This is a genomic window from Parvibaculum indicum (assembly GCF_011762095.1).
Lineage (GTDB): Bacteria > Pseudomonadota > Alphaproteobacteria > Parvibaculales > Parvibaculaceae > Parvibaculum > Parvibaculum indicum.
Genome location: NZ_JAASQO010000017.1, coordinates 1 through 57671, shown reverse-complemented (window position 1 = coordinate 57671; position 57671 = coordinate 1). Strand labels below are relative to the sequence as shown.

Annotated in this window: 51 protein-coding genes, 2 tRNA genes and 1 pseudogene (1 of these 54 running past the window's edge); 30 read left to right on the top strand and 24 right to left on the bottom strand. The window is 64.3% G+C overall.

All coding sequences use genetic code 11. The features are described 5' to 3' along the window. The 4 genes from FHS78_RS17160 to FHS78_RS17145 form a co-directional block, all read left to right on the top strand. Positions 1–288, top strand: the final stretch of a protein-coding gene (locus FHS78_RS17160) for a hypothetical protein (RefSeq protein WP_167095605.1). It extends 1641 nt beyond the left edge of the window; 288 of the gene's 1929 nt are visible here — the last part of the coding sequence; the start codon falls outside the window, past its left edge; the stop codon is at positions 286–288. Between the two features lie 234 nt (positions 289–522). Further along, entirely contained in the window at positions 523–789 is a 267-nt protein-coding gene (locus FHS78_RS17155; RefSeq protein WP_167095604.1) for a DUF3489 domain-containing protein, read from the top strand. Continuing rightward, positions 786–1223, top strand: coding sequence for a DUF2924 domain-containing protein (locus FHS78_RS17150; RefSeq protein WP_167095603.1), 438 nt, complete (start codon positions 786–788; stop codon positions 1221–1223). The genes FHS78_RS17155 and FHS78_RS17150 overlap by 4 nt, the downstream gene beginning before the upstream one ends. Beyond that, a complete protein-coding gene (locus FHS78_RS17145; RefSeq protein ID WP_167095602.1) occupies positions 1223–2872 on the top strand; it encodes a recombinase family protein in 1650 nt (549 codons plus the stop codon). The genes FHS78_RS17150 and FHS78_RS17145 overlap by 1 nt, the downstream gene beginning before the upstream one ends. Positions 2873–3541: 669 nt before the next feature. On the opposite strand, the gene FHS78_RS17140 is transcribed toward FHS78_RS17145, so the two are convergent. Both FHS78_RS17140 and FHS78_RS17135 read right to left on the bottom strand, forming a co-directional pair. Continuing rightward, positions 3542–3617 (bottom strand) — tRNA-Ala (locus FHS78_RS17140). Between the two features lie 110 nt (positions 3618–3727). Next, positions 3728–4126 (bottom strand): TIGR02300 family protein, encoded by a 399-nt coding sequence (locus FHS78_RS17135; protein ID WP_167095601.1) that lies wholly within the window; start codon positions 4124–4126, stop codon positions 3728–3730. Positions 4127–4362: 236 nt separating this feature from the next. Between FHS78_RS17135 and aroA the strand changes: the two genes are divergently transcribed. The 12 genes from aroA to FHS78_RS17075 all read left to right on the top strand — a co-directional run bounded on the left by aroA (position 4363) and on the right by FHS78_RS17075 (position 15983). After that, positions 4363–5751, top strand: a complete 1389-nt coding sequence (gene aroA, locus FHS78_RS17130) for a 3-phosphoshikimate 1-carboxyvinyltransferase (protein ID WP_343042007.1) — start codon at positions 4363–4365, stop codon at positions 5749–5751. Further along, positions 5748–6383, top strand: coding sequence for a (d)CMP kinase (cmk, locus tag FHS78_RS17125; protein WP_167095600.1), 636 nt, complete (start codon positions 5748–5750; stop codon positions 6381–6383). The genes aroA and cmk overlap by 4 nt, the downstream gene beginning before the upstream one ends. Before the next feature lie 123 nt (positions 6384–6506). Beyond that, the gene (gene rpsA, locus FHS78_RS17120) at positions 6507–8312 is read left to right on the top strand and encodes a 30S ribosomal protein S1 (protein WP_167095599.1); all 1806 of its coding nucleotides are present in this window, start codon (positions 6507–6509) and stop codon (positions 8310–8312) included. Between the two features lie 96 nt (positions 8313–8408). Then, on the top strand, positions 8409–9356 hold the full coding sequence (gene sppA, locus FHS78_RS17115) for a signal peptide peptidase SppA (protein WP_167095598.1): 948 nt from the start codon (positions 8409–8411) through the stop codon (positions 9354–9356). An 82-nt stretch (positions 9357–9438) separates the two neighbouring features. Continuing rightward, on the top strand, positions 9439–9759 hold the full coding sequence (gene ihfB, locus FHS78_RS17110) for an integration host factor subunit beta (protein WP_167095597.1): 321 nt from the start codon (positions 9439–9441) through the stop codon (positions 9757–9759). Between the two features lie 42 nt (positions 9760–9801). Beyond that, positions 9802–10146: a LapA family protein gene (locus FHS78_RS17105; protein WP_167095596.1), complete on the top strand. Its 345-nt coding sequence runs from the start codon at positions 9802–9804 to the stop codon at positions 10144–10146. Positions 10147–10206: 60 nt separating this feature from the next. Further along, entirely contained in the window at positions 10207–10920 is a 714-nt protein-coding gene (gene pyrF, locus FHS78_RS17100; protein ID WP_167095595.1) for an orotidine-5'-phosphate decarboxylase, read from the top strand. Between the two features lie 7 nt (positions 10921–10927). Then, entirely contained in the window at positions 10928–11587 is a 660-nt protein-coding gene (locus FHS78_RS17095; RefSeq protein WP_167095594.1) for a phosphoribosylanthranilate isomerase, read from the top strand. 40 nt (positions 11588–11627) lie between these two features. Continuing rightward, positions 11628–12851 carry a tryptophan synthase subunit beta gene (gene trpB, locus FHS78_RS17090; RefSeq protein ID WP_205305360.1) on the top strand — a complete coding sequence of 408 codons (1224 nt, stop codon included), beginning with the start codon at positions 11628–11630 and terminating at the stop codon, positions 12849–12851. Next, positions 12848–13684, top strand: coding sequence for a tryptophan synthase subunit alpha (gene trpA, locus FHS78_RS17085; RefSeq protein WP_167095592.1), 837 nt, complete (start codon positions 12848–12850; stop codon positions 13682–13684). The genes trpB and trpA overlap by 4 nt, the downstream gene beginning before the upstream one ends. Before the next feature lie 11 nt (positions 13685–13695). Then, a complete protein-coding gene (accD, locus tag FHS78_RS17080) occupies positions 13696–14616 on the top strand; it encodes an acetyl-CoA carboxylase, carboxyltransferase subunit beta (protein WP_167095591.1) in 921 nt (306 codons plus the stop codon). After that, entirely contained in the window at positions 14613–15983 is a 1371-nt protein-coding gene (locus FHS78_RS17075; protein ID WP_167095590.1) for a Mur ligase family protein, read from the top strand. Before accD ends, FHS78_RS17075 begins: the two co-directional genes overlap by 4 nt. A gap of 57 nt (positions 15984–16040) precedes the next feature. On the opposite strand, the gene trxA is transcribed toward FHS78_RS17075, so the two are convergent. The 6 genes from trxA to tsaE form a co-directional block, all read right to left on the bottom strand. Then, entirely contained in the window at positions 16041–16361 is a 321-nt protein-coding gene (gene trxA / locus FHS78_RS17070; RefSeq protein ID WP_167095589.1) for a thioredoxin TrxA, read from the bottom strand. A 129-nt stretch (positions 16362–16490) separates the two neighbouring features. Next, positions 16491–19943: a double-strand break repair helicase AddA gene (gene addA, locus FHS78_RS17065; protein ID WP_167095588.1), complete on the bottom strand. Its 3453-nt coding sequence runs from the start codon at positions 19941–19943 to the stop codon at positions 16491–16493. Then, positions 19940–23023, bottom strand: coding sequence for a double-strand break repair protein AddB (addB, locus tag FHS78_RS17060; protein WP_167095587.1), 3084 nt, complete (start codon positions 23021–23023; stop codon positions 19940–19942). Before addB ends, addA begins: the two co-directional genes overlap by 4 nt. 170 nt (positions 23024–23193) lie before the next feature. Continuing rightward, positions 23194–23910 carry a nucleotidyltransferase family protein gene (locus FHS78_RS17055; RefSeq protein WP_167095586.1) on the bottom strand — a complete coding sequence of 239 codons (717 nt, stop codon included), beginning with the start codon at positions 23908–23910 and terminating at the stop codon, positions 23194–23196. Positions 23911–23923: 13 nt separating this feature from the next. After that, the gene (locus FHS78_RS17050) at positions 23924–25021 is read right to left on the bottom strand and encodes an aminoglycoside phosphotransferase family protein (RefSeq protein WP_167095585.1); all 1098 of its coding nucleotides are present in this window, start codon (positions 25019–25021) and stop codon (positions 23924–23926) included. Next, positions 25022–25525 carry a tRNA (adenosine(37)-N6)-threonylcarbamoyltransferase complex ATPase subunit type 1 TsaE gene (tsaE, locus tag FHS78_RS17045; protein ID WP_167095584.1) on the bottom strand — a complete coding sequence of 168 codons (504 nt, stop codon included), beginning with the start codon at positions 25523–25525 and terminating at the stop codon, positions 25022–25024. A 284-nt stretch (positions 25526–25809) separates the two neighbouring features. Between tsaE and FHS78_RS17040 the strand changes: the two genes are divergently transcribed. Both FHS78_RS17040 and FHS78_RS17035 read left to right on the top strand, forming a co-directional pair. Further along, the gene (locus tag FHS78_RS17040; protein ID WP_167095583.1) at positions 25810–27033 is read left to right on the top strand and encodes an NAD(P)/FAD-dependent oxidoreductase; all 1224 of its coding nucleotides are present in this window, start codon (positions 25810–25812) and stop codon (positions 27031–27033) included. Between the two features lie 52 nt (positions 27034–27085). Beyond that, positions 27086–27406: a 2Fe-2S iron-sulfur cluster-binding protein gene (locus FHS78_RS17035; protein ID WP_167095582.1), complete on the top strand. Its 321-nt coding sequence runs from the start codon at positions 27086–27088 to the stop codon at positions 27404–27406. Between the two features lie 92 nt (positions 27407–27498). On the opposite strand, the gene FHS78_RS17030 is transcribed toward FHS78_RS17035, so the two are convergent. From FHS78_RS17030 to FHS78_RS17020, 3 genes are all read right to left on the bottom strand, one after another. Continuing rightward, a complete protein-coding gene (locus FHS78_RS17030; protein ID WP_167095581.1) occupies positions 27499–28017 on the bottom strand; it encodes a PAS domain-containing protein in 519 nt (172 codons plus the stop codon). A gap of 101 nt (positions 28018–28118) precedes the next feature. Further along, entirely contained in the window at positions 28119–30374 is a 2256-nt protein-coding gene (locus tag FHS78_RS17025; RefSeq protein ID WP_167095580.1) for a xanthine dehydrogenase family protein molybdopterin-binding subunit, read from the bottom strand. Positions 30375–30391: 17 nt separating this feature from the next. Continuing rightward, on the bottom strand, positions 30392–30859 hold the full coding sequence (locus FHS78_RS17020) for a (2Fe-2S)-binding protein (protein WP_167095579.1): 468 nt from the start codon (positions 30857–30859) through the stop codon (positions 30392–30394). 224 nt (positions 30860–31083) lie between these two features. Here FHS78_RS17020 and FHS78_RS17015 point away from each other — a divergent pair, with 224 nt between their 5' ends. Further along, positions 31084–31509 (top strand): hypothetical protein, encoded by a 426-nt coding sequence (locus FHS78_RS17015; protein WP_167095578.1) that lies wholly within the window; start codon positions 31084–31086, stop codon positions 31507–31509. A gap of 6 nt (positions 31510–31515) precedes the next feature. Here the strand turns inward: FHS78_RS17015 and FHS78_RS17010 are convergent, their stop codons facing one another. Together FHS78_RS17010 and FHS78_RS17005 are read right to left on the bottom strand one after the other, a co-directional pair. Continuing rightward, the gene (locus tag FHS78_RS17010; protein ID WP_167095577.1) at positions 31516–32244 is read right to left on the bottom strand and encodes a glutathione S-transferase; all 729 of its coding nucleotides are present in this window, start codon (positions 32242–32244) and stop codon (positions 31516–31518) included. Between the two features lie 23 nt (positions 32245–32267). Continuing rightward, the gene (locus FHS78_RS17005) at positions 32268–32942 is read right to left on the bottom strand and encodes an RluA family pseudouridine synthase (RefSeq protein WP_167095576.1); all 675 of its coding nucleotides are present in this window, start codon (positions 32940–32942) and stop codon (positions 32268–32270) included. A 221-nt stretch (positions 32943–33163) separates the two neighbouring features. Here FHS78_RS17005 and FHS78_RS17000 point away from each other — a divergent pair, with 221 nt between their 5' ends. Beyond that, a complete protein-coding gene (locus FHS78_RS17000; protein ID WP_167095575.1) occupies positions 33164–34672 on the top strand; it encodes a flavin-containing monooxygenase in 1509 nt (502 codons plus the stop codon). A gap of 107 nt (positions 34673–34779) precedes the next feature. Here FHS78_RS17000 and FHS78_RS16995 read toward each other — a convergent pair whose 3' ends face one another. The 8 genes from FHS78_RS16995 to FHS78_RS16960 form a co-directional block, all read right to left on the bottom strand. Then, entirely contained in the window at positions 34780–35070 is a 291-nt protein-coding gene (locus FHS78_RS16995; RefSeq protein ID WP_343042006.1) for a GIY-YIG nuclease family protein, read from the bottom strand. A gap of 56 nt (positions 35071–35126) precedes the next feature. Continuing rightward, positions 35127–37694, bottom strand: coding sequence for a sensor histidine kinase (locus tag FHS78_RS16990; RefSeq protein WP_167095573.1), 2568 nt, complete (start codon positions 37692–37694; stop codon positions 35127–35129). A 252-nt stretch (positions 37695–37946) separates the two neighbouring features. Beyond that, entirely contained in the window at positions 37947–39350 is a 1404-nt protein-coding gene (ahcY, locus tag FHS78_RS16985) for an adenosylhomocysteinase (protein ID WP_167095572.1), read from the bottom strand. 245 nt (positions 39351–39595) lie between these two features. Further along, positions 39596–39940, bottom strand: a complete 345-nt coding sequence (locus FHS78_RS16980) for an HPr family phosphocarrier protein (protein WP_343042005.1) — start codon at positions 39938–39940, stop codon at positions 39596–39598. Beyond that, entirely contained in the window at positions 39937–40344 is a 408-nt protein-coding gene (locus FHS78_RS16975) for a PTS sugar transporter subunit IIA (protein WP_167095571.1), read from the bottom strand. The genes FHS78_RS16980 and FHS78_RS16975 overlap by 4 nt, the downstream gene beginning before the upstream one ends. 165 nt (positions 40345–40509) lie before the next feature. Continuing rightward, entirely contained in the window at positions 40510–40989 is a 480-nt protein-coding gene (locus tag FHS78_RS16970; protein WP_167095570.1) for an HPr kinase/phosphorylase, read from the bottom strand. A gap of 12 nt (positions 40990–41001) precedes the next feature. Next, positions 41002–42849: a sensor histidine kinase gene (locus FHS78_RS16965; RefSeq protein ID WP_167095569.1), complete on the bottom strand. Its 1848-nt coding sequence runs from the start codon at positions 42847–42849 to the stop codon at positions 41002–41004. 47 nt (positions 42850–42896) lie between these two features. After that, on the bottom strand, positions 42897–43604 hold the full coding sequence (locus FHS78_RS16960; RefSeq protein WP_167095568.1) for a response regulator transcription factor: 708 nt from the start codon (positions 43602–43604) through the stop codon (positions 42897–42899). 504 nt (positions 43605–44108) lie between these two features. On the opposite strand from FHS78_RS16960, the gene FHS78_RS16955 reads away from it, so the two are divergent. Next, positions 44109–45722, top strand: a complete 1614-nt coding sequence (locus tag FHS78_RS16955) for a phosphoenolpyruvate carboxykinase (protein ID WP_167095567.1) — start codon at positions 44109–44111, stop codon at positions 45720–45722. 106 nt (positions 45723–45828) lie between these two features. Beyond that, complete coding sequence (gene scpC / locus FHS78_RS16950; protein WP_167095566.1) at positions 45829–47328, top strand: succinyl-CoA:acetate CoA-transferase ScpC; 1500 nt, start codon at positions 45829–45831, stop codon at positions 47326–47328. Between the two features lie 6 nt (positions 47329–47334). Here the strand turns inward: scpC and FHS78_RS16945 are convergent, their stop codons facing one another. Together FHS78_RS16945 and polA are read right to left on the bottom strand one after the other, a co-directional pair. Continuing rightward, a complete protein-coding gene (locus FHS78_RS16945; protein WP_167095565.1) occupies positions 47335–47592 on the bottom strand; it encodes a hypothetical protein in 258 nt (85 codons plus the stop codon). A 113-nt stretch (positions 47593–47705) separates the two neighbouring features. Further along, the gene (polA, locus tag FHS78_RS16940; RefSeq protein WP_167095608.1) at positions 47706–50573 is read right to left on the bottom strand and encodes a DNA polymerase I; all 2868 of its coding nucleotides are present in this window, start codon (positions 50571–50573) and stop codon (positions 47706–47708) included. A 234-nt stretch (positions 50574–50807) separates the two neighbouring features. Here polA and FHS78_RS16935 point away from each other — a divergent pair, with 234 nt between their 5' ends. Next, positions 50808–51824, top strand: coding sequence for an ABC transporter ATP-binding protein (locus FHS78_RS16935; RefSeq protein ID WP_167095564.1), 1017 nt, complete (start codon positions 50808–50810; stop codon positions 51822–51824). 30 nt (positions 51825–51854) lie between these two features. Here the strand turns inward: FHS78_RS16935 and FHS78_RS16930 are convergent, their stop codons facing one another. Then, a complete protein-coding gene (locus FHS78_RS16930) occupies positions 51855–52367 on the bottom strand; it encodes a PAS domain-containing protein (RefSeq protein WP_167095563.1) in 513 nt (170 codons plus the stop codon). A gap of 625 nt (positions 52368–52992) precedes the next feature. Between FHS78_RS16930 and FHS78_RS16925 the strand changes: the two genes are divergently transcribed. The 7 genes and pseudogenes from FHS78_RS16925 to FHS78_RS19795 all read left to right on the top strand — a co-directional run bounded on the left by FHS78_RS16925 (position 52993) and on the right by FHS78_RS19795 (position 57642). Further along, positions 52993–53069 (top strand) — tRNA-Arg (locus FHS78_RS16925). A 519-nt stretch (positions 53070–53588) separates the two neighbouring features. Further along, positions 53589–55055, top strand: coding sequence for a c-type cytochrome (locus FHS78_RS16920; RefSeq protein ID WP_205305356.1), 1467 nt, complete (start codon positions 53589–53591; stop codon positions 55053–55055). After that, positions 55056–55199: pseudogene (locus FHS78_RS19710) on the top strand (FTR1 family protein); the annotation flags it as partial. It abuts the gene before it with no gap. 40 nt (positions 55200–55239) lie between these two features. Then, on the top strand, positions 55240–55563 hold the full coding sequence (locus tag FHS78_RS19485) for an FTR1 family protein (protein ID WP_246220569.1): 324 nt from the start codon (positions 55240–55242) through the stop codon (positions 55561–55563). A gap of 192 nt (positions 55564–55755) precedes the next feature. Next, positions 55756–56445 carry a class I SAM-dependent methyltransferase gene (locus FHS78_RS16915; RefSeq protein WP_205305354.1) on the top strand — a complete coding sequence of 230 codons (690 nt, stop codon included), beginning with the start codon at positions 55756–55758 and terminating at the stop codon, positions 56443–56445. 153 nt (positions 56446–56598) lie between these two features. Next, the gene (locus FHS78_RS16910; protein ID WP_167095562.1) at positions 56599–57402 is read left to right on the top strand and encodes a DUF6639 family protein; all 804 of its coding nucleotides are present in this window, start codon (positions 56599–56601) and stop codon (positions 57400–57402) included. 33 nt (positions 57403–57435) lie between these two features. Next, positions 57436–57642 carry a signal peptidase II gene (locus FHS78_RS19795; protein WP_425500310.1) on the top strand — a complete coding sequence of 69 codons (207 nt, stop codon included), beginning with the start codon at positions 57436–57438 and terminating at the stop codon, positions 57640–57642. The last annotated feature ends 29 nt before the right edge of the window (positions 57643–57671 follow it).

Sequence of the window (57671 nt, the reverse complement as noted above, 5' to 3'; positions counted from 1 at the left end):
GTTCGTATCCTTGCTCGCGTGATGCGAAGACGCCCAGGAGTGACGCTAGAGCCAGATAGCTTGATGCGGATTGGAATGATTGCCGCGGCAGCGAATGCAGATGTTGATCAGTGGGCTCGTAGAGTAGGCGATTGGCTCACGGAGGTATCAGTTGACCCAATGGACAAAGACACTGCCCTACAGATGCGATCGCATGTTCGGCGATTGTGTGAACTGGAGCCGCACCTCTGGAAGACTTGTGCAAAGGCTGACGCTGCCTTTTCTGTATTGATCGGCATGGCTGCGTAGGAGCTATGGCCAAATAGCGAGAATTATATGGCGGACTTCCTGCTCGCCATGAGCCATGCGACCACTCTGACAGCCATCGACCTCATCAATCTGTGTCGACTGGACTTCTCCCGCAAAGGAAGCATCCATGTGCATGCGCCAAGCGGCGCAGGCCCCGCAGGAATCATAGTCCGGGGCCTTTCGGGGTGAGGGCGCCTGAGCGATGGGCGCCTGTAACCGAAAAGAGCCCCGAACATGGCAACTTCTCCAAACACTGCACCCAAATCCTCAGCATCTCCCGGCAGCAAGCTCGGCCAGATCATCCGCCTGTTGCAGCGCACCAAGGGCGCGACCATTGATGACCTGGTCGATGCAACCGGCTGGCAGCCTCATTCCGTACGAGGAGCAATCAGCGGACAGCTGAAGAAGCGACACGGTCTCGACGTGACTGCAACCAACGACGAGACCCGCGGCCGGGTCTACCGCCTGCCGAAGAAGGCCAAGACGGGAGGCGCCAAATGAATCAGGTCGAACCCGACTTGGGCACTCTTGATCTTGGCGAACTGCGGAAGCGGTGGCTCGCCGCTTACGGCAATCCTCCCCCACCCCGCGCCGGCCGTGAGCTGCTTGAGTTCGGTGTCGGCTGGCACCTCCAGACCAAGGCTCATGGCGGCCTTGATCGGACGACACGAGAACAGATCGCTGCTTTGGTCGAGGATGTCCGCGCGGGACGTGAGCCGGGCCTCACGGAGAGTCGTTCCGACCTCACCCCTGGCGCGACACTGGTCCGGGAGTGGAACGGCCGGACCTATCAGGTCCAGGTGCTGGAGACCGGATACCTCTTCGAGAACAGGGTCTGGCGCAGCCTCTCGGAGATCGCAAGAGAGATCACAGGCGCCCGCTGGAACGGACCCAAGTTCTTCGGTCTCAGACAGAAGCAGAAGGAGGTCGCCTGATGGTTGCCCGCAAGCTTCGCTGCGCGATCTATACCCGCAAATCGACCGATGAAGGTCTCGATCAGGACTTCAACTCACTGGAGGCCCAGCGCCAGTCCTGTGCCGCCTATATCATGAGCCAGACCCATGAGGGCTGGGAGGCGCTGACTGCTCACTACGATGATGGCGGTTACTCAGGGGGTACTCTCGAGCGCCCCGCCCTGCAGAGCCTGATGCAGGATATCGGGAAAGGCCTGATCGACATTGTTGTGGTCTACAAGGTCGATCGCCTGACACGGTCGCTTGCCGACTTCGCCAAGCTGGTTGAACTCTTCGATCAACACAGCGTCTCCTTCGTCTCTGTAACCCAGGCCTTCAACACCACCAACTCCATGGGGCGTCTCACCCTCAATGTCCTCCTCTCTTTCGCCCAGTTCGAGCGGGAGGTCACGGCCGAGCGTATCCGCGACAAGTTCCGCGCCTCCAAGGAGAAGGGCATGTGGATGGGTGGCAAGCCACCTCTTGGCTATGACGTGGACAAGCGGAAGCTCATCATCAACGAAGAGGAAGCCGAACAGGTTCGTCATATCTTCGAGCGCTATCTCGAGCTCGGCTCGGCCATGGCCCTGATGAAGGACCTGGAGGCCAGAGGCATCCGCTCAAAACGCTGGATCACCCAAAAGGGGCGGATGATCGGTGGTGCCTGCTTCACCCGTGGCGTTCTCTACCTGCTCCTGCAAAACCCGATCTACATCGGGAAGATCCGGCACAAGGATCAGGTTCACGAGGGGCTGCACGATCCCATCATCGACATGAAGACGTGGGGGAAGGTGCAGGACCTCCTTGCCCGCAACCGGCACGAGAACAGGACAAGGAAAAACGCCAGCGCCCCGAGCCTGCTGGCCGGGTTCCTCTTCCATGAAGACGGCACCCCGTTCCGGCCGCGGCAATCCCATATGGAAGGCAGGCGCCTCCACTACTACAAGCATCCCGACACCACTCTTCCTGCCCGGGAGATCGAGGGTGTCGTCACAAGCGAGCTCGTTGCCCTTCTTGGAAATCAGACAGAGCTCTGCCGGCTCATCGGGGCGGACCATCCCAATCTCATCGAACTGGTCGGGACAATGGCTGCACAGCATGCGGCTCAGCTGAAGGTTCACCCCACGCGTGAGGTCGTCCTGCAGCTCATCGAGAAGGTCACAGTCGAACAATGCAGCATCCACATCACGCTCAACCGGCGGGGTATGGCTGAGCTTCTCGGGTACGCCGACACGTCCGTAGTCAATGAGGATGCATGTTCCGAGCCGGTTGTCCTCACACGCCGGTATCAGCTGAAACGGGTCGGACGCGGCAAGAAGCTGATCATTGGGGCGAACAACCCGAATGAGACCGCTCAGCCTGATGCGTCACTTCTCAAAACCATCGCCCGGGCGCATGCCTGGCTGGACGATCTGAAGGCAGGGCTCAGCTACAAAGAGATCGGCACGCGGGATGCGATCGACGAACGGCTGGTCGCGCGAACTGTACGGCTGGCCTTCCTGGCTCCTGATATTACGAGAGACATCCTCAATGGCCGCGAGCCCGAAGGCCTGACTTCACAGGGACTGATCCGGCTTCCGAAGTTGCCGGCAAGCTGGGGTGAGCAGCGCGAGGCACTTGGCTTCACCTAAATCGGCCAGAGTCGGAGAATGCACTTGCCCGCGCTTCGGCGCGGGCTTTGTCGTTCCGTTGACGTTCCCACGAAACACGGCTGCATCACGGTGCATCATCGTGCATCGAAATACGCTGAAGCGGACCTGTTTGGCCCCTCGCAGAGACATGCCCACGAAATGACGTCGAAATGCCCTCCGCAGAGCACCTCCGCCGCTCACCGCGATGCGCAAATGGGCCGCAAGTCCCCGGAATGACGGAGAATTTGCGGAGAGGTCTGGAGGTCTTGGTTTTGCAAGGGAAGGACTGGTGGTCGGCAATAGAAACGTTGCGCTGACCTCTCCATAGCTCGCGACTTTCGCCTAGGCGATGAGTCACGAACAAAGCAAAGACCTCTCCAGAACGGTCTGCGTTTTGCTCACGACTCTTCGGTAGAGCGAAGAGTCACAAAACAAGCAGAGACCTCTTCCGCTCGCATTCACCGATGCATTCACGATGCACTTTCGATGCACATTTCCGTGGAGCGGACCAAATCGTCCGCGCACAGAGAATTCCGCGAGAATGTCTGAGAATTGAGGCTCTCTGGTCCGCCCTACGGCGAACTTAGATCACCAAATATGCGCTAACCCTCGGAAACTTTTGAAGATTTCCGGAAGCAGATATTTGGGTCTAGATAAGAGGGTGTAGACTGGTGGAGCCAGACGGAATCGAACCGACGACCTCTTGCATGCCATGCAAGCGCTCTCCCAACTGAGCTATGGCCCCATTTTCAGTCTTGCCGGCGGGGTGGGGCCCGCCGTTGAGGAGCCGGAACTTATTTCGTCGTTCCGGCAAATTCAAGAGGAAGTTGACGTCCTTTTCGGCGAGACCGCCGATCAGTCGTCGTCTTCCTTGCCGCCGCGCACGATCCCGCTCACATCGTCGTCATCGTCCTCGTCGTCTTCGAGGAAGGTGTCGTCGTCGCTGTCGTCGTCGTCGAGGTCGATGTCGTCTTCGTCGTCATCGCCGTCTTCGTCGAAATCGTCCTCGAGCTCTTCCAGCGAGATATCGCCCGCCGAACTGTCGTCCTCGTCGTCATCCACGCCCGGCGCCGGCTTTTCCGGCTCCTTTTTCGGCTTTTCGGCCGCCGGCTTCGCCCGTTTGGGCGCCTTGGCCACTTCCGGCATGAATTCGTGCTGGCACTTCGGACAGACCAGAGGGGTCTTGTTCAGATCGTAAAACTTCGCGCCGCAGCTCGGGCACTCGCGTTTCGTTCCCAACTCAGGTTTCGCCAAGTTCGATGCTCCCCGCGCTTCACGCTTCAATATGGCCGACCGCCGCTGGCCCGGCGGGCCCGCTGCCGATTTCCCATGAAAGGATTTTCCCATTGCCACGTCTTCATGCGCCTGTCAAAACCTATTCGCACGACCGTGCCCGCCAGCCCGCGCGGCGAGGAATCCCGCCCTTTCCCGCGCATCCCGCGGCGGGTCGTTCCGCTCCGTTTCTTCCGCTTTTCAGCCGGTGACACAAAGTGGCCCACGCCTCCGCTTCAAAGACCTCGACAGCCCTTACCGCGGCCCCTTCTCCGGCGCTTTCCGGCAACATGACGGTGCCGGGGGACAAGTCGATTTCGCACCGTTCTCTCATTTTCGGGGCGCTGGCCGTGGGCGAGACGCGGATTACCGGCCTTCTGGAAGGCGAGGACGTGCTGGCGACGGCGGAAAACATGCGCCGTCTCGGCGCCCGTGTGACGCGGCATGAAGACGGCTCATGGTCGGTTTCCGGCGTCGGCGTGGGCGGCCTCAGGGAGCCCGCGGAACCGCTCGATTTCGGCAATTCCGGCACCGGGGCCCGCCTCGTCATGGGGCTGGTGGCCGGCCACCCGATCACGGCGACCTTCACGGGCGATGCCTCGCTGTCGGCCCGGCCGATGAAACGGATCATCGATCCGCTCACGCTGACGGGGGCGGAATTCCATGCCCGCGAGGGCGGACGCCTGCCGCTGACGCTGAAGGGCGCGCGCGCCCCCTTGCCCATTCGCTACAAGCTGCCCGTCGCCTCCGCCCAGGTGAAATCGGCCGTGCTGCTGGCGGGCCTCAACGCACCGGGCGAGACGGTGGTGGTGGAGCCGGTGCCGACGCGCGACCATACCGAGCGGATGCTCGCCGCCTTCGGCGCGAAAGTGGAGATCGGCACGGATGACGAGGGATTGCGCGAGGTCCGCCTGACCGGCGAGCCGGAACTGACGCCCTGCGACATCGTCGTCCCCGGCGATCCGTCGTCCGCGGCCTTTCCGGTGGTGGCCGCGCTTGTCACCCCCGGCTCCGACATCGTGGTGGAGGGCATCACGCTCAACCCGCATCGCGCCGGGCTCTACACCACGCTCATCGAAATGGGCGGGGATATCGAGATCATGAACCAGCGCGACGAGGGCGGCGAGCCGGTCGCCGATCTGCGCGTGCGGGCAAGCGCGCTCCAGGGCATCGACGTGCCGCCGGACCGCGCCGCCTCCATGATCGACGAATATCCCGTGCTCGCCGTCGCGGCCGCCTATGCCTCCGGCCTCACCACCATGCGCGGCATTCACGAGCTGCGCGTGAAGGAGAGCGACCGGATCGCGGCCACGGTAGCGGGGCTTCATGCCAATGGCGTGAAAGTGCAGGAATTCGAGGACGGCATGGTCGTGGAAGGCCGGTCGGGCCATGTCGATGGCGGCGGCCATGTCGCGACCCATCTCGACCACCGCATCGCCATGTCCTTCCTCGTCATGGGGCTTGGCGCGAAAAAGCCCGTCACCATCGACGACGGCGCGATGATCGCGACGAGCTTTCCCGACTTCCATCAGCTCATGCGCGAGCTGGGCGCCGTTTTCACCATTCCCAATACCGCGGGCTCCAATGCCGCAGGATCGCGCCCGTGATTGTCGCCATCGACGGTCCGGCCGCCTCGGGCAAGGGCACGCTGGCCCGGCTTCTGGCCCGGCATTACGGCCTCGCCTATCTCGATACGGGCTCGCTCTACCGCGCCGTGGGGCAGGCCGTGCTGACCTCCGGCAAGGACCCGCATGACGAAACGGCGGCGCTCGAGGCCGCCCTGTCGCTCGACACCGGCCATATCGACGAAAAAGCCATCCGCACGGCGGAAGCGGGCAATGCCTCCTCCATCGTGGCCGCGATGCAGCCCGTACGGGACGCGATCCTCGATTTTCAGCGGAATTTCGCCGAAAATCCGCCAAACGGGGAAAAAGGCGCGGTGCTGGACGGGCGGGATATCGGCACGGTGGTCTGCCCGGACGCGGATGTGAAACTTTTCATAACCGCCTCGCCCGAGGTCCGGGCGCATCGGCGCTGGCTGGAACTCAACCATTCGGGGTCCGATATCGCCGAGACACAAGTTCTGGCCGATGTCCGCGAGCGGGACCGGCGGGATGCCGAGCGGGCGACGAGCCCCATGCGCCCCGCCGACGACGCGCACTTGCTCGACACCTCCAATTTGAGTATAGAAACGGCGTTTGACGCAGCGGTCGCAATCATAGACGGCTCAATGAGTTAGGTGCGATGCACGGGCGATTTCGGGGACCCCCGAAGCCGCGCGTTCGCACCTTGTTTGTTTGTGAACTCGAATGGCTGTCGCCCGCATGCCGCCTGCGCCGAAACACCCGTATGAACTTTACCCATGTTCACCTGCTCCCGGGCACTTCCATACGACCCGGGGGAAGACCGCCGGACCCAACCGTCGGCCAGGAACAAGAAGACGATCAGGAGACTGAATACTTTGGCAGAAGCAATGAGCGCCGAGCTCAACCCCAGCCGCGAAGATTTCGCGGCCATGCTCGAGGAAAGCTTTTCCGAGAGCGACATGCAGGAAGGCAATGTGGTCAAAGGGACCATCGTTGCCATTGAAAACGATCTTGCGATCATCGATGTCGGCCTGAAGACCGAAGGCCGCGTCCCCCTCAAGGAATTCAGCACCGCCGGCAAGCCGGCCGACCTTTCCGTCGGCAGCGAAGTCGAGGTGTATCTGGAGCGCATCGAAAACGCGATGGGCGAAGCCGTGCTCAGCCGCGAAAAGGCGAAGCGCGAGGAAAGCTGGATCCGTCTGGAAGCCGCTTTCGAAAAGAACGAGCGCGTGGAAGGCCAGATCTTCGGCCGCGTGAAGGGCGGCTTCACGGTCGACCTCGACGGCGCCGTGGCGTTCCTGCCCGGCAGCCAGGTGGATATCCGCCCCGTGCGCGACGTCACGCCGCTCATGAACATTCCGCAGCCTTTCCAGATCCTCAAGATGGACAAGCGCCGCGGCAACATCGTCGTCTCGCGCCGCGCCGTTCTTGAAGAGACCCGCGCGGAACAGCGTCAGGAACTGGTCGAGAACCTCAAGGAAGGCCAGGTGCTGGAAGGCGTCGTCAAGAACATCACCGATTACGGCGCGTTCGTCGATCTCGGCGGTGTGGACGGCCTGCTGCACGTCACCGACATTGCGTGGCGCCGCGTCAACCATCCGACCGAGGTTCTCTCCATCGGCCAGACCGTGAAGGTCCAGGTCATCAAGGTGAACCACGACACGCAGCGCATCTCGCTGGGCATGAAGCAGCTCGAGGCGGATCCGTGGGAAGGCGTCGAAGCCAAGTACCCGGTCAATGCCAAGTTCAAGGGCCGCGTGACCAACATCACCGATTACGGCGCCTTCGTGGAGCTGGAGCCGGGTGTGGAAGGTCTCGTCCATGTCTCCGAAATGAGCTGGACGAAGAAGAACGTGCATCCGGGCAAGATCGTTTCCACCTCTCAGGAAGTGGAAGTGATGGTGCTGGAAGTCGATCCGGTGAAGCGCCGCATCTCGCTTGGCCTCAAGCAGTGCATGGACAATCCGTGGACGACCTTTGCCGACCGTTACCCGCCCGGTACGGAAGTCGAAGGCGAGATCAAGAACATCACCGAGTTCGGTCTCTTCATCGGCCTCGAAGCCGATGTGGACGGCATGGTGCATATGTCCGACCTCGACTGGAACAAGTCGGGTGAGGAAGCCATGGCCGAATACCAGAAGGGCCAGGTGGTGAAGGCGGTCGTTCTCGACGTCGACACCGAGAAGGAGCGCATCTCGCTCGGCATCAAGCAGCTTGGCGGCGACCCGCTGGAATCGCTCGGCGATCTCCGCAAGGGCTCGGTCGTCACCTGCACCGTGACCGAGGTTCAGGACAACGGCATCGAGGTTTCCGTTGGCGAAGAGGGCGTGACCGCCTTCATCCGCCGCGCGGAACTGGCACGCGACCGTGCCGACCAGCGTCCGGACCGCTTCGCGGTGGGCGACAAGCTCGATGCCCGCATCACGCAGTTCGACAAGACCTCCCGCCGCATGCAGCTCTCCGTCAAGGCGCTGGAAATCGCGGAAGAGAAGGAAGCCGTCGAACAGTACGGTTCGTCGGACTCCGGCGCCTCGCTCGGCGATATTCTGGGCGCCGCGCTCAAGGCACAGGACAAGGAGTAACAACTCCCTGTCATCCGGACGAAATTGCCGGGGCGACACCGCGGAAATCCCGCGTTAAGCTCCGGCAGTTTTCCAAGACCTGTCCGGAGGAACGGTGTGTCGATCGACGCAGATACGATAACGGACAGGCGGCGCATGAAGCGCCGCCTTTCTCTTTGGCGGATCGTCGCCATCGTCGCGGTGGCCGTCGCCCTTATCGCCACCTCGCTGCAATCGGGCCTCTTTCCGCCCTCGGAGCAGATCGCCCGCATCCGGCTGGAAGGCGTGATCGTGGACGACCCCACCCTTGCCGACCTGCTGCGCAAGGTGCGCGACGACAAGAGCGTGAAAGCCGTCATCCTCTACATCAATTCGCCCGGCGGTACGGCGTCTGCGGCGGAGGCCGTCTACGAAAATGTGCGCGGCATCGCGGAGAAGAAGCCCGTCGTCGCGGTGCTGGGCACGGTCGCGGCGTCGGGCGGCTATATCGCGGCGCTGTCGGCCGACCACATCGTGGCGCGCGGCAACACCATCACCGGCTCCATCGGCGTCATTTTCCAGTGGACGCAATTGCAGGAGCTGATGGGCAAGCTCGGCATCGAGATGCGCGAGGTGAAATCCGCGCCCCTGAAAGCGGAACCCAATCCCTTTACCGAAACGAGCCCGGAAGCGCTGAAAGCGACGGAAGCGCTTATCCAGAGTTCCTATCGCTGGTTCCTCGGACTGGTTCAGGAGCGGCGCGGCTTCGACGAGGCGACGACCCGGAAACTGGGCGACGGGCGCGTCTATACCGGCTTCCAGGCCATGGAGAACGGGCTCATCGATGAAGTGGGCGGCGAGCAGGCGGCGCTTGCCTGGCTGCGCAAGGAGCGCCGGATCGGCGAACGACTGCCGGTGCGCGACTGGACGCCCGAGGAAGACGAATTCGGCATCACCGATCTGGTCGGGCAGGCCATGGCGCGCGCAGCGCTTTCCACCATGGAGGGTCTGAGCCAAAAAACACTGCACACAAAAAGACTTACACTTGACGGTCTGACCAGCCTTTGGCACCCTGAAGCCCGTTGAGCCATGCCTGAGCATGGCGGACAGGGCTTCGGGCGGCTCCCCGCCGGGAAGGAACGAATGCGCAGAGGACGGACGAAGAAGAATGATCAAATCTGAGCTCGTTGCCCGTCTGGCGCAGGCCAATCCCCATCTCTATCAGCGCGACGTCGAACGCATCGTCAGCACGATCTTCGACGAGATCAGCGCCGCGCTTGCCCGAGGCGACCGGGTGGAGCTGCGCGGTTTCGGGGCCTTTTCCGTGAAGGCCCGCCCCGCCCGGACAGGGCGCAATCCGCGAACCGGCGAGCCGGTGCATGTGGAGGAAAAGTTCGTGCCCTTCTTCAAGACGGGCAAGGAACTGCGCGAACGTCTCAATGACGGCGAAGCGGGCGAAGACGACTCGGATGACGACAGCGAAGACTGATCGCTTCGCTGACGCGTTCTTTTCTCGAACGGGACAATTCCATTGAAACTGTTGCGCTGGATCATTCTGCCGCCCGTCGCGATCATCGTCATCGCGCTTGCGATCGCGAACCGCCACGGCGTGACCTTCAGTCTCGACCCGTTCGACGCGGAAAAGCCGGCGCTCGCCTTCGACGTGCCGCTCGCGGCCATCATTCTGGTCTCGATTGCGCTCGGCATCCTGATCGGCGGGCTCGCAGCCTGGTGGCAGGGACGGCGGCGGACCTCGCGCAAGCTCGAAGCGGAGCGCCGCCAGCAGGCCAATGCGCCCGTTCCCGCGCCGAAATCGGCGGAATCCGGCGCTTCGACCGGCGCTTCCGGCCCGGGCGGCCTTCCGGTGGTTCAGTAAGCCGGCCAAGCCTGCTATATAAAGCCGAACGTCCCAGTCCCCACAGCCCGGTCAAGCCCCATGCGCCCTTCAGGCAACCCTGTCTTCTGCGCACTCGACACCACGGACACCGCCCGTGCGGTGACGCTCGCCCGCTCGCTGAAAGGCACGGTCGGAGGGCTGAAAGTCGGCATGGAGTTCTTCAACGCCAACGGGCCCGACGGCTTCCGGCAGGTCGCGGAGGCGGGACTGCCCGTCTTTCTGGACCTCAAACTCCACGACATTCCCAACACGGTCGCAGGCGGTATCCGCGCCGTGCTGCCGCTGAAACCCGCCATCGTCAATGTGCATGCCGCCGGCGGCCCCGCCATGATGCGCGCGGCGGCGGACGCGGCGGCGGAAGCTGGTGACAGCCGCCCGCTCGTCATCGCCGTCACCGTGCTGACCAGCATGGATGAGGGCGACCTTGCCGCGACCGGCATATCGGGAACGCCGCGCGACCAGGTCTTGCGGCTGGCGAGCCTTGCCCGCGAGAGCGGCCTCGACGGCGTCGTCTGTTCCGCGCATGAGATCGAACCCCTGCGCGCCGAGCTCGGCCCCGACTTCAAGCTCATCGTGCCGGGTATCCGCCCGGCGGGCGCCGATGTCGCCGACCAGAAGCGCATCATGACGCCGGAACAGGCCTGCGCGCTCGGTGCCGATATCCTCGTGATCGGGCGTCCCATCACCGGGGCGGAAGACCCGCGCCGCGCGGCCGAGGACATCTCGGCGAGCCTTGCCCCGGCACTGGGATAGGCCTCCCATGACCGTCCGTGTCAAAATCTGCGGTATTACCGACGAAACGGCTCTCAAGGCCGCGGTTTCGGCGGGCGCGTCCTATCTCGGCTTCGTCTTTTTCGAGAAGAGCGCCCGGCACCTGACGCTGGAAAAGGCCGCCGCGCTGGCCGCTCAGGTGCCCGACGGCGTGCTCAAGGTGAGCCTCACCGTCAATGCCGCCGACGCCATGCTCGACGCGATCGTCGAGACGCTAAAGCCCGATCTCCTGCAGCTTCACGGCAGCGAACCGCCCGAGCGGCTGAGCGAGATCAAGGCGCGCTACGGCCTCCCGGTGATGAAGGCGATCGCCGTTGGCGGGCCGGAAGACCTGGAAGCCGTCGCCATTTACCAGAAAGTGGCGGATTTGTTGCTGTTCGACGCCAAACCACCTAAATCTATGGCGGGTGCTCTGCCGGGCGGAAACGGTCTTGTTTTCGACTGGTCGCTGATCGCGGGCAACCGGCCCGACATCCCCTGGATGCTGTCGGGCGGGCTCGATGCGGACAATGTGGGCGAGGCCGTTCGCATGACGGGCGCGCCCGCGGTGGACGTGTCCACCGGCGTCGAAAGCGCACCGGGCAGAAAGGATCCCGAACGGATCAGGGCGTTCTGCAAGGCCGCGTTCGGCGCGGCGGAACGCCGGTAGAGAAAGTTGTGAACCAGTGAGCACTGCAAAGCCCAATTCCATGCGCAGCGGTCCCGACGAGAGAGGCCGCTTCGGTATTTTCGGCGGACGCTTCGTCGCCGAAACGCTGATGCCGCTCGTGCTGGATCTCGACCAGGCCTATAAGGACGCGAAGAACGATCCCTCCTTCCATGACGAGATGGAGGCCCTTCAGCGCGATTATGTGGGTCGCGAAAGCCCGCTCTACTACGCCGAGCGCCTGACGGAGCATTTCCGCGAACAGGCCAAGGAAAAAGGCGGCGACGGCGGCGCGAAGATTTTCTTCAAGCGCGAAGAGCTGAACCACACCGGCTCGCACAAGATCAATAACTGCCTCGGCCAGATCCTGCTCGCCATGCGCATGGGCAAGAAGCGCATCATTGCCGAAACCGGCGCGGGCCAGCATGGCGTGGCGACGGCGACGGTCTGTGCGCGTTTCGGCCTGCCTTGCGTCGTCTATATGGGCGCGACCGACATCGAACGTCAGAAACCCAACGTCTTCCGCATGCGCCTTCTCGGCGCGGAAGTCGTGCCGGTCACCTCCGGCACGGGTACGCTGAAAGACGCGATGAACGAGGCGCTGCGCGACTGGGTGACGAATGTGGACTCGACCTATTACCTCATCGGTACGGTCGCCGGTCCTCACCCCTACCCGGCCATGGTGCGCGATTTCCAGGCGATCATCGGCGAAGAGACCAGGCGCCAGATGATGGAGCGCGAAGGCCGCCTGCCCGACAGCGTCGTCGCCTGTATCGGCGGCGGCTCCAATGCGATGGGACTTTTCCACCCCTTCCTCGACGATGAGAGCGTGCAGATTTTCGGCGTCGAGGCCGCGGGCCACGGCATCGAGACGGGCGAGCATTGCGCCTCGCTCAAGGGCGGCAGCCCCGGCGTGCTGCACGGCAACCGGACCTATCTGCTGCAGGACGATGACGGGCAGATCCGCGACGGCTATTCCATTTCCGCCGGGCTCGACTATCCGGGCATCGGGCCGGAACATTCCTGGCTGCATGAGACGGGCCGCGCCACCTATGTGTCGGCGACCGACCAGGAAGCGCTCGAGGCTTTCCAGCTCTGTTCGCGCAAGGAAGGCATCATCCCCGCGCTCGAACCCTCCCATGCGCTGGCCTATGTCGCCCGCGTCGCACCGGACCTGCCGCGCGACCATCTCATGGTGGTGAATTTGAGCGGGCGCGGCGACAAGGACATCTTCTCCGTCGCCGAACATCTGGGGGTGAAGCTGTGACGCGCCTTGAAAAACGCTTCGACGATCTGAAAACGCAAGGCCGCGCCGCTTTCGTCACCTTCATCACGGCGGGCGATCCCAATCTTGAGGATTCCCTCGCCATCCTCAAAGGTCTGCCCGAAGCCGGCGCCGACGTGATCGAACTCGGCATGCCCTTCACCGATCCCATGGCGGACGGCCCGGCGATCCAGCATTCCTCACAGCGCGCGCTGGCCGCCGGCCAGACCATGCTGAAAACGCTCGACATGGTGCGCCGCTTCCGCGAAGGCGACGATGCGACGCCCATCGTGCTGATGGGCTATTACAATCCGATCTATCATATGGGCGTCGAAAAATTCCTCGACGCGGCGACGGCAGCGGGCGTCGACGGCCTCATCGTGGTCGACCTGCCGCCGGAAGAAGACGACGAGCTGTGCGTGCCCGCGATGAAGGCGGGCCTCAACTTCATCCGGCTTGCCACGCCCACGACCGACGACAAGCGGCTTCCCGCCGTGCTCGCCAATACGTCGGGCTTTGTCTATTACGTCTCGATCACCGGCATTACCGGGTCGGCGAGCCCGCAGGCGCGCAATGTCGCCGCCTCGGTGCAGCGCATCAAGGGACACACCAAACTGCCGGTCGCGGTCGGCTTCGGCATCAAGACGCCGGAACAGGCCGCCGAGATCGCCCGCGACGCCGACGGCGCAGTGGTCGGCTCGGCCATCGTCGAGACCGTCAAGGCGGAGCTCGGCGAGGACGGCAAGCTGAAGGACGGAGGCGTGGCGCGCATCCTCGATTTCGTGCGCGGTCTTGCCGACGGCGTGCACGGTGCGCGGGCACAGGCGGCTGAATAAGGGAGAGACCCATGAACTGGATCAACAGCGTTGTCCGACCGAAAATCCAGCGCGTCTTCAACAAGCGCCAGGTGCCGGACAATCTCTGGCGTAAATGCCCCTCCTGCGGCGAGATGATCTTTCACCGCGATCTCGTGGCGGCGCTCAATGTCTGCCCCAATTGCGATCATCACATGCGGCTGGGAACGAAAGAGCGCTTCGACTCGCTCTTCGACAATGCCGACTACCAGATCGTGCAGGTCGATCCGGTGCCCGTCGACCCGCTGAAATTCCGCGACCAGAAGCGCTATCCCGAGCGCCTGAAGGAAGCGCGCGCCAAGACCGGCCGCGACGATGCCGTGACCGTGGCGCATGGCGCGCTGGACGGCGTCGAAACCGTCATCGCCATCGAGGATTTCTCCTTCATGGGCGGATCACTCGGCATGGCGGCGGGCGAAGCGCTCATCAAGGGCGCGGAAACCGCCATCGAAAAACGCGCGCCCTATGTGCTCTTCACCGCGGCGGGCGGCGCGCGCATGCAGGAGGGCATTCTCTCCCTGATGCAGATGCCGCGCGTCACGGTCGCCGTGCAGTTCCTGCGCGAGGCCGGGCTTCCCTTCATCGTCGTGCTGACGGATCCGACCACGGGCGGCGTGCTTGCGTCCTATGCCATGCTGGGCGACGTGCAGATCGCCGAGCCCAAGGCGCTGATCGGCTTTTCGGGCCGCCGCGTGATCGAGCAGACGATCCGCGAAAAGCTGCCGGACGATTTCCAGTCCGCCGAGTTCCAGTTCGAACATGGCATGATCGACATGATCGCCCATCGCCACAAACTGCGCGAAACGCTGTCGCGCGTGATCCGGCTGATGACGCATCGTCCGCGCGGCAAGGCGCAGCTCACCGCCAATCTGCCTGCCACCACGCAGCCCGAAGCGGGCGCCGAAAAGGCGTGAGCGACAGGGAAGACGCGACGCAGACGACACCGGCCGATCCCAGCGACGTCATTCTGGAGCGGCTGACCGCGCTGCATCCCAAACTGATCGACCTGTCGCTCGACCGCACTTACCGGCTGCTCGAAAAACTCGGCAATCCGCACCTCTCCCTGCCGCCCGTCTTTCATATCGCGGGCACGAACGGCAAGGGCTCCACCGGCGCCTATCTGCGCGCCATGCTGGAGGCGGCGGGCAAGCGCGTCCACGCCTATACCTCGCCGCATCTGGTGCGTTTCCACGAGCGTATCCGGCTTGCCGAGGGGGAAGGCCGCAGCGCTTTCATCGACGAACCAGCGCTGTCCCGTCTGCTCGATGAATGCGAGCGCGCAAATAATGGCGAACCCATCACCTTTTTCGAGATCACCACGGTCGCTGCCTTTCTCGCCTTTTCCCGCGTCCCCGCCGATGCGCTCATTCTGGAAGTCGGCATGGGCGGACGGCTTGATACGACCAATGTGGTGGACGATCCGCTTGTGAGCGTCATCACGCCGGTGAGCCTCGACCATCAGGGCTTTCTCGGCGACACGCTCACCGAGATCGCGGGCGAGAAGGCCGGTATCCTGAAGCGCGGGCGTCCCGGCATTATCGGTCCGCAGGCAGACGAAGCGCGCATTGCCATCGAAATGGCGGCGGAGCGTATCCATGCGCCGCTCTTCTTTCACGGACAGGATTTCTCGGCTCATGAAGAACACGGCCATCTCGTCTATCAGGACGAGCACGGCCTTCTGGACCTGCCCCTGCCGAAGCTCGCCGGGCGACATCAGATCGACAATGCCGCCGTCGCCATCGCGGCACTACGCAAGGCAGCGCAGGAAAAGCCGATGCTCGCCGTCGAGACCGAGGCCATCGCGCATGGCCTCACCCATGCCGAATGGCCGGGCCGCATGCAGCGCCTCACGCGCGGACCGCTTGTCGGGCTTCTGCCGCCCCATGCCGAACTCTGGCTCGATGGCGGGCACAATCCGGCAGCGGGCGAGGCGGTCGCGCATGTCATGGCCGACCTCAACCAGCGGCAGGAGCATATCCGTTCCCGCCCGCTCATTCTCATTTGCGGCATGCTCGACACCAAGGATGCGGGCGGTTTCCTCGTCCCCTTCAAGGGGCTTGCCGCTCAGGTGGAAACGGTGACGATCCCCGATACGCCCGCGAGCCTCACCGCGGAGGCGCTGGCGGAGATGGCGTCAAAGGCCGGTCTCCCCGCCTCGCCCGCGCCCTCCATCGAGGCGGCGCTTGAACGCGCGCTGCTGGAAGGCGGACGCGACGCACCGCGCATCCTCATCTGCGGCTCGCTTTATCTGGCCGGGCATATCCTGCGCGAGAACGGATGACGCCATGAAAAAAGGCCGGTCGAACGACCGGCCTTTTACATGTTCTGTCGGGACAACTCAGAGCGAGCTGTCGATCCATTCCTGGATCTTGCCCTTCGGCATCGCGCCCACCTTGGTGGCGGCGACCTGGCCGTCCTTGAAGATCATCAGCGTCGGAATACCGCGCACGCCGAACTTGGTCGGCACGTTCGGGTTCTCGTCGATATTGATCTTCGCAATGGTGATCTTGCCGTCATAATCCTTGGCCAGCTCTTCCAGAGCCGGGCCGATCTGCTTGCAGGGGCCGCACCATTCGGCCCAGAAATCCACAAGCACGGGACCAGAAGCGTCCAGGACGTCAGTATCGAAGCTGTCGTCAGTCACTTTGGTGGTCGTCATTTGCTACTTCCTTTCCTGTGTCGGCTCAAAAAGCCCGGAATCCGGGCTTTTTTGCCGCAAGGCGCCGCGTTGTTCCGCAGCTCGCTTGATTCCGGATTGCACCGAATCTAGGAACGCGCCCCTCCAAGGTCAAGGCGACGGCGTGCCGCGCGCCAGCGCCTCGTCGAGCATGTCGGGCGGCAGTTCCATCAGCGCGGGCGTCTCCGTCCAGAGGAGCGCACAGCGTATCGCCCGGCCGGGATGGATCCGCTGCAGAAGCGCGCGATAGGCGGCCATCTGCGCAACATAGGCCGGGCTCGCCTCCTCCACCTTGCGGGGCGGCGGCCTGTTCGTCTTGTAGTCGATCACCAGCACATCCTCGCCGACCGCGCAGAGCCGGTCGATCTGGCCGGAGACGAGATGCGGCTTGCCCCCGAACTCGATCCGACCGACCACCGGCACTTCCGCGCGGCCGCCCGGCGCGAACACATCGGCGAATTTTCCATCGTTCAGCACGCGCGCCACCGCGTCCGCGATTTCCGCCTGCGCCTCCCCGCCGAGACCATGCGCGGGGGCGGAGAGAAAACGCGCCGCGGCCGCCTCCCGCTCGCCCGGCGGCAGCTCCGGCAATGTCTGCAACAGCCGGTGAATGAGGCGTCCGCGCTGGAAACGGGCCTGGCTGTCGCCCGTCAGCGGCGAGGAGACCGGCGGTTCCTCCATCCCTTCCGGCGGCAGGCGCGACGGCGAGAGCGGGCGCGAGGGCGCGGGCTCTCTCGGCGCGGGCTCAAAGGCCCAGCTCCCGAGCGGGGCGATGTCCTCGCGCTCGACGACCTCTTCCGGTGCCGGTGCGTGGCGCTGCTCGCCCTCGATGCGCCATATGCTGCGCCCCTCTTCTTCCTCGACCTCCACCGCATCGGGCAAGAGCGCGGCGCTGGCGAGATTGTACCAGCAGCCCTCCGGCGGCTCGCGAAGCCCGCGATAGCCGCAAATATAGAGCCGGTCGCGCGCCCGCGTCATGGCGACATAGAGAAGCCGGCGATATTCCTTTTCCTGCTCTTCGCGCCAGCGCTCCCGCGCGCCGCCCGTCACCTCGTCCTCGTCGCCCTTGCGCACCGGCCAGAGCAGGAGCTTGGGTTCGGTCGGCAGTTCGATCAGCGCCGGGTCGTGCTGCCCGCCGGGCATGGAACAGGTGTCGGGCATGAAGACGATTTCCGCTTCCAGCCCCTTCGCGCCATGCACCGTCATGACGCGCACCTCGTCGCGGCCCTGATCCATGTCGCGCTTGATTTCCGAGGCGCCGCGCTCCAACCAGTGCAGGAACCCTTCGAGCGAGGGCGCATGGGTGCGCTCATATTCGAGCGCAAGCGCGAGGAACTCGTCGATGGGGTCGTTGGCGTCCTCGCCCAGCCGCGCAAGCAATCGTTTGCGCCCTTCCTCGCCCGCCAGCACATGGGCGAAGAATTCGTAAGGCGGTTCGTAGTCGGCGCGCGCCAGCAGCCGCATCAGCAGATCATGCGCCCGGGCGTAGCACGCGCCTTCATGGGCGGCGGCCTGCAGGGCGGACCAGAGATCGCCCTTGCGCCCCCATGCCAGCTCGAACAGCTCGTCCTCGCTCAGGCCGATGAAAGGCGATTTCAGCACCGTGGCGAGGTTCAGATCGTCCTGCGGCAGCAGCACGAAACGCGCCAGCGCCACCAGGTCCATCACCGCCATCTGGTCCATCAGCACCATGCGGTCGGCACCGGCGACAGGAACGCCGCGTTCCTTCAGATGGCGGATCATCTCGTTGACGAAGGAATTGCGCCGCCGCACGAGAATGAGAATGTCGCCCGCCCTGATCGGCCTTGCCCGCGCGGCGAGTTCTTCCCCGTCGCGGAGCCAGTCGGCAATCCTGTCGGCAATGCGGGCGGCGAGCTTCGCGGGCGGCGCCGTCTCGTTCATATAGTCGAGCGGGGCGTCCCAGACATCGACCTCGTCCGTTTCGTCCGGTTCTTCCAGCGGCCATATTTCCACGCGGCCCGCATCGAGTTCGCGCGCCGCGACATGCTCCACCATCTCCGCTTCATCCGCCGTCAGACCGGCTTTCGCCTCGACACGGGCGAAGACGGCATCGACCGCGGCCAGCACCTGCGGCGCGGAGCGGAAGGAGCGCACGAAAGGTATCGGATACCAGACCATATCCGCCGCCTTCACCGCGCGCTCGAAATGCCGGCGCATCTCCGCAAAGGCGACCGGGTCCGCGCCCTGGAAGGAAAAGATCGACTGTTTTTCGTCGCCCACCGCGAAGATGGTGCGCGTGCCGTCATGCGCGCTTTCGCCGGAGAAGAACTCGTCGGCCAACGCCTGCACGATCTTCCATTGTTCCGGGCTCGTGTCCTGCGCCTCATCGACGAGAATATGGTCGATGCCGCCATCGAGCTTGTAAAGCACCCAGGCGCCCATCCGGCTGCGGGTCAGAAGATCGCGCGTCTTTTCGATGAGGTCGCCATAGTCGAGAAGCGCGCGGGCGCGCTTGGCCGCCTCATAGGCTTTCAGCATTTCGGTTGCGATGACGAAGATCGCTTCCGTCGACTGCGCCACGCCCACCGCGCGCAAATGGTTCATGCCGGCGAGAATGCGTTGCTGCTCCTGCACGAGACACTCGGCGGAGGCGGGATAGGCTTCCGCCACCTTCTTCGTCATCAGCGTCTTGCGCGGCTCCCCCTTGGCGGTCAGGAAGACGCTCACATAATCGTCGAGCCGGTCGCCGCGCCGCGCCCGGTCTTCGAGAAACCAGTAAAGCGTTTCGGCACGTTCCTTGTCGGTCTTGGAGCCGGTATCGAGCGCATCGGCCGCCGCGCGCAGCTCCTCCTCCGGCACCATGGAAAGCCCGGCGCGCGCGGCCTCCACCGTTTCCTCCGCCGTCACGCCCAGCGCAAGGCGCACCGTCTGCATCACGCCGTCCACGCTGCCGAAATCTTCCAGAAGCGCGGCGATGCCGTCGCGCCGTCCGGCAATCTCCGTCATCAGGCGGGAGAACATGAACTCGTCCACCCGCCCCACGATATGGGCGAGCGCGCGACCCACCGGGCCTTCCTCGTCGTCCTGCGCGGCGAAAAGCACCTGATCGCGCACGTCTTCCATCAGTTCGGCGGATGAGCGTTCGTCCAGAATGTCGAAATGCGGCGGCACATCCGCTTCCAGCGGAAAGCGGCCCAGCACGCTCTCGCAAAAGGCATGGATGGTCTGGATCTTCAGCCCGCCCGGCGTCTCGATGGCGCGGGCGAACAGTTTTCGCGCCGTCGCGATCTTGTTCGCATCCGGGGCCGCGCCGTCCATATCCTCGATGATGGCGGCCAGCGCGGCATCGTCCTCCATCGCCCAGCCGCCGAGGCGCTTGTAAAGACGGCTGGACATTTCCGCCGCCGCGGCCTTGGTGAAGGTGAGACAAAGAATGCGTTCCGGCGCCGTGCCGGAAAGAAGGAGCCGCGCCACGCGCGTCGTCAGCGCATGGGTCTTGCCGGACCCCGCATTGGCCGACACCCAGACGGAGGCGGTCGGGTCCGTCGCCTTCCTCTGCTGATCGTCCGTCACCAGACGTTTCTTCTTCGCAGGCACGCTCATTCGCCGTCCCCCGCCGACCATTCGGGCACCCGGGCCAGATGGTCGTAATCGCCGAAGCGGCCGATGAACATGGGCCGGGGCCGCGACAGATAGGGCGTCGCCTCGTTCTCATACTGGGTCAGGAGGTCGACCAGCGCGTCATAGGTCGCATTGGCCAGCTCGCTGCCCGCATCGGTGATGGCGCGCACCTCGCCCGCATTCTCGCCGCCGGTCAGCCGCACATAGACAAGACGCGAGGTATTGGCGGCGGGCAGCGGCACCTCCCGTCCCTTTGCGTCGCGATAGCGGAAGCCGCCCCGTGCGGCCATTTCCGCTTCCAGCGGCAATTGCGGCGCGAGGCCCGCTTCCACCTGATTGCGGCTCGGCAGGGCACCCGTCTTGTAGTCGGTAACGACAAGCGTGCCGTCGTCGCGCTCGTCGATACGGTCGGCCCGGCCCGTCAGCCGGACGGGCGTTGCCAGTTCGTCGAGTTCGATTTCGCCGGAAAGTTCGGCATGGCTGCGGCGGATTTCCTGCCGCTCGGCCTGTTCGTACTCGACCATCCAGGCGGCGATGCGCTGGAAACGCGGCCACCAGAAGGCGCGCACGCCGGGCCGGTCCATCAGATGGGCGAAGACCTCGGCCCCGATGCGCAGCATCTCTTCCAGCGGATTGGGCGGCAGGCCTTTCGGCCACTCCTTCGTGAAGCGTTCCAGCGCCTTGTGGATCACCATGCCGCGCTCGGCCGCGGCGACATCGGCATCCAGCGGATCGAGCGGCGAGAGCCGCAGCACCTTTCGGGCGTAGATCGCATAAGGATCGCGGATCAGCGTCTCGATCTCGGTGACGGAGAATTGACGCGGGCGCGCCTTCAGCGGCGGCGCGGGGCGCGGCTTGGGAATGGCGATCGTCTCTTTCGCCTCGTCCAGCTCGTCCGCCCAACGTGCCCAGCGGCGGTCGTGCAGGCCGTCCTTCACGCCCAGCGCCTCCACCACGCTTGTCAGGCGCAGCCACCAGCGCGAGGCGACGGTGGGCGCGCCCTCCTGTTTTTCCGCCCGGGTCAGCACCGTTTCGCCCGCGCTTGCCGCTTCCACGAAATCATGTGCGGCAAGCCCGATACGCTGCTCCGGCGGTTCGAGCCCAAGCGCCGCGCGCATGGGGCGGTTGAGCCAGGGGTCGATATTCGCCTCGCCCGGCCATGTGCCTTCATTGAGGCTGCCCAGGATCATCAGGTCCGCATGCTGGAGCCGCGCTTCCATCGGGCCCCAGATGAAGAGGCGCGGATGGCGGCCGAAACGCGGGCGCAGGTTCCGCGCATCCGCCAGTTCGGCAAAAAGCCTCGGCCATGAGGCGGGCGGTATCGGGCCGAGCTTCGGCGCAGCCTCCAGAAGGTCTTCGAGGAAGGCGGCGGAGGCCTCGCCCGTCTCCTTGATCCAGAGGCGGCCCGCCCCCTTTTCCGTATCGGTCGCGGCCAACGCCTCGGCCACGCGGATATGCATTTCGGCGAGATAGGCCGGATCGGCCTCGCCGCGCGCCATCGCCTCGACCATCGGCTCCAGCGCGAGGTCCAGATCGTCGATCAGCCGGTCGAGCCCCTCGAAATCGGCGACGCTGCGTCCGGCCTCCCTCCGCCTGTCGCGTTCCTCCACCAGCGCGGCGCGCAGACCGTCCAGGCCGGGGGCGGGGCGCGGTCCGCGCAGCAGCATCCGTTCCAGCCGCCGCGTCTCGTCGCGCAGCACGTAAGGCGCCCGGGAAAGCGCGGCCATGGGATGTTTCAGCATGGCGAGCAGCGGCACGGGCGCCAGCTCCTCGGCCACCGCTTCGGCGATGAGCCGCATGAAGCCGACGGGCGGCGCCTTGCCAAGCGGCGCGCCCGCGCTGTCGTCGATCTCGATGCCCCAGCGCCTGAGCTCCATCGCCACGCGCCGCGCGAGGTTCCGGTCGGGGCTCACCATCGCGGCCGTCTTGCCGGGCACTTCCAGCGCCTCGCGCATCATCAGCGCGATGGCGGCGGCCTCGTCGCGCTCGGCGGAGGCTTCGACGAGACGCAGACCCTTCACCGCTTCCCCGGCCCGCGGCCTCAGTCCCGCCAGGCTTTCGCGCCAGCGTTCCGTCGTTTCGGCGGGGCGCATGGTTTCCGACAGGAACGCAATGCGCGCCTCCATCGCGCCCACCGGCTCCGCGCCCGGCCAGAAATCGACATCGGCCCGCGTCGCCTGCAGCCGGTCGATGAGCTTCTTCATGCCGTATTGCGGATGCGAGGCCGTGCCGGGTCCGCCCAGCGTGGCCCAGCTCGCCTCGTCCAGCGCGAGATCGAGCCCCGGCAGCACCACCGCGCCATTGGGCAGGCGCGAGACCACGGCCAGCAGATCCGCCGTCGCGGGGATCGAGCCGGTGGAGCCCGCCGCGATCACCGGCCCTTCCGGCGGATTATCCCGCCAGTGCTTCGCCTCGGCCTCCAGCAGGCGATTGCGGCGCTCGGCCTGTTCCATGAACCCCAGGCGCTTCATCTCTTCGGGCCAGTGCGCTGTCAGCACCTTCAGGAAATCGACGGTGATCTGCCAGTTCTCGGCATAGGTGTCGGGCACCAGATCGGCGAGGTTCTTCAGCGCCACGCGCTCGGTGATCGCCATATCGAGGAACTGGCCCAGTTCGGCGGCCAGCGCCAGCGCGCGCGGCGCATCGGGCGTGATGCCCTCTCTTCCTTTTTCCCGGGCAGAGCCTGCCTCATGCGCGAGGATGAAGCGGGCGAGCCGCATCTGGCGCTCCAGCGGCGGCATGGCAGGCGGCAGCGCCAGCATCTCCGCCGAGAGGCCGCCCGGATCGAGAATGATGCCGTCCTCATCCACATCGCCCAGCGGCCGGATGACGGGCAGCAGCAGCGCCTCGCCTTCGCCCGCGCGCAAGAAGGCATCGCCCAGCGCGCGCGCCGCGCGGCGGGTCGGCAGCAATATGGTGAGGTCCGGCAGCTCCGGCACGCGCCCGTCCGCCATCGCGAAGCGCCCGCCCAGCGACGGGTCGGCCCGCAGCGCTTCCGCCAGCCGCGACAGGAAGGGCTGGCCGGAGGGCACGGTGAAGAGATGGAGGGAATCGGCTGCCATGGACGCGAGTCTAGTGAGTTTCCCGGTTTCGAGAAATCGCGAAGGAATGCAAGACACCCCTTAAGACCGTCATGCCGGACTTGATCCGGCATCCATCCGGCTTTTCGTCATAGATGAGGGGCTGCATGGACCCCGGGCCGGGGCCCGGGGTGACGCCTTCCTTTCGACACTCACGTCTCCTTCAGGGCTGCCTCGGCATCCTTGAGGTCATCCGGCGAGCCGACATGCATCCAGAGGCCCTGCATGCGCTGGCCATAGAGAGTGCCCTTTTCGATGAGCCCGTCCCAGATCCGGTTGGTGGAAAAGGCGCCCTCCGGCCCGTCCCTGAAAAGCGCCGGTTTGACGACCTGCACACCCGCATACATATAGGGCGCGGTGGTCGATTCCTCGCGGCGCGTCAGCCGTCCGTCCGGGCTCATCTCGAAATCGCCCCTGCCGCAATAGCCCACCGTGCGCACCGCGTCCGCGATCATCAGCAGCGCATCCATGCGCTCGGCATCGAAGGCGTCGATCAGGTCGCGCAGATTGCTGCCATAGCCTTCCACCCAGACGCTGTCTGAATTGAAGGTGAGGACGGGATCGCCGCCCAGCAGCGGCAGCGCCTTCTTCACCCCGCCGCCGGTGTCGAGCAGCGCGTCGCGCTCGTCGGAAATCACGGTCACGGGCGTCTTGCGCTTTTGCAGATGTTCTTCCATCCGGTCGGCGAGGTAGTGGACATTCACCACCACCTCTTCGATACCGGCCTCTTCCAGCCGGTCCAGCGCATGGTCGATCAGCGGCTTGCCGTTGAATTCGACCAGCGGCTTCGGCGTCGTGTCGGTCAGCGGGCGCATGCGCGTGCCGAGACCGGCCGCCATCAGCATCGCCTTGGTAACTTTGCGGCTCATGGGGGTCGGGTCCTCAGTCGTCCAGCGGCAGATGTTTGTCGGTCCAGCGCTTGAGATCGGCAAGCGCCGGATGGGCGAGATTGCGCCGCAGGTAGGATTTGGTGCGCGGCATATGCGCCATATAGTGCGGTTTGCCGTCGCGCTTCAACAGCCGAGGCCAGAGCCCGATGAGACGCAAGCCCCGCTCCGCGCCGAAAGCGGCATAGGCGGCGCGGAAGTCTTGCTCGTCGAAACCGGTGAGCGTGGCTTTCGCGCAGGCGACATAGAAATCCAGCATCGCCTCTTCGCGCTCCGCCGGTACGGTCTTGCGCGCATCCTGCAGGAAGGAAACGACGTCATAGGCACGCGAGCCCAGAAAGGCGTCCTGGAAGTCGATGAGGCCGACACGCTTCAGGCCCTTTTGTTCGGAGAGCCAGAGAATGTTGGGCGAGTGGAAGTCGCGCAGGCAGAGCGCGCGCGGGCCCGCCTGCATCAGCGGCCAGAGAGCCGTCCAGAGCGCATGGAACTCCTCGCGCTCTTGCCGGCTTGCCTCGCGCTCCAGTACCACCGGGAAATACCAGTCGAGCGGCACGTCGAGTTCGGCGCGCATCAGCCCGTCGTCGAAATGCGGCACCTCATGCGTACCTCCGTCGCCCACCGGCAGGTGCTCCGGCGCGCCCTCGGCCTGCAGCCGCACGAGGAGTTCGATGCAGGCGCGGTAGATATCGTCCAGCGGTTCGCCTTGCGGCCCCGCGCCCCGCTCCAGAATGCCGCCCAGCACATGGTCGCCGAGGTCTTCCAGCAGCAGGAAGCCGCGGTCGAGATCTTGCGCGACGATTTCGGGCGCGGTGAGGCCGATGCCGGTCAGATAGTTGTCCACCGCCACGAAGGGGCGAACGTCCTCGGCCAGATGCGCCACGGTCGAATAGGCATGCTTCGCATCGTCTACGGGTGCATCCGGCCCCGCCGGCCAGTCCATCAGCACGGCCGGGCGCCCGTCGAGGCTCAGCCGCTCATAGCGCCGCGTGGAGGCGTCGCCCGCCAGGTCCGCCCGCATCGCCGCGCCCCAGCCGCTTGCCTTCAGAAATTCGATGATGGCCGCTTCGCGCGCGGGATCGGGATGACGGGTCATTCAATCGTTACCGGCTTCACCAAAGGCTTCGGTCAGTCTCGCCGCCCAGCTTCCGGTTCCCGTCAGTTCCGCGCGACGCAAGCCTTCTGGCATGAGGGAGAGGCGAATGTCGAGCCTGTCGCGCGTGAGCCGCGCCATTTCGCCCTCCGCCCGCTCCGGCCATTCGACCAGCACGGCGCCCTCATCCAGCGCTTCGGCAAGCCCCAGCTCGCGCAGCTCGCCCTCTTCCTCAATGCGGTAGAGGTCCACATGGGTGAGCAGAAGCGCCGGGCTTTCATAGGCCTGGACGAGGGTGAAGGTCGGCGAGGGCACGTCTTCCATCAGCCCGTGGGCCTCCAGATGCGCCTGGATCGCGGCGCGCGCCAGCGTGGTCTTCCCCGCCCCCAGATCGCCCCGCAGCAGGATCAGGTCGCCCACCGCAAAAAGCGCAGAAAGCCGCGCCCCCAGATCATGGGTCGCGGCTTCGTCTTTCAGCTCGATTTCGAGATGAGTCGTGTCGGCCATAGGGCCTTTTTATCGGCGGCAAGTCGTCGCGCCAATCAACAAAAAAGTTGACGCGAGCGTCATGTTTGTGGCTTTTTAGCATCAGGGCCGGACCCGGCGCCCGAGCGCGTCCCTATGCGCTTTTCTCCGGGTTTTCGGTCGCATTTCGCGGCGTTTCCACACGTGACGCAGGCCCCCCTTCACCCTAAAAAGAAGGGGACAGTCCGGCTATTGCGTAGTAAAACTCCGCGAAAGATGACGCCGGCGCCAAGATCGGCGAAACAGAATTCGGGAGGCGGAAACGCATGGGCAAGGACATCATCATCGTCGGGGGCGGGCAGGCCGCCGCGCAAGCCGCGCAAAGCCTGCGCGCGGAGGGCTTTACGGGCCCGATCCGCATTTTCGGCGACGAACCCCATGCGCCCTATCAGCGTCCGCCCCTGTCGAAGAAGTTCCTCGCCAAGGAAATCGGGTTCGACCGCGTGGAGCTGAAGCCGGAGAGCTTCTACACCGACAACGATATCGCCACCCATTGGGGCACGCGCATCACCGAGATCGACCGCAAGGGCAAGCGCGTGCTGACCGCCGACGGCCAAGCCTACGACTACGCCAAGCTGCTGCTGGCGACCGGCAGCCGGGTGCGCGAGATCAATGTGCCCGGCTTCGAGATGGACGGCATCTACTACCTGCGCAACATCGCGGATGTCGAAGCGATCCAGAGCCATTTCAAGGAGGGCGCCCGCCTCGTCGTGGTGGGCGGCGGCTATATCGGCCTCGAGGTCGCCGCCGTCGCCAAAAAGCACGGCATGGACGTGACCGTGCTGGAAGCCGCCGAGCGCGTCATGGCGCGCGTGGTCGATCCGATCGTCAGCCATTTCTACGAGCGCGTACACCGCGAGGAAGGCGTGAAGATCGAGACCGGCGTCACGGTGGCGGGCTTCGAGGGCGAGAGCCATGTCACGGCCGTCGATTCCGGCGAGGGCAAGCTCTACCCGGCCGATTTCGTGGTGGTGGGCATCGGCATCATTCCGAATACGGAGCTTGCCGTGGAATGCGGGCTCGACGTGCAGAACGGCATCGTCGTGGACGAGAACTGCCGCACCTCGGACCCGGATATTTTCGCGGCGGGCGACTGCACCAGCCATCCCAACGGCATTTACGGCCATCGCCTCCGGCTCGAAAGCGTTCACAACGCCATCGAACAGGGCAAGACGGCGGCCGCCGCCATGGTTGGCGAGGAAAAACCCTATAACCAGGTGCCGTGGTTCTGGTCCGACCAGTACGACCTCAAGCTGCAGATCGTGGGCCTCTCGGCCGGCTACACGCAGGCCGTGGTGCGCGGCGACCCCGAAAACGGGCGCAGCTTCGCCGTCTTCTATCTCAAGGACGATACGGTCATCGCCGTCGACGCGGTGAATCGCGCGCCGGAATTCATGATGTCCAAGCAGCTCGTGCACAAGAAGGCGACGCTCGACCCGGCCCGCATTGCCGATGAAAGCATCAAGGTGAAGGAGATCGCGCAGGGCTGACGAACCGCCCGCGCCATAAAGAGAAAAACAAACACTGGAGGAGTGAGACCCGATGGCGAAGATTACCTATGTCGAGCATAACGGCACCGAACACACGGTGGATGTGGCGAACGGCCTGACCGTCATGGAAGGCGCGATCAAGAATTCCATTCCCGGCATCGACGCCGATTGCGGCGGCGCCTGCGCCTGCGCGACCTGCATGGTCTATGTGCCGAAGGAATGGCAGGCCAAGATGCCGGAAAAGGAAGACATGGAAGAAACCATGCTCGACTTCGCCGAGGCCTCCAACGAGGATTCCCGCCTTTCCTGCCAGCTTCCGGTGACGGACGAACTGGACGGCCTGCGCATCACCATGCCGGAAAGCCAGCACTAAAGCCTTCTTCGTCATTCCGGCCCCGAGCCGGAATCCATGCTGCATGGACCCCGGGTCGACAGGGCCCGGGGTTTGCGTGTTTAGGGGGCAGGTTACGCCTCTGCCTGGTAGGTCATTTCCAGCGTGGCGGGATCGAGCAGCTTGAAAAGCCGGTCCCGCTTCACCCCGTCGGAAGACAGCGGCAGGATCATCCGCACATAGGACCAGCGGCGCCCGTTGATCGCGATATAGGATTTGCGCGCCAGCGACGGTTCGCCGGTTTCCGCGACGCGAAGCCCCGCCGCCAGCACCTTCTTCCCGTCTTCCGGCTTGAAGAAATCGTCCGTGGTGCGCCCGCGCATTTCGCCGCCATGCTCCTCGCAGACCCGCGTGCCCGCAAGACGCACGCGCAGGCAATCGGCCTCCACGTCGAGCAGCATCATATAGGGCAGCAGCGAAACGGGCACGCTCGTCGGATCGAGCTGCGCGGGGAAATGCCCCTTCTTGTTCGTCAACTCCGACCACACCTCATGCACGCGCTGAAGATCGGCATAGGCCGACATCTCGGCGAGCGGCAGTTCCTCATGCGTGGAAGACTGAAAACTCGTCAAACCGTGTTTCTGCGCATCCATGGGCGCTTCTCCGGATGGTGAAGCTTTCAGCTAACATCGCCCGGGTAAGCATTTCGTAAACCATCCCGGCAGGCGAGCGCCCCGTTTAGTCTGCAGCCACTTTAGTCCGCGGCCTGGGCGAACTTGCCGCTTGCCGGCGAGAGGTCGTGGATCGACATGGGCAGTTCGCGGATGCGCTTGCCGGTCAGCTTGAAGATCGCATTGGCAAGCGCCGGTGCGACGGGCGGCGTGCCCGGTTCGCCGAGCCCGCCCATGGCGGCCCCGCTGTCGATGAAATGCGTCTCGATGACCGGCGTCTCGGCGATCTTCACCATCGGGTAGTCGGGGAAATTGCCTTGCGCCACGGCGCCGCCCTCGATGGTGATCTGTCCGTATAGCGCCGCCGTCAGACCGTAGATCACGGCGGACTGTACCTGCGCCTCCGCCGTATCGGGATTGACGACACGGCCGCAATCCACCGCGCAGGTCACCTTGTGGACGCGGGGACGATTGTCCTCGTCCAGCGAGACCTCCAGCACTTCGGCCACGATGGTCTCGAAGCTCTGCTGCACCGCCAGTCCGAAGGCATGGCCCTCGCGCAGGGTGCCGCCGTAACCGGCCTTCTCCGCGGCAAGCCGCAGCACGGCGCGGTGGCGCGGCTTGTCCTTCAGTAGCGCCATGCGGAAGTCATACGGGTCCCTGCCCGCCTCATGGGCCAGCTCGTCCATGAAACTTTCATTGAAGAAAGTGTGCTGGGTATGCGCGACCGAGCGCCAGGGCCCGCGCGGCACGGATGTCGGATTGTCCACATAGCGGATCGACTGGTTTTCCACCGCATACGGAATATGCGGCGCTTCCGCCGGCTCGTCCTTGTAGACATAGCGGTTCTGCCAGGCGACCGGATTGCCGTCGGCATCCAGCCCGGCCTTCATCCTGTTCGCCACCGCGATGCGATAGGCGTCGTGCCGCATGTCGTCCTCGCGCGTATAGACGAGCTGCACCGGCGCATCGACTTCCCTTGCGATCATCGCGGCATAATCGATCTCGCTGGGGAATTCCGAAAAGCCCGCGCGATAGGGAATGCGCCGCCCGAAGCCGCCGCCCAGCAGCATCGGATGCACTTTCACATTGTCGTAATCGACGCCCGTCATTTCGGCGATGCGGGCGCGCGTGCCGAGCGGATCCTGATTGCCGACCCAGACTTCCGCCTTGTCGTCATGCACCCAGACGGTGCAGTTCATCGGTTCCATGGTGGCATGCGCGAGATAGGGCACGCGATAGGAGGCCTCGATCACCCTGGCCGCGTTTTTCAGCGCGCCCTCCGCATCGCCCGTCTCCTTGTCTTCGGTACTTTCGCCCGTCAGCGCCTTTTCATGACCCTCGAAGATGGAGGCGGAGGAAACGCCGCCATTGCCGCCATCGTCGAATTCGATGTCGAGCGCGGCGGCGGCTTCCTTGGCGCGCCAGAAATTATCCGCGATGACGGCGACGCCCACGGGCAGTTCCACGACCTGCTTCACGCCGCGCCGTTTCAGGATTTCGCTTGCGTCATAGCGCTTCACCTTGCCGCCGAAGACGGGCGACTGGCGCAGCGCCGCATAGACGAGGCCTTCGGGCCGCGCATCGAGGCCGTAGCGGGCGGTGCCGTCCACCTTGCCCGGCACGTCGAAACGCTTGGTGGGCTTGCCGACGATCCTGTACTGGTCGGGCGTCTTGAGGGTCGGCGCGGCGGAAGGCGAATATTCGGCCGCGTCCGCCACCAGTTCGCCGAAAGTCGCCGACTGGTTCTTGCCCTTGCGGTAGACGATGCTCTCGCGCACCTCGCAATCGCCGGTGGAGCAGTCCCAGCGCGCCGCCGCCGCCTTTACCAGCATTTCCTTCGCCGCCGCGCCGGCGATGCGCATGCCGTGCTGGCCGGTATAGCGCACGGCCATGGAGCCGCCGGTGATCTGCATGCTCATGAATTTCGCGACATTGTACCAGAGCGTCTCGGCGGCCCCGGCCAGCATGTCGGGCGCCGTCCGGCCCTTCGTGATGAAGAGCCCGAGCGATTCATTGGCGAATTCGGGTTCGGCGGGCGCCTGTTCGGCGCGCACCAGGTTCCAGTCCGCATCCATCTCCTCGGCCGCCATCATGGCAAGCGCGGTGATGGGACCCTGCCCCATATCGGAATGCGGCACATAGACGGTCGTCACATTGTCCGGCGAAATCTTCAGCCAGGTGATGACGAAACGCTCGCCGCCTTCCGCGGCGATCTCGTCTTCCCGGTCGCGGCGCGAGGGGCCGGAAACGGCCACGCCGATGAGAAGCGCCCCGCCTGCGAGGCCGCCCCCGATCAGCATTTGCCGGCGCGTCGGTTTTTTCAGGTCGAATGCCATGGTCCCGTCCTCCCCGTTCAGGCGCGCGTCACGTCGCGGATGGCCGCCACCACGCGCGGATAGGAGCCGCAGCGGCAGATATTGGTGATGGCCTGCCCGATCTCGTCGTCGCTGGGCTGCGGATTGTCCTTCAGCAGCGCATCCACCGCCATCAGCATGCCGGACTGGCAATAGCCGCATTGGGGCACCTGGCGTTCGATCCAGGCCTGCTGAAGCGGCGAGAGGCCGCCTTCTTCCGCGCCATGCGTCGCGGCCAGCCCCTCGATGGTGGTGATGTCGGATCCGTCGGCATAGGAAACCGGGACGGAGCAGCTTCGCATCGCCATGCCGTCCACCTGCACGGTGCAGGCGCCGCAGGCGGCGATGCCGCAGCCGAATTTGGTGCCGGTCAGACCCAGCTCGTCGCGCAACGCCCAGAGGAGCGGCATGTCCTCCTCCACATCGAGCGTGTGTTCTTTCCCGTTGACCCTGAAGCTGATCGGCATGGCGAGATCTCCTCCGGCTGCGATGCGGGCGCCCTCTGATTTCCCGCCCTCGGCGGCAACGCTAACGCGGCCCGTCAGATGTGTCACTGACTATTTTGACGATTTCGGTCATTCGGTAGCCCGGCATGCGGTAGGCGAGCCGGGCGCCTGCCCGATTTTGGTCGCAAACGGGATTTAGCCCTGATCCACGGAACGACAATGACCCCGACAAAAGGAGTTCCCCCATGACCGATCTCGCGAAACGCCCCTTCACCCCCTTGCGCAAGACCATGCTTGCCGCCGGCTTCGCGCTCGCGGCGGGCGGGCTCGTGTTCGCCGCGCCCGCCAGCGCCGCCGATGCGGCCAAATCCGCCGAAACCGCCGCCCAGCATGCGGGCTTCGCGGCGGGGTCCAGCGGCATCAAGGGCGTGCATATGCACCTGCATCACGCACTGAACTGCCTTGTCGGCGAAAAGGGCGACGGCTTCGACGCCGATGAGCTCAATCCCTGCAAGGCGACCGGCGGCGCCATTCCCAATACCGCCGACGACGCCCGCAAGGCCGAGCTCGAAAAGGCCGCCGAGGCGGCGCGCGCCGGGATCGCCGAAACCGATCTCGCCAAGGCCCAGGCCGATGCGAACGAGGTTCAGACGATCCTCACGGGCGAGTAGCCGCGGCTACCCGTCCAGTTCCGGATAGTGCCGGAACAGCCCGTCGCCGAACTCCTGCCGCCTGTCGCTTTCGAGATAAGCGGCGATATTCGGCCGGGCGGCCACGCCCTCGGCCAGAGCGCGGGTGAGCGGCGCCTTGCGGCTCGCCCGTTTCATTGCCTTGGGGAAAGCGAAATCGAGCCCGTCGATCAGGAAATAGAGCGAGATGTCGGCATAGGTCACGCTGCGGCCCGCCAGCACGGGGCTTTTGCGTTTCGCATTCGCCGGGTTGCGCTCAAGGATCGTCTCGAACCAGCCGAGAATTTGCGGCAGGCGGTCGGTGCGGAACCATGTCGCGCGGCGCTTCGACTCTTCGATCTGGTCTTCGTAATAGAACATCATCGAGATCGGGTGATGCGTGTCATGCGCCTCCACCGCGAAATCGGCGATGGTGAGCTGGATCTGGTGCAGCCAGAGCCGCGTCGCCTCCGTCTCCGGCGCCAGGCCGATGCGTGGCCCCAGCCAATGCAATATGAGCGGCGTCTGGCCGATCACCGTTTTCCCGTGCCGCAGGATCGGGCAGGCGAAGGACGGGCGCTCGCTTTCTTCCATCAGCTTCCGCATTTCGGCGAAACCGTCCGTGCGCTCGCGCGCCACATCCACATAAGGCGCGCCCGCATCTTCCAGCGCCAGACGGATGAATTCGCCCCGGCCCGGAATGCCCGGCCAGTAAAAGAGTTCGTAGGGTTTTGCCATGTCGGCCTCTATGGGGTGTGCCGCTAGAACGGCGTGGGGTCCGTGAAACTTACCCTCGCGCCGCCGTTCGGATGACGCAAGGCCAGCGTCTCGGCATGAAGCTGCAGGCGCGGCGCGGCCTCGAAGATGGCGTCGTCTGCATAAAAGGCGTCGCCGAGGATCGGGTGGCCGAGATGCGCCAGATGCAGCCGCAATTGATGCGAGCGCCCGGTCACCGGCATGAGCTTGAGGCGCGTCACCGGCATCGCGCCCTCTTCGCGCGCCATCACCTCCCATCGCGTGATGGCGGCGCGCCCGCGCTCGTGATCGATCCGCTGCATGGGGCGGCGCTCCGGGTCGGTCGCGATCGGCAGGTCGACCTCGCCGCTGTCCCCGTTCACATGGCCGGCAACGCGGGCGATATAGGTTTTCCCCACGCGGCGGCTCTGGAACTGTTTGCCGAGATGACGCTGCGCCTTGTCGTGGCGGCCCAGCACCATGACGCCGGACGTATCCTTGTCGAGCCGGTGGACGATCCGCGCCGCGCCCCAGCGCGTCACCGCGCGCGCTTCCAGACAGTCCGCCAGATGCGCCTCCTTCCCCGGCACGGTGAGGAGCCCGGACGGCTTCGACAGCACGAGAATGTCGTCATCCTCATGCAGCACGGTAAGCCAGGGCTCCGTCGGCGGGTCGTAGGTGAAGGGGCGGGGGGCGTTCATGGGACTGGTATGGGGAAAATACGGCGCGGGGGCAATGCATGACCCTCACCTCCGGCGGCCATACGGGCGCGGCCGCCTGAAAACCCACCGAAACCCGCCACTTTGCTTTACATCACGAAACCCTACATAAAACGTAGCGGCATGCTCGGATATATTCTGATAAAATGTCAGCAAGGTGAAAAACCTGGTCAACCAATCAACTACTCCCGGGAGCGAGATTTATGGGGACGGAACATTTCGACGTGGTCATTGTGGGTGCCGGCATTTCCGGCATTGGCGCGGGCTACCACCTGCAGGCCAATTGCCCGGACCGCTCCTATGTGATCCTGGAAGGCCGCGAGAACATGGGCGGCACCTGGGACCTCTTCCGCTATCCCGGCATCCGCTCCGACAGCGACATGTATACGCTGGGCTATTCCTTCCGCCCCTGGAAGGAAGCCAAGGCCATCGCCGACGGGCCGAACATCCTGAACTACCTGAAGGAGACGGCGGCCGATTACGGCATCGACCGCCACATCCGCTACAGCCACAAGGTGACGGGCGCCTCATGGTCGTCCGACCACGCGCTCTGGACCGTGAAGACGGAGCGCGGCGATACCGGCGAGACTGCCGAATTCACCTGTAATTTCTTTTTCGTCTGCTCGGGCTATTACGATTACGACGAAGGCTATACGCCGGACTTTCAGGGGACGGAGGATTTCAAGGGCCGTATCGTCCATCCGCAGAAATGGACCGACGACATCGACTTCAAGGATAAAAAGGTCGTGGTGATCGGCTCGGGCGCGACCGCCGTGACGCTGGTGCCGGAAATGGCGGATGAAGCCGCCCATGTCACCATGCTGCAACGCTCGCCGACCTATGTCGTCGCACGGCCCGCCGAAGACAAGATCGCCAACTGGCTGAGGCGCAACCTTCCCACCAAATGGGCCTATGGCCTTACCCGGTGGAAGAACGTGCTGCTCGGCATGTATTTCTTCCGCATGTGCCGCAAGGCGCCGGAAAAAGTGAAGGCGCTGCTGCTCAAGGGCGTGCGCGCGGAACTCGGCCCCGATTACGATGTGAAGACGCATTTCACGCCGTCCTACAATCCGTGGGACCAGCGCCTCTGCCTCGTGCCGAACGGCGACCTCTTCGCCTCCATCCGCGAAGGCAAGGCCTCCGTCGAGACCGACCACATCGAACGCTTTACCGAGAAAGGCATCCTGCTCAAATCCGGCAAGGAACTCGAGGCCGATCTCGTCGTCACCGCGACGGGACTCAAGCTCAAGATGCTGGGCGGGGTCGAACTCTCGGTGGACGGCACCCCCGTCCATCCCAGCGAGACGATGAGCTACAAGGGCATGATGTATTCCGACGTGCCGAACCTTGCCTCCTGCTTCGGCTACACCAATGCGTCCTGGACGCTGAAATGCGATCTCACCTGCGAATATGTCTGCCGCCTGCTGAACGAAATGAAGAAGACCGGCAATCGTCAGTGTACGCCGCGCGTGAAGGATCCCGAGCTCGGCGAAGAGCCGTGGCTCGACCTGTCCTCCGGCTACATCCAGCGCGCCCAGCATCTCTTCCCCAAGCAGGGCGACCGCAAGCCGTGGAAGCTCTATCAGAACTACGCCAAGGACATGATGATGCTGCGCTTCGGCAAGCTCGACGACGGTGCCATGGAGTTCTCCAACCCCGCGCCGAGCAATGCCCGCCCGGCGGTGGAAGAACCGGAACGCCTGGCGAGCTGAGACTGAAGATGGATTCCGGGGCGAGCCCGGAATGACGAGTGAGTGAAATTTCTCAACAAACGAGAGTCGTCACCCCGGGCTTGCCCCGGGGTCCATCCGGCCTTTCCTCATGAAAGAAGCGTGTCGTAAAGATCATCCCAATCGGGGTTCGCCGAAACGATCAAATCGATCTTCCACGCGCGCTTCCAGTTCTTGAGCTGCTTTTCTCGCGCGATGGCTTGCTCGATCTCCTCGTATCGTTCGGCATATACCAGACGCTTCAGCCCATAGCGTTTCGTGAAGCCGTCGGCCAGCCCTTCGCGATGCTCCGTTATGCGGCGCGCAATATCCGCCGTGACATCGGTATAGAGCGTCTCGCGTGGCGCGTTGGTCATGATGTAAACCCAACCGCCTTTCACGCCTCATCCTCTGAATGGATTCCGGGTCGAGCCCGGAATGACGATGCAGGAGAGCCTCAGTCCACCACCGCGCCCTGATCGCTCAGCGCCGGCGTCTCGGGGGGACGGGGCGGGGCGGCGCGGACCGGCAGGTGGCAGGTCACGCGGGTGCCGAGGTCCGGCGCGCTTTCCAGCGTCACCCAGCCGCCATGCAGTTCCACGAAGGAGCGCACCAGCGACAGGCCGAGCCCCGCGCCGCGGCGGCGGTCCTGTCCGCCATGCGCCTCGAAACGGTCGAAGACGGTGGACTGGAACTCCGGTTTGATGCCGTCGCCCGTATCGGCCACGTAAAGCTCGACCGAATTTTCATGCCGCCGCGCGCCGATGGTGATGGTGTCGCCGGGGCTGGTGAAGGAGAGCGCGTTCGACAGCAGGTTGATCATGATCTGCTTGATGCGCTTTTCGTCGGCGCGGATCGCACCCGTATCGGCCGGGCAATCGACCTTCAGCCCCACCTTGCTCTTCTGGGCCGGACGCTGCGCGAATTCTTCCGCGGCGTAGAGCACTTCGGAAATTTCCATATCGGAAAGATCGAGCGTCATCGCGCCCGCCTCGATCACGGCGAGGTCCAGAATGTCGTTCACCGTGTCGAGCAGGGTCTGCGAGCTTTCGAGAATGCCCTGCATATATTCGTGCTGGCGCGGCTCCAGCCCGCCGAACATTTCCGATTCCAGGATTTCGCCGAAGCCGATGATATTGGTGAGCGGGGTGCGCAACTGATAGGAGACATGGCTGATGAATTCCGACTTCAGCCGGTCCGCCGTTTCCAGCGCGTCATTGCGTTCCCTGAGCGCGATCTCCATGCGCGTCGCGTCGGTCACGTCGAGATAGGTGATGAGCGTCGCCCCGTCGGGCAACGGCACGATGGCGAAATCGACCACCGTCTCGTCGGGCCGGTTGAGGCGGCCCGTCGCATTCGCCCTCATGCCCGAGACCGTCGTCACCTGCGTGCGCAGCAATTCGGCTTCTTCCGGTTCCGCGTAGAGCGCCCGGCTGAGGTCGATGACGTCGCTGACATGCGGTTCGTCGGCCAGCTGCTCATCCGACAGGCCCCAGATGCGGCCATAGGCGGGGTTGGAGAGCTTCAGCCGTCCGTCGCTGCCGAAGACCGCCACACCCTCATAGAGGTGGTCGATCGTCTCGCGCTGCACCCGCGCCAGCGTGTTGTAGGAGCTTTCCAGATTGAGCCGCTCGGTGACGTTCTCGTAGAGATAGATGACGCCGCCGAAGGGATGCGCCTGCGCGTTCAGTTTCACCGTGCGCCCGTCCGGCAGGTGCCAGAACTCCTCCACCGGCTCGGTGGAGGTGTAAAGCTCCATGCGCGCCTGCTTCCAGGCCTGGAAATTCGCCTGTTCGGGCAGGCGGCGCTGCGCGCGCAACTCGTCCAGCACCGCGCCGTCGGTCGGCTCTTCGTCGAGCCAGGCGGCGTCGAGGCCCCAGAGTTCCTCGAAAGCGTGATTGCGGAATTTGAGGCGCTTGTCGGGCCCGCAAATTGCGACCGCCGTGTTGAGCCGGTTCAGCGTTTCGGCATGGCTGTCGATATGGCGCTTCAGATCGTCCTGCAGGTTTTCTTCCGCCGTCACGTCGATAGCGATGCCCGCCGTGCCGCCGTCGAGGTGGCTTTCCACCACATCGAGGGCGCGGCGCTCGCCGGACATGATCGCATGGGTGCGGCTCTTCACGCGCGGCTTGTCGAAAAGCGTGCGGCGCATGGCGGAAAGCGCTTCCTCGCCCAGCAGTTCCAGTTCCCGCGATACCGCGTCTTCGGGCGAGGCGGCGTCCACGGCGGTCGCATAGGCCCGGTTGACCCAGGCCAGACGCCCCTCCCCGTCGCGCCGCCAGGCGGGGCAGGGCACCTCCATCAGATGCGCCTCGTAGCGGGCCCGGTCGGCATCGGCCTGGCGCATGCGCTCGGTCAGGCGCGCGACCTCGGCGCGTTCGCCCGTCACGTCGCGCAGCCAGAGCACGGCCAGCGCGCCCGCGGGGCGTCCTTCCGCCTCGAAGATGCGCCCGTCCAGCGCCTCCACATGGAGGGAGAAGCGCGCGCCGAGCCGCCGGAGGCGTTGCACGGCGGTGTTGAGCCGGCCGGCATTTTCAGGCCGCAGCCGCTCCAGCAGATAATTGTAGTCGAGGTCGCCCGAGGCCGGGTCCACCAGCCCCGCCGTGGAGCCGACGATGCGCGGTCTTGCCTGAAAGGTGCCCGGCGAGGCGCGCAGGCTTTCCGGCGTCCAGATGAAGAGCGCGTCGGGTTCGGCGGCGAGGATCGATTCGGCCGTGTCGAGGCGCACCGACAGCGCGGTCAGCTCGTCCTCGCGCCCGAAGGCGGTCTTGCGGGCGGCGCGCGCGGCCCGCAGCGCCACCACGGTAAACAGGATAGCCGCGAGCGCGATGCCCGCCGCTACGGCATAGGCGATGATGATGTTCTGCTCGGCGGCGACCTCTTCGGGAACGCCCAGCGCCGTCAGCGTGGAGCCGACGAGATTGTCGGCGCGCGCCGACCCGGCGGCGAGCCACAACGCCCCGCCTGCGCCGACCGCGCCTGCGCGCCACCCGCCGCGCCTCTTGCTGCCTTTTGCCCCCTGCATACCGCTTTCCTTATGCCCGCCCCCGTTCGCGCAAGACTGCTTACGGGATCTCATCTGGAAACGACGCGATCCGGGCGGTCCGGCCTGCCCAAATCAGCAGACCGTGGAAAGTTTACACTAAGTGCGAAGGCATTTCGAAAGTGCCAACAAAAAGGGCCCGGCTCACGAGGAGCCGGGCCCTGCCTGAATGCAATCGCGCCGATCGCGGTCTGGTATTCGCGACTGGCGCGATTGCGATCGGCGCCAAATCGCTTAGTAGCGATAATGTTCCGGCTTGAAGGGGCCTTCAACCGGCACGCCGATATAGTCAGCCTGCTCTTTGTTCATCTTCTCGAGCTTCACGCCGATCTTTTCGAGATGCAGCATCGCCACCTTCTCGTCGAGCGACTTGGGCAGCGTGTAGACGCCGATCGGATATTCCTCGGTCTTGGTGAAGAGTTCGATCTGGGCCAGCACCTGGTTGGTGAAGGAGGCGGACATCACGAAGCTCGGATGGCCCGTGGCGCAGCCGAGGTTCACCAGGCGGCCTTCGGCCAGCAGGGTGATCTTCTTGCCGTCGGGGAACTCGATCTCGTCGACCTGCGGCTTGATGTTCGTCCACTTGAAGTTCTTCAGCGCACCGACCTGAATTTCGCTGTCGAAATGGCCGATGTTGCAGACGATGGCACGGTCCTTCATGGCGCGCATGTGATCGACGGTGATGACGTCGATATTGCCCGTCGTGGTGACGAAGATGTCGCCACGCGTCGCGGCTTCGTTCATCGGCACGACTTCATAGCCTTCCATGGCGGCCTGGAGCGCGCAGATCGGGTCGATCTCGGTCACCAGCACGCGGCAGCCGGCCTGACGCAGCGAGGCGGCGGAGCCCTTGCCCACATCGCCGAAGCCCGCGACGACGCCGACCTTGCCGGACATCATCACGTCGGTCGCACGGCGGATGCCGTCCACCAGCGATTCGCGGCAGCCATAGAGGTTGTCGAATTTCGACTTGGTCACGCTGTCGTTCACATTGATCGCCGGGAAGAGCAGCTCGCCCTTCTTGAACATTTCATAGAGGCGGTGAACGCCGGTCGTCGTCTCTTCGGAGACGCCCTTGATGGCTTCGCCGACCTTGGTGTACCAGCCGTGATTGTCCTTCAGGCGCTTCTTGATGGAGGCGAAGAGCGCGGTTTCTTCCTCGTTCTGCGCCTTGTCGAGGAAGGCGGTGTCGCCCTTCTCGGCGCGCATGCCGAGATGGATGAGCAGCGTGGCGTCGCCGCCATCGTCGAGGATCATGTTCGGAACGCCGCCATCGGCCCATTCGAAGATGTTGTGGCAGTATTCCCAGTACTCATCCAGCGTCTCGCCCTTCACGGCGAAAACCGGCGTGCCCGACGCGGCGATCGCGGCGGCGGCATGGTCCTGCGTCGAGTAGATGTTGCAGGAGGCCCAGCGAATGTCGGCGCCGAGCGCGGCCAGCGTCTCGATCAGAACCGCGGTCTGGATCGTCATATGCAGCGAGCCGGCAATCCGCGCACCCTTCAGCGGCTGCGACTTGGCATATTCCTCGCGCGTGGCCATCAGGCCCGGCATCTCGGCCTCGGCGATTTCGATCTCCTTGCGACCGTAATCGGCAAGCGAGATGTCTTTGATGACGTAATCCTGTTTGGCACCCATGGGCGGTATAACTCCTTTGGTGTCGTCGGTCTGTGTTTGCCTTGCGGGCGCAGCGCCGATTTCCGCGAAAAATCGCCGATTTCGGCGGTAGCGCACCCCGCGCAAGGCCTCGGGCCCCGCGCCAGCTTCAGCCGGTCGGCCCGGCAAATTCGGCGTGGTTATAACAAGCCCGACCCGATGGGGCAAGGACGACATAAAGAAATGTTTATATCTTTGTTTCCGAGGGGCAATCGCGGCCCGGCGGCTCAGTCCCGTTCGCCGAAGCCGTCCTCGACAAGCTCGGCCAGGGCCTTGAGCGCCATCTCCGCCTGGGGGCCGGTCGCCGACACCTCGATGGAGGAGCCCTGGCTCGCCGCCAGCATCATCAATCCCATGATGGAGGTGCCCGGCACGGTGTGCCCGTCCCGGCTCACCGAGATATCGGCCTTGAACTGCTCGGCCACCTGTACGAAACGGGCGGAGGCGCGGGCATGAAGGCCCCGGCTGTTGACGATGGCGAGGGTGCGCCTGCATTCGCCGGCGTCGGAGGGGGAGGTGCCGGACGCGCCGGCGTCGCGGTTTTCTTCTCCCCTGGGCATCGGCGGCGTCACGCGCCGTCGCCCGCGAGGACGCGGCTGGCAATGGAGATGTATTTCCGGCCCGATTCCTGCGCCTGATCCACCGCCTCGCGCAGATCCTTGTTCTCGCGGACGCTGGCCAGCTTGATGAGCATGGGCAGGTTCACCCCGGCAATCACTTCCACGCGCGCCTTGTCCATGACGGAAATGGCGAGATTGGAGGGCGTGCCGCCGAACATGTCGGTGAGCAGGATCACGCCATGGCCGGTATCGGCCTTGGCGACGGCATCGAGAATGTCCCGGCGCCGCTGCTCCATGTCGTCATCGGGTCCGATGCAGATCGCCGCCACCTGCTTTTGCGGTCCAACGACATGCTCCATGGCCGCCACAAACTGACTGGCGAGCTGGCCATGCGTAACGAGTACTAATCCGATCATCCACCGCCCTCATTGCCATCCGTCTTCGCTTACCGCGGCAGGCCGCCTTCTTGTCGCGACGAATGGCTCAATGCGCGCCCGCTAAACCCGCATCGTGAACGTATTTTAAGCAAGTTGGCAAGTGTTGCAGCGCAACAATAAGGCAGTTTCGCGACGGGGCGGCGGTCAGGCCCCGCCCAGAATGCCGTCCTCGCCCGGGAAACCGCGGTCGGGCAGGACTTCGAGCGCCAGACGCAGCTTGTCGGCGGCCGTCGGATCGAAGGCGTGAAGCCGGATGAGCGGCACCCGGACGCCCTGAATATCGGCGAATTCCGGCGCGGGAAGACGCGGCACATCTTCCCTCGGCACCAGCTCGACAACGAGCCTCACCACCGCCCGCTCGATGACGGGCACGCGCAGCAGGCCGAGGCCGCGCAATTCGACGAGGCCGGTCAGCGCCTCGGGGGCGGTCGCGGCCAGTCCGTCCTCCGCCGCGCCAAGATGCACCTGGTCGTCGGCCACGAGGCGCGTTTCGCCGCTTGCGTCCGCCCGGATCATGCGGAAGGCGAGGTCGGACTTGCCCGCGCCGGGGCTGCCGCGCAAGAGCGCGGCCCGTCCGCCGCAGGCAATGCAGGTCGCATGGATGGTGGTGCCGTTTCCCGACATCGGCCCCGCTCCCTATACCGGCGCGGCGGGCAGCGTGACGATGAAGCGCGCGCCCTGCACCTCGCCATACTGCATCCGGTTTTCGGCGCGGATATTGCCGCCATGCGCCTCCACGATCTGGCGCGAGATCGCCAGGCCGAGGCCGGAATGCTTGCCGAAACTGTCGGGCCGGTCGGTATGGAAGCGGTCGAAGATCTTTTCGAGGCTGTCTTCGGGCACGCCCGGCCCCTGATCTTCCACCATGATGACGATATGGCCGGGTTCGCGGCGCGCCATCACCTTCACCTGCGCCCCTTCCGGGCTGAAGGACAGCGCGTTGTCCACCAGATTGCGCACGACCTGGCCCAGCCGCATGTCGAAGCCCTTCACCACCATGCGGTCGCGGCCCGGCGCGCCGGGATCGATGTCGAGCAGCACCCGTCTCCCATTGGCGATGCCGGTTTCGGTGAAGAGGTCGCAAACCGCTTCCAGCAAGGTGGCGATGTTCACATCCTCCATTTCCTCGCGCGCCAGCTCGGCGTCGAGGCGCGAGGCGTTGGAGATGTCGCTGATGAGACGGTCGATGCGTTTCAGATCGTCCTTGATGATCTCGTTGAGCCGCTCGCGCTGTTCCTCGGTCTTCGCGAACTGAATGCTCTCGATCGCACTCGACAGCGAGGTGAGCGGGTTTTTCAGCTCATGCGCCACATCGGCGGCGAAACTCTCGATGGCGTCGATACGGCTGTAGAGCGCATTGGTCATGTCGCGCAGCGCGCCCGACAGATCGCCGATCTCGTCGCGCCGCTCGGTGAAGTCGGGGATCTGCGCCCGCGCGGTCTTGCTGCGCCGGACGATCTCCGCCGATTCCGCCAGCCGGCGCACGGGCTCGGCGATGGTCGCGGCCAGCACCACCGAAAGCAGGATCGTCACGCCCAGCGTGACGAGGAAAACCTGCAGGATCGCGAAGCGCTCGCCCCGGACGATGGCGTCGATGTCGCCGCCGCGCGTGGACAGCATCAGCGCGCCCAGCACCGCCCGGTAGCGCTGGATCGGCACCGCCACGGAGACGATCAGCTCGCCACGGTCGTTGACACGCTCCATGCTGGCGGCCTGGCCCGTCAGCGCGCGGGTCACTTCCTGGTACATCTTGCCGTTCTGGCCGCCCGCCTCCTTGAACAGTTCGAGGTCGCGCCCCGGCAGGAAGCTCACCAGCCATTGATAGAAGCGGGTGAACATATTGGCGTCCTCATCGGCATCCGCCGGCGGCGGCAGCTCGAAGGCGACCACCTGGGCGGAGGCCGACAGGCGGCGGCTGTCGAGGAGCAGCCAGCCGCTCCGGTCGTAGAGGCGCGCGCGCGTCCGGGTCGGAACCGTCAGCCGGCGGAGGATGGGCGCGGCGGCCTCCGGCACGATGGGAAGAACCTTGTCGGCCGCCCCGTCCGTTTCCGGCATGTTCCGCTCGCCCTCGCCGGCATTGCCGAAAACGCCGTCCAGCGGATCGATGACCGTGGCCTTCGGCGCCTCGGTCGCGCCCTGCGCCAGGGCGCCGGCGATGATCTCGGCCTGGGTCAGCAGGCTCTGCCGTCGGGCGTCGATGAGCCCTTCGCGGAACTGGTTGATATAGAGGATGCCCGCCACCATCACGATGAGGGCGACGACGTTGAAGACGACGATGCGGCGCGTCAGGCTGGAAAAACGGCCCCGGACGAGAAAGCTGCGAAAGCGGCTCCAGATGTGCCCTGTCAGCGCGAGCAGGCGAAGCGGCAAGCCGCGAGCCGGCGCCTCCGCGCCGCCTTTCGCCGAATCCCGCGCGTCGGACAGCGGATCCTCCGCATCCGGTTGGCCCCTATCCGACAGCTCGTCCTCGCTCACACTTGCCATTTGCCATGCGTTCAACGGGCTTCGGCGACCGTGCCGAAAGCCGGGCCTCAGGCCTCCCGGTAGCGGTAGCCGACACCATAGAGGGTTTCGATCGCGTCGAACTCCTTGTCGACTTCCTTGAACTTCTTGCGCAGCCGCTTGATGTGGCTGTCGATGGTGCGATCGTCCACATAGACCTGGTCGTCATAGGCGGCGTCCATCAGCGCATCGCGGCTTTTCACATAGCCGGGGCGCTGCGCCAGCGATTGCAGGATCAGAAACTCCGTCACGGTGAGGACCACCGCTTCGCCGTCCCAGGTGCAGGCATGGCGGTCGGGATCGAGCAGCAGCTTGCCGCGTTCCAGCACCGCCGCCGCCTCGCTCTCGCCGCCGGCCGCGGCCTCGCCCTTGGTGTTCTGCGCCCGGCGCAACACCGCCTTGACGCGCTCCACCAGCAGGCGCTGGGAGAACGGTTTCTTGATGTAGTCGTCGGCCCCCATCTTGAGACCGAACAGCTCGTCGATCTCGTCGTCCTTGGAGGTCAGAAAGATCACCGGCATGTCGGATTTCTGGCGCAGGCGCCGCAGCAGCTCCATCCCGTCCATGCGCGGCATCTTGATATCGAACACCGCGACATCGGGCGGATTGGCGCCGAGCCCGGCCAGCGCCGCGGCGCCGTCGGTATAGGTCTGGACATGATAGCCCTCGGCCTCGAGCGCCATGCTCACCGAGGTCAGAATATTCCGGTCGTCGTCAACCAGCGCGATGGTTGGCATATTTGCCCGTTCCCTTTGGCTCTGTTCGTTTGGGCCTTCCGGCATCCTTATGTACCCTGTTTTCCGCGTCGCCCCCCGGCAGACATGGAGGCTTAGGGTCGCTTTTGGCCCAAAATGTGGCCGCATTATATGCACCCGGCACCGGACTGGCCATGAAGAGCTCATCCGGGGACCGCGGAGCACCGCATGCGCGCCGCGTCCCGGCCACGCGGCGAGGGACGCATCGCCGCATGTCCTGCAAACTGTTCGCAAAGCTGTTGCGCGGGGCAGGGCTGCCCACTATGTTGGCGCCGAAATTCAGGAGCCGGCGGGCCCTGCGGGCCCGCAAAGGCTCATATTTGCTTGTTTTTGGCGAATTTACGCCATTTTGGCGCTCTGCCCTGCCAAAGCCGCGCGACGGTGATAAATTTCCGATCCTGGCCGCATGCGGCGGCGGAATGCGGCAGTCAGACTTAATCAAGGATACGGCCCGAAGGGGCCGCCCAGGACCACGAGGAGAGAAGCGTGAAACAGACCGGGCCCCATATCAGCAAGTTCGGCGTCGACAAAAGCGGCTTCAAAAATCTCGCCGCCGCTCACTGGAACTACCGTCCCGCCGCCCTTTACGAAGAAGGCGTGCGCCGCGGCGAAGGTGAGATCGCCGCCAACGGCCCCTTCGTCGTGAAGACGGGCGTGCATACGGGCCGCTCGGCGCAGGACAAGTTCATCGTCCGCGACAGCGAGACCGAAAACACGGTCTGGTGGGACAACAACAAGGCGATGACGCCGGAAGCCTTCGACGCGCTCCATGCCGACATGCTGAAGCATGCGGAAGGCAAGGAACTCTTCATCCAGGATCTTTTCGGCGGCGCCGACAAGACCCACCGCCTCGCCACCCGCGTCTACACGGAATATGCCTGGCACTCTCTCTTCATCCAGAACCTGCTCATCGAGGCGACGCCGGAAGAACTGGACAGCTTCTCTCCCCAGTTCACCATCATCGACCTGCCGAGCTTTGAAGCGGATCCGGAAAAATACGGCTGCCGCACCGGCACGGTGATCGCCTGCAATTTCGACAAGCGGATCGTGCTCATCGGCGGCACCTCCTATGCCGGCGAAATCAAGAAGTCGGTCTTCTCCATGCTCAACTACGAGCTGCCGCCCAAGCGCGTGATGCCGATGCACTGCTCGGCCAATATCGGCCCGGCGGGCGACACGGCGATCTTCTTCGGCCTGTCCGGCACCGGCAAGACGACGCTCTCGGCCGAAGCCAGCCGCACGCTGATCGGCGACGACGAGCATGGCTGGTCGGAAAACGGCGTCTTCAACTTCGAAGGCGGCTGCTATGCGAAGATGATCAAGCTCTCCGCGGAAGCCGAACCGGAAATCTACGCCACCACGCAGCGTTTCGGCACGGTGCTGGAAAACGTCGTGATGGACGAGGACAGCCGCGAGCTCGACCTCGACAGCGCGGCGCTGGCCGAGAACTCCCGCGGCGCCTATCCGCTCTCCTTCATTCCGAATGCGAGCGAGACGGGCACGGGCGGCCATCCCAAGAACATCATCATGCTGACGGCCGATGCCTTCGGCGTACTGCCGCCCATCGCGCGCATGACGCCGAGCCAGGCCATGTATCACTTCCTCTCCGGCTACACCGCGAAGGTCGCGGGCACCGAAAAGGGCGTGACCGAGCCGGAAGCGACCTTCTCCACCTGCTTCGGTGCGCCCTTCATGTCGCGCCACCCCACCGCCTATGGCAACCTGCTGCGCGATCTCATCGCCGAGCATGGCGTGACCTGCTGGCTGGTGAACACCGGCTGGACGGGCGGCGCCTATGGCGTCGGCAACCGCATGCCGATCAAGGCGACCCGCGCGCTTCTCGCCGCGGCGCTGGACGGCTCGCTCAACAATGCCGAGTTCCGCATCGATCCGAATTTCGGCTTTGAAGTGCCGGTCTCCGTGCCGGGCGTGGACAACTCCATCATGGACCCGCGCGGCACCTGGTCCGACAAGACCGCCTATGACGTGCAGGCCCAGAAGCTTGTCGGCATGTTCGTCTCCAACTTCGCGAAGTTCGAGGATCACGTCGATCCGGACGTGCGCGACGCCGCGCCGAACGCCGCGAAGGCCGCCGAATAACAGAAACGGCAGATTGGCCGCTATGATCCAGCCCGGAGGTCGCAAGGTCTCCGGGCTTTTTCTTTGATCGCAGTCGAACGAGTAACAGCAGTCAAACGAGTAACAAATGTATCGCGACCGGATTCGTCACGGGGGGTTGAGGGACAAGATCATCACGGCGGAGGAAGCCGCCTCTTTCATCAGGGACGGCATGACCGTCGGCATGAGCGGCTTCACCCGCGCGGGCGAGGCGAAAGCGGTGCCGATGGCGCTGGCGGCGCGCGCGCAAACGGACCCTTTGCAGATCACCCTTCTGACGGGGGCTTCGCTCGGCAACGATCTCGACAAGACCCTGGCCGAGGCGCATGTGCTGAAGCGGCGCATGCCGTTCCAGTCCGATCCGGGCCTGCGCAAATCCATCAATGCGGGCGAGGTGATGTTCGTCGACCAGCATCTCTCCCAGACGGTGGAGATGCTGCGCACGCACCAGCTTCCGCCGGTCGATATCGCCATCGTGGAAGCCGCCGCCATCACCGAGGAAGGCGGCATCGTGCCCACCACATCGGTCGGCAATTCGGCGAGCTTCGCCATTCTGGCGCCGAAGGTCATCGTCGAGATCAACCTCACCCAGCCCTTGCTGCTGGAAGGCATCCACGACATCTACATCCCGACCCGACGGCCGCATCGCGATCCCATCCCGGTGGTCGCCCCGCATAGCCGCGCCGGGCTGCCCTATATCCCCATCCCGCCGGAAAAGATCGCGGGCATCGTCATCACCGAGAAGCTCGACAGTTCCGCCAGAATATCGCCGCCGGACGACGGAACGCGCGCCATTGCCGGGCATCTGATCGACTTGCTGCATCACGAGGTGAAACAGGGCCGCATGGGCACCGACCTTCGCCCGCTGCAGGCCGGCATCGGCTCCGTCGCCAATGCGGTGCTTCACGGGCTCATCTCATCGCCCTTTCACGACCTGACCATGTATTCGGAGGTGTTGCAGGATTCGACCTTCGACCTCTTCGATTCCGGCAAGCTCCTTTTCGCCTCGGGCTCGTCCATCACGCTGTCCAGGGAAAAGCATGACGAGGTGATCGCCAATATCGGCGCCTACAAGCCGAAACTTCTGCTGCGCCCGCAGGAAATCAGCAATCATCCGGAAGTGGTGCGCCGCCTCGGCGTGCTCTGCATCAATACGGCGCTCGAATTCGACATTTACGGCAATGTGAACTCGACCCATGTCGGCGGCACGCAGATGATGAACGGGATCGGCGGGTCGGGCGATTTCGCGCGGAACGGCTTCCTCTCGATCTTCGTCACCAAATCCATCGCCAAGGAAGGCAAGGTGTCGAGCGTCGTTCCGATGGTGAGCCATGTGGATCATACCGAACACGATGTCGGCATCCTGATCACCGAGCAGGGGCTTGCCGATCTGCGCGGCCTTGCGCCGCGCGAACGCGCGAAACTCATCATCGAAAATTGCGCGCATCCCGATTACCGGGACCGGCTTGCGGACTATTACGAACGCGCCGTTTCGCGGGGCGGGCACACGCCGCATGTGATCGAGGAAGCCCTCTCCTGGCACCGCGCGCTGGCCGAAACCGGCACGATGCAATCCGGCGCGGACTGAAAGACGCTAGCTTTTGCTCTTGCTGTTGCCGTGGCCGTCGCCCGTATGCGTCGGCGTCCAGGAGGGCGGATCGGACGCCGGGAAACTTTCTTCGGACGCTTCGTCCACCATGTCGTCGTCATGCTTGCGGCGGGCTTTTTCCTCCGCCTCCTTTGCATCCGCTTCGGCGTCCTTGCCGCCCTTCGGCGTCAGCCCGGCCGGGTCGGAGGCAGGAAAACTGCCCTCGACGGCCTTGTCGAGATCCTTCTTGTCCTTGTCACCCATCGGCTGGCCTCCTGATGTTTCAGTATTCCGGCTGAGAGAGCATACTCCCGAATATGGGGAGAGCATGGCAGAAATGCCAATTCTCCGGAATGCGTCAGATCAATGCGCCCAGATCAATGCGCATCGTTCCAGTTGTCGGCGGCGCGCGCCTCGACGTCGAGCGGGACCGTGAGTTTCACGGCCGGTTCCGCGGCGGCGGACATCACCTCCGCGACTTTCTTTTCCGTTTTGCCCGCCTCGCCGGAGGGCGCTTCGAAAATCAGTTCGTCATGCACCTGCAGGAGCATCCGCGCTTTCAGCTTCGCCTTTTCCAGCGCGTCCGGCATGCGGATCATGGCGCGACGGATGATGTCGGCCGCCGAGCCCTGAATGGGCGCATTGATCGCGGCGCGTTCCACGAAGCTCTTTTCCGCCTGGCTTTTCGACTTGATGCCCGGCAGGTGCACGCGGCGGCCGAAAATGGTTTCGACATAGCCGTTCTCGCGCACGAATTCCTTCGTGCTTTCCATGTAATCCCTGATCCCGGGAAAGCGCTTGAAATAGCGGTCGATATAGTCGCCCGCCTCGCCCCGCGAAATGCCGAGCTGGTTCGCGAGTCCGAAAGCGGAAATACCGTAGATGATACCGAAATTGATCGCCTTGGCGCGGCGGCGCACCGCCGGGTCCATGCCCTTGATCGGCGTATCGAAAATCTCGCTCGCCGTCATCGCGTGAATGTCGAGCCCGTCGGCAAAGGCTTTCTTCAGCGCCTCGATGTCGGCGATATGCGCAAGCAGCCGCAGTTCGATCTGGCTGTAGTCGGCGGAAATGAGCTTGTTGCCCTTCTCCGCCACAAACGCCGTCCGGATCTGTCGCCCGTCTTCCGTCCGTACCGGGATGTTCTGCAAGTTCGGGTCGGAGGAAGCCAGACGCCCCGTGGAGGTCGCGGCCATCGAATAGCTCGTATGGACACGGCCCGTTTCCGGATCGATATAGCCGGGCAGCGCATCGGTATAGGTGCTTTTGAGCTTTGAAAGCCCGCGCCAGTCCAGCACGCGCTGCGGCAGGTCGTGGCCTTGCGCGGCCAGCGTTTCCAGCGTGTCGGCATCGGTGGACCAGGCGCCCGTCTTGGTCTTGCGCCCGCCTTCCAGGCTCATCTTGTCGAACAGGATTTCGCCGAGCTGCTTGGGCGAGGCGATGTTGAACTTCTCGCCCGCCAGTTCGTAAATCTCGTCCTCATATTGCGCCATCTTCTGCGCGAAGCCGGCGGAAAGCCGCGCCAGCACCGTCTTGTCCACCTTCACGCCCGCGCGCTCCATGCCCACCACCACGGGCACGAGCGGCCGCTCCAGCGTTTCATAGACCGTCATGCGGCGCTCGCCGGTGAGACGCGGTTTCAGCAGCATCCAGAGGCGCAGCGTGACGTCGGCGTCTTCCGCCGCATATTCGGTCGCCTTGTCCACCGGCACCCGGTCGAAGGTGATCTGCTTCTTGCCCTTGCCCGCGACTTCGGAAAAGGGAATGCAGTTGTGGCTGAGATGGATGTTTGCAAGCTCGTCCATGCCGTGCCCGTGAAGCCCCGCATCCAGCGCGTAGGACATATGCATGGTGTCGTCGATGGGGCCGACCTCCACGCCGTGACGCGCCAGCACCACCATGTCGTATTTGAGGTTCTGGCCGATCTTGAGGACGGACGGATCTTCCAGCATGGGCTTCAGCGCTTTCAGCGCCTCTTTCCGATCGAGCTGGTCGACCGGGTCGCCGCCCTCGAAATCGAGCCCGCCATCGCTCGCCTTGCCGTGCAGCAGCGGGATGTAGCAGGCCTCGCCCGGCGCGGTCGCCAACGACACGCCCACAAGCCGCGCCTGCATCTCGTCGAGCGAATCCGTTTCCGTGTCGACGGCAATGAAACCCTGGTCCATCGCCTTGTCGATCCAGACCTGGAGCGCGTCGAGCGTGGTCACGGTTTCATAGGCCGCGGCGTCGAAGTCGGCATCGATGCCCTTGGGCGTTGCGCCCGGCGCACCGCCTTCCTTCGTCCGCGCGGATTTCTTTTCTTCCGTCGCCGCTTTCTTCTTCTGCGCGGGGTGTTCGCCCGCGGGCTCGACCTCGTCGGCATCCACATTGAAGCGCTCGCCCACGCGGCGCGTCAGCGTGGAAAACTCCATGTCCTTCAGGAAGGCGATCAGTTTTTCCGGCTCGGGATCGTGCGCGCCCATCTCGTCCAGCGGCACGTCGATCGGCACATCCTGGTCGAGTTCGACAAGTTGCCGCGAGATGCGCGCCTGTTCGGCGAATTCGATCAGGTTCTCGCGGCGCTTCTTCTGCTTGATCTCTTCGGCTTTCGACAGAAGCGTTTCGAGATCGCCATATTCCTCGATGAGCTGGGCCGCCGTCTTGATGCCGATACCGGGTACGCCCGGCACATTGTCGACCGAATCGCCCGCCAGCGCCTGCACGTCGACGACCTTTTCGGGCGGCACGCCGAATTTCTCGACCACCTGATCGTGGGAAATCGATTTCAGCTTCATCGTGTCCAGCATGTCCACCCGGTCGGTGACGAGCTGCATCAGGTCCTTGTCGGACGACACGATGGTCACCTTCGCGCCCGCTTCCGCGGCCAGCCGCGCATAGGTGGCGATGAGATCGTCCGCCTCATAGCCCATCATCTCGATGCAGGGCACGGAGAAGGCGCGCACCGCGTCGCGCACCAGCGCGAATTGCGGTTTCAGGTCTTCGGGCGGCTCGGGCCGGTTCGCCTTGTAATCGGGATAGATGTCGTTGCGGAAGGTCTTGCCGGAGGCGTCGAAAATAACCGCGAGATGGCTGGGGTCGAATTCGTCCTTCGTATCCTCCAGCAGCTTGTAAAGCATGTTGCAGAAGCCGGAGACGGCGCCCACCGGCAGCCCGTCGGATTTGCGCGTCAGCGGCGGCAACGCGTGATAGGCGCGGAAAAGATAGCCCGAGCCGTCCACCAGAAAGAGGTGGTCGCCCTTGCCGATGGGGCGCTTTTCCGCCCCGTCCCCGGCCTCTTCCTTCTTCCCGCTCGCCTTCTTGCCGCTTGCCACAGACGTCTGCCTTCCTATCTAAGGGGGGCCCGTGCCATTATCCGCGGCCCCGGTACGACGATACCGGCCCCGCCGGTATCGGGCCCGCCAATATAACGCTTTCGCCTGAGCGGGCCACCGCCCCGCCCGCGTTTCCGGAAGCGGCAGAAAAACAAGAGAGGTCCCGCCATGGCCGACACGCTCGCCGAAACCGAGAATGCGCTAGAAAGCCGCCTTCCCCGCGAGGAAAGCGACAGCGGACCCGTATCGGCCATTTCGGCGCGGGCCTTGCGCAAGGTCTACAAGGCGTCGGGCGGGCAGCCCGCCAAGGAAGCGCTGAAGGGCATCGACCTCGACATTCCGCGCGGCTCCATTTTCGGCCTGCTGGGCCCCAATGGCGCAGGCAAATCGACCTTCATCAACATTCTCGCCGGTCTCGTCATCAAGACCTCCGGCTCGGCCTCGATCTGGGGCTTCGATACCGACGTCAATCCGCGCAGCGCCCGCGCCTCCATCGGCGTCGTACCGCAGGAACTCAATATCGACCCCTTCTTCACGCCGGCGGAAGCTCTTGAAATGCAGGCCGGGCTTTACGGCGTGCCGAAGTCGGAACGGCGCACCATGGAAATCCTGGAAGCCATGGGGCTCGACGACAAGGCGCATGCCTATGCGCGCACCCTGTCGGGCGGGATGCGGCGGCGGCTCCTCGTTGCCAAGGCGATGGTGCACAATCCGCCCGTGCTCATCCTCGACGAGCCGACGGCGGGCGTCGACATCGAACTCCGCAAGCAGCTCTGGGACTATGTGCAGGCATTGCATGCGCAGGGTACGACCATCGTGCTCACCACGCATTACCTGGAAGAGGCGCAGTCGCTTTGCGACCGGATCGCCATCATCAATCACGGCGAGGTGGTGGCCTGCGAGCCGACGCAGACGCTTCTGTCGCGAATCAGCGAAAAGCGTCTCATCGTGCGCGCCGCCGCGCCCCTGACGCAGCTTCCCGCCGCGCTGGAAGAGATGAAGGCGACGCTCCGCCCCGACGGCTCGCTCGACATCCAGTACAACCCGGCCGAAGTGAGCGCCATGTCGATCCTCGCCCAGCTTTCCGCGGAGGGGCTGGAGATCGCGGATATCGCGACCGAGGAATCGGATCTGGAGGATGTGTTCCTGCAGCTCACCTCCGGCGCGCACAACGCCGCAAGCTGACCGCCCTGCCGGGCGCGGCGGCGCCGATCCCTACCGCCCGGAGGAGGCGCGTTTCACCAGCTCGCCCATGACGAGGCCCACCGTGTCGCCGCCATCCTGCCCGGAGAGCGGCAGCAGCACGCCTTCGATCTCCGTCACCGCGCCGCCCGGCGCAAACCGGGCATGGCCGTAGACGCGGATGGGGCGGCGCAATTGCGCAACGATGCCGAAGAGCTTGCAAAAGGCCGAGGAGGGCTTGGCCGACAACACCTCGGCAAAACTTCGTCCCGTGAAATCCTGCTCGAACAATTCGTTCAGCGCCGTTCCCATCAGCCGGACCGTGAAATCCTCGGGGTTCAGCATGGGCGACGCCGTGTTCACCAGGAAGACGCTCGGCAGGTGGGAAACGATTTCCGCCGGGCTCACATCGGCACGCGCCGGCATGGTCCGGCCCTGCCGCTTGCCGTCCCAATAGGCCTGCATCTCGCGCAGGCGGCGGTCATGGAAGCCCAGCAAGGGGTCGACAAAGACATCGAAGGGGGCCAGCCGGATCGGCTCGGACATGGGACACTGACTTTCTTCCGACGCATCATGAGGGGAGAGTCAGCGCGGCCATCGTCTTTCGCCATGACCGGAAGCGCCCACCTTCGCCCGCCTCCCTTCTACCACACTCGCAAGCCGGCCCGACAAGCGAAAGCGGATCGAGGCGGGCGCGCCGGCGATCGTTTCCCGGCCTCCCCGCGCGCATTTTCCTCCGCTTTTCCCCGGTATTTCCCCGGCATTTCATTGTACCCTCCGGGGTTTTGGGCTATCTTCCGCCGCGCATTCCGGGGCATATAGCGCGCCCCCGGGCCGTTCCCGGCCCGCCGGTTCATACCGGGCACCCGTAGCTCAGCTGGATAGAGCGCTGCCCTCCGAAGGCTCGTGTCAAGCTGTTTGTAATGCGAATGGAAACAGAAAAGTAAGGAGAAACAAGAGTTTATGCGGATCACGAATGATCGCCGAAAACCGAAGATGGCCACGTAAGCATCGCGTAAGCACCTTGGGGCGTGCGATAGCGAGGTGACGGATAAGGTGGTGTGAGGAAGCGTCCGGTGTCTGTCAGACCAATCCGACCGAGGCCATCTGATTGAGAATTGCCGAATCCGTTGACCCTCAAAGGTCTGTCGGGCTAGGCGAAGATTGCAATGCACCCGTAGCTCAGCTGGATAGAGCGCCACCCTCCGAAGGTGGAGGCCACAGGTTCGAATCCTGTCGGGTGCGCCAACCTTTTGCCTGAAAATCAAGTAGTTAAGAACGGCCCTTAGGGGCCGTTTTGGTTAGAATGCCTCCGGCGACTGACATTCTGCAATGTTCGCGCGCATGCGATGAAACCTCAGTCTGCTGGTGAGCGACACAAGCGGTCAGTGACCGCCGGCAGGCTTCCAATTCGTATATCCAAAAGCCGATCATCATGACAGCCAATGTCAGAAGCCGCGCGAGAACGCTTTCGCTCTCGAGAGGGTACCCGTTCGAGCGCGCGACCTGACGGATATCGAGTTCCACGCAGTTAGCTGAGCCGGATGTGCGACGAGGGTCTGCTCATCAAGGTGGGCTAGGGACTCTATCGAGCTGACCAACCATCGCGAGGTGGCTTGATCCGAATTTTCAAGCCCGCGGCTCCGATGTCAATGGCAACAGCAGAGTCTATCCAGCCACTTAATCGCGCGACAAGGTGCGTTGTGGCTTGATCCTGTGGGGACTACAGGATTACTGCGCGAACGATTCTCAACTAGAGGCTCGTAGATGCACCTGTTCCATGGTCCTGTTCGCCCCCGCATGAGCGCTGTTGGAAAGGCGTGTCGTTACACGTTCGTACTGCTGCTTTCCGCTATTCTATCGCAAATCGCGCCGAATCAGGCGATTGCGAGCGACACGGAAGTCCAGACCGTGTGGCGGCTGCTTGACTATATTGCCGTCGACTACGCCGGTGCGGTCTCTGGCGGGCGCGTTAGCAGTGAGGCCGAATATGCGGAGATGGTGGAGTTCGCGGGCCAGGTAGAAACCAGGCTCGGATCTTTGCCCGAAAAGAGTGGCAAGGCGGACCTGTTGCGCCAGACGAGGGCGTTGCGCACGGCGATCTCAGCCAAGGCGCCGCCAGCTGAAGTCGCCGCACAATCTAAGGCGCTTGCGTCCGCGCTGCTCGCTGCCTATCCCGTGCCGCTCGCGCCGACGGCGCCGCCAGACCTTGCGCGCGGGGCTGCGCTCTACGCCCAGAATTGTGCGAGCTGTCACGGCGCAACGGGCGATGGACACGGCCCGGGTTCGGTGGGGCTTGATCCGCCGCCGATCGCATTCAGCGACAATGTGCGCGCTGATCAGCGCAGTTTGTTCGGCCTTTATCAGGTAATCACCCAAGGCCTCGACGGCACGGTAATGGCCGGCTTCGATTCCCTTTCTGACGAAGATCGCTGGGCGCTCGCGTTCTACGCCGGCACCTTCGCCTACCCGGCTTCCGAGACTGGACGTGGTCAGAGGCTATGGCGCCATGATGCGTCACTCCGCCAGAGATATCCCAATCTGGCGGCATTCGTCGGCGCGACGCCAGCGTCGCTTGCCGCCGAAATTGGTGCCGGCAAAGCTGACGCCGTGACTGCCTATCTGCGCCGGCATTCAGACTCGGTGACAGCCCACGCCAATGGTTCGCTCGCGCTCACGCGCGAACGTCTCGAGGCAAGCCTCAAAGCCTACGCGGCTGGGAATCGGCAGGCCGCCACTGACCTCGCGTTGTCCGCCTATCTTGATGGATTTGAGCCCGTGGAGCCGATGCTCGCGGCTCGCGATCCGGAGCTGATGGCGAGGATCGAGCAAGCAATGGGCGCGCTTCGGGCAGCGATTGCCAAGGCGCGCCCGCTCGCTGAAGTCCAGGCCGCCAATCAGGAGCTCGGAAGCCTATTCGGCGAAGCTGAGGCTGCGCTCGCGCCGGAAAAGGCAAGCAGTGCATCAAGCTTCGCCGGCGCGTTCGGCGTCCTGCTGCGTGAGGGGCTTGAGGCGTTGCTGATCGTGATCGCGATGATCGCCTTCCTCCGAAAAACAGAGCGAACCGAAATGCTCGGCTTCGTACATGGCGGATGGGTGGCGGCGCTTGCGGCTGGCGTGGCCAGCTGGTTCATCGCCACATACTTCATCGGTATCAGCGGGGCTTCACGGGAGCTTACCGAGGGTTTCGGCTCGCTATTCGCTGCGATCATCCTGCTTACGGTTGGGATCTGAATGCACGGGAAAAGCAACGCGGAGGCATGGCAGCGCTACGTCAAAGAGAAGATGGCGCACGCTCTGTCTAGACGTTCGGGTTGGTTCCTCTTCCTGCTGGCTTTTGTCGTCGTCTATCGGGAAGTGTTCGAAACCATCCTTTTCTATGCCGCGCTCTGGGCCCAAGGAAACGGCTTAGCAATGCTTGGCGGCGCGACTGCGGCGGGCTGCGTTGCTCGCCGTGCTGGCCTGGATCATGCTCCGATACGGCACCCGCTTACCGATCACCCAGTTCTTTTCGTGGAGCGCCATTCTCATCGCGATCCTGGCCATCGTTCTCGCTGGAAAGGGCGTAGCGGGTCTGCAGGAGGCAGGAATCTTGGGAGTCGTACCGCTCACGGGCGTACCGCGCATCCAGATGCTTGGGCTGTTCCCTACAACCGAGACAGTGCTAGCCCAACTGGTCGTCCTGGCAATTCTGGTTGGGGGTTTCTGGCTCAATCGCAGAAGCGCGGTGCTGGAGACCTGACGCTATCGCTTGGAGCGATTAGCAGTTGCGCAACCGGCTTGGTGGGGCCGGTGAGTCCGTCGAGACCCGGGCCGGGCAGCCAGCGCTAGCGGCTATGGCACGGCACGGGATCAGCGTTATTGTGGTTGCAGCAGGATCATTGGCCTCCGCGACGATTTAAGCTTGAATCTGTAGTCGCTACAGGATGTAGGATTGCGAGAAACGAAGACAATGCCCGTGCAGTCTGACCTGACCTACACGCCCGCCGCCGGGCATCATTGGCTCACCCCCTTTTACGACTTCGGGGTAGCCGCGCTCACACGCGAGCACCGATGGAGGACCGTGCTCATCGCGCAGGTCCATCCAAGCCCTGGTGACGTGATCGTCGATGTTGGCTGCGGCACCGGGTCGCTTCTCGTGCGCTTGGGGAAGGCTGCAGCGTCCGCCCAGCTCGTAGGGATTGATCCCGACCCCGCAGTGTTGACGCTTGCGCGGAAGAGAGTCGCCGCCGCTGGCCTTGCGGTCGAGCTGCACGTCGGTTTCGCGCGGCAAGTGGCTGAGTTGCTAGAGGGACGGCAGCCGACAAAGGTCGTGTCGAGCCTCGTTTTCCATCAAGTGCCGATGGAAGAGAAAGTGGCTGCACTCGCCGCCATGCACGCGGCGCTTGGGGTCGGTGGCGAGATTCACATTGCGGATTATGGCTTGCAGCGTACGCCGCTCATGCGGGCTCTCTTCAGAGGCGTCATTCAGAACCTCGACGGATGCGCGAATACTGAACCGAACGCCCGAGGAGTGCTGCCGGACCTTATGCACTCAGCCGGGTTCCGGCACGTGGAGGAGACGATCGTCATTCCAACGCTCAGTGGATCGATTTCGCTCTACCGGGGAAGCTGCTCATCGTGATGCCGAAACGTTCCCCGAGCGGTTTTTCGCCTCGTCATCGCTCATGGGCGGTGCGTGGGATGTCAGCTCTTCGGCACCGATCCTTGCCGGGGCACGTCTCCGCTCAGCGGCGATTCCAGCATGTCAGCGACCCGCACAACATAGAAGGTGGTGATGGTTGACCGTCAGACGATCCTTGCATTGTTGCTGTTAGGAGCGGGGGTGAGCGGGGGCTTTGCGCTAAATGGCGCCCGGGCCGAGCCGCAGGGTAATTGCGGCAACCAAGGTGTCACTGTCCTCTACGGCGATCCCGCCGAGCTAGCTGAGGCATGCGGGGCGTTGGCCGACATCGTTGCGTATTTCCGAGGCATTGGGATCGAAGTGACGCCCAGGATCACGCTGCGCTTTGCCGACCGCGCCATTGTGCGCTCAGCGGAGCGTGCCTCCGTTCATGGCTATTTTGACGGGCAACAGGCGGAAATCACCTTCTATCGCAAGTCCCAAGTGAGACCCCGGGGGCTGCCGTGGAGTTCGGCGCTGGCAGGCTCCTTCCTCCGGCACGAGTTGGCGCACATGGCGATCTGGGAAGCCGTCAGGGGAGGCCCGGTCAAGCTGCGGCCCGAGTGGCATGAGTTCATTGCTTATGCAGTCCAGCTCGATCTTATGGACCCGCAGCTTCGTCGATACGTTCTGAATGCGAATACCGATGTCCGGCCGTCCGAGAGTCTCTTGGAGATCAATGAATTCACGTCTCGAATGGATCCTGACACGTTCGCGGTTACGGCGTACAAGACCTATCTTGCCCAGGGTGCGGGGACGTTCGTATCGCAGCTCCTGCGCGGCGAGATCGTCCCCCACCCTTCGTGTACCCCTTCGCTGTCCTGCCGGGTCAGGTACCAGACCGATGACGATTACTGGATAGAACTGCCCTGCTGCCGCGTCGATGGCAACCGTCCAAACGCTGGCCTTTCGAGTTGAATCGCCCCATTGTTAGGAACGCCCTGCCTTGCGGTGCCACCGAGTGTCGCAACAAGTCGTCACCGGGGTCGAAACTACGAGATACGGAGTGCAGGCAAGGACGAGGAGCACAGAGTGGGCCGCCATTGGCCCGCGTTCAATCTCGCTGACGCGGCGATTGTCTGCGGTGCCGCGATCCTCGTGCTCGAGCATGTGATGGCACTTCCGGATGACCGGGAGGGTCAGCGAGAACTTCGATGACCCGGCAGTTTGCGACCTTCCCGTTATCG

Coding starts and splice junctions, on each gene's coding strand:
- FHS78_RS17055 (WP_167095586.1), bottom strand. CDS start 23,910: ATGAGCCGCAAAGTTACCAAGGCGATGCTGATGGCGGCCGGTCTCGGC.
- ahcY (WP_167095572.1), bottom strand. CDS start 39,350: ATGGGTGCCAAACAGGATTACGTCATCAAAGACATCTCGCTTGCCGAT.
- trxA (WP_167095589.1), bottom strand. CDS start 16,361: ATGACGACCACCAAAGTGACTGACGACAGCTTCGATACTGACGTCCTG.
- FHS78_RS17145 (WP_167095602.1), top strand. CDS start 1,223: ATGGTTGCCCGCAAGCTTCGCTGCGCGATCTATACCCGCAAATCGACC.
- FHS78_RS16920 (WP_205305356.1), top strand. CDS start 53,589: ATGCACCTGTTCCATGGTCCTGTTCGCCCCCGCATGAGCGCTGTTGGA.
- pyrF (WP_167095595.1), top strand. CDS start 10,207: ATGCGCCCTTCAGGCAACCCTGTCTTCTGCGCACTCGACACCACGGAC.
- FHS78_RS16935 (WP_167095564.1), top strand. CDS start 50,808: ATGGCCGACACGCTCGCCGAAACCGAGAATGCGCTAGAAAGCCGCCTT.
- scpC (WP_167095566.1), top strand. CDS start 45,829: ATGTATCGCGACCGGATTCGTCACGGGGGGTTGAGGGACAAGATCATC.
- tsaE (WP_167095584.1), bottom strand. CDS start 25,525: ATGGCCGACACGACTCATCTCGAAATCGAGCTGAAAGACGAAGCCGCG.
- addB (WP_167095587.1), bottom strand. CDS start 23,023: ATGGCAGCCGATTCCCTCCATCTCTTCACCGTGCCCTCCGGCCAGCCC.
- FHS78_RS17035 (WP_167095582.1), top strand. CDS start 27,086: ATGGCGAAGATTACCTATGTCGAGCATAACGGCACCGAACACACGGTG.
- addA (WP_167095588.1), bottom strand. CDS start 19,943: ATGAGCGTGCCTGCGAAGAAGAAACGTCTGGTGACGGACGATCAGCAG.
- FHS78_RS16910 (WP_167095562.1), top strand. CDS start 56,599: ATGGTTGACCGTCAGACGATCCTTGCATTGTTGCTGTTAGGAGCGGGG.
- FHS78_RS17000 (WP_167095575.1), top strand. CDS start 33,164: ATGGGGACGGAACATTTCGACGTGGTCATTGTGGGTGCCGGCATTTCC.
- trpB (WP_205305360.1), top strand. CDS start 11,628: ATGCGCAGCGGTCCCGACGAGAGAGGCCGCTTCGGTATTTTCGGCGGA.
- FHS78_RS17150 (WP_167095603.1), top strand. CDS start 786: ATGAATCAGGTCGAACCCGACTTGGGCACTCTTGATCTTGGCGAACTG.
- FHS78_RS17015 (WP_167095578.1), top strand. CDS start 31,084: ATGACCGATCTCGCGAAACGCCCCTTCACCCCCTTGCGCAAGACCATG.
- rpsA (WP_167095599.1), top strand. CDS start 6,507: ATGTTCACCTGCTCCCGGGCACTTCCATACGACCCGGGGGAAGACCGC.
- FHS78_RS17050 (WP_167095585.1), bottom strand. CDS start 25,021: ATGACCCGTCATCCCGATCCCGCGCGCGAAGCGGCCATCATCGAATTT.
- FHS78_RS16930 (WP_167095563.1), bottom strand. CDS start 52,367: ATGTCCGAGCCGATCCGGCTGGCCCCCTTCGATGTCTTTGTCGACCCC.
- accD (WP_167095591.1), top strand. CDS start 13,696: ATGAACTGGATCAACAGCGTTGTCCGACCGAAAATCCAGCGCGTCTTC.
- FHS78_RS16990 (WP_167095573.1), bottom strand. CDS start 37,694: ATGCAGGGGGCAAAAGGCAGCAAGAGGCGCGGCGGGTGGCGCGCAGGC.
- FHS78_RS17155 (WP_167095604.1), top strand. CDS start 523: ATGGCAACTTCTCCAAACACTGCACCCAAATCCTCAGCATCTCCCGGC.
- FHS78_RS17010 (WP_167095577.1), bottom strand. CDS start 32,244: ATGGCAAAACCCTACGAACTCTTTTACTGGCCGGGCATTCCGGGCCGG.
- FHS78_RS17025 (WP_167095580.1), bottom strand. CDS start 30,374: ATGGCATTCGACCTGAAAAAACCGACGCGCCGGCAAATGCTGATCGGG.
- FHS78_RS17020 (WP_167095579.1), bottom strand. CDS start 30,859: ATGCCGATCAGCTTCAGGGTCAACGGGAAAGAACACACGCTCGATGTG.
- FHS78_RS17005 (WP_167095576.1), bottom strand. CDS start 32,942: ATGAACGCCCCCCGCCCCTTCACCTACGACCCGCCGACGGAGCCCTGG.
- FHS78_RS17095 (WP_167095594.1), top strand. CDS start 10,928: ATGACCGTCCGTGTCAAAATCTGCGGTATTACCGACGAAACGGCTCTC.
- FHS78_RS16960 (WP_167095568.1), bottom strand. CDS start 43,604: ATGCCAACCATCGCGCTGGTTGACGACGACCGGAATATTCTGACCTCG.
- FHS78_RS16945 (WP_167095565.1), bottom strand. CDS start 47,592: ATGGGTGACAAGGACAAGAAGGATCTCGACAAGGCCGTCGAGGGCAGT.
- FHS78_RS17040 (WP_167095583.1), top strand. CDS start 25,810: ATGGGCAAGGACATCATCATCGTCGGGGGCGGGCAGGCCGCCGCGCAA.
- ihfB (WP_167095597.1), top strand. CDS start 9,439: ATGATCAAATCTGAGCTCGTTGCCCGTCTGGCGCAGGCCAATCCCCAT.
- FHS78_RS16975 (WP_167095571.1), bottom strand. CDS start 40,344: ATGATCGGATTAGTACTCGTTACGCATGGCCAGCTCGCCAGTCAGTTT.
- FHS78_RS16965 (WP_167095569.1), bottom strand. CDS start 42,849: ATGGCAAGTGTGAGCGAGGACGAGCTGTCGGATAGGGGCCAACCGGAT.
- FHS78_RS16970 (WP_167095570.1), bottom strand. CDS start 40,989: ATGTCGGGAAACGGCACCACCATCCATGCGACCTGCATTGCCTGCGGC.
- FHS78_RS17030 (WP_167095581.1), bottom strand. CDS start 28,017: ATGGATGCGCAGAAACACGGTTTGACGAGTTTTCAGTCTTCCACGCAT.